The 57,671-nt window shown below is 40.1% G+C and carries 60 protein-coding genes and 9 pseudogenes (1 of these 69 running past the window's edge); 63 read left to right on the top strand and 6 right to left on the bottom strand.

The window, feature by feature from the left end:
• The 8 genes and pseudogenes from JCM19033_RS07485 to JCM19033_RS25280 form a co-directional block, all read left to right on the top strand.
• Window positions 1-762, top strand: partial view of a carbohydrate ABC transporter permease gene (locus JCM19033_RS07485; RefSeq protein WP_054635855.1) — the 3' portion only. The gene continues 69 nt to the left of window position 1, outside the view; the window shows 762 of its 831 coding nt (coding positions 70-831); the start codon falls outside the window, past its left edge; the stop codon is at window positions 760-762.
• 44 nt (window positions 763-806) lie between these two features.
• The gene (locus tag JCM19033_RS27275; RefSeq protein ID WP_269758041.1) at window positions 807-1,934 is read left to right on the top strand and encodes a TIM-barrel domain-containing protein; all 1,128 of its coding nucleotides are present in this window, start codon (window positions 807-809) and stop codon (window positions 1,932-1,934) included.
• Window positions 1,897-2,880 (top strand): TIM-barrel domain-containing protein, encoded by a 984-nt coding sequence (locus JCM19033_RS27280; RefSeq protein ID WP_269758042.1) that lies wholly within the window; start codon window positions 1,897-1,899, stop codon window positions 2,878-2,880. Before JCM19033_RS27275 ends, JCM19033_RS27280 begins: the two co-directional genes overlap by 38 nt.
• On the top strand, window positions 2,859-4,187 hold the full coding sequence (gene xylA / locus JCM19033_RS07495; protein ID WP_054635856.1) for a xylose isomerase: 1,329 nt from the start codon (window positions 2,859-2,861) through the stop codon (window positions 4,185-4,187). Before JCM19033_RS27280 ends, xylA begins: the two co-directional genes overlap by 22 nt.
• Window positions 4,188-4,282: 95 nt before the next feature.
• Window positions 4,283-5,779: pseudogene (gene xylB / locus JCM19033_RS07500) on the top strand (xylulokinase).
• A gap of 387 nt (window positions 5,780-6,166) precedes the next feature.
• Complete coding sequence (locus JCM19033_RS07505) at window positions 6,167-6,847, top strand: CdaR family transcriptional regulator (protein WP_054635857.1); 681 nt, start codon at window positions 6,167-6,169, stop codon at window positions 6,845-6,847.
• A 337-nt stretch (window positions 6,848-7,184) separates the two neighbouring features.
• Window positions 7,185-7,406 (top strand): hypothetical protein, encoded by a 222-nt coding sequence (locus JCM19033_RS07510; protein ID WP_054635858.1) that lies wholly within the window; start codon window positions 7,185-7,187, stop codon window positions 7,404-7,406.
• Complete coding sequence (locus tag JCM19033_RS25280; RefSeq protein WP_054635859.1) at window positions 7,390-8,343, top strand: hypothetical protein; 954 nt, start codon at window positions 7,390-7,392, stop codon at window positions 8,341-8,343. The genes JCM19033_RS07510 and JCM19033_RS25280 overlap by 17 nt, the downstream gene beginning before the upstream one ends.
• 328 nt (window positions 8,344-8,671) lie before the next feature.
• On the opposite strand, the gene JCM19033_RS07520 is transcribed toward JCM19033_RS25280, so the two are convergent.
• Complete coding sequence (locus JCM19033_RS07520; RefSeq protein ID WP_054635860.1) at window positions 8,672-9,424, bottom strand: sulfite exporter TauE/SafE family protein; 753 nt, start codon at window positions 9,422-9,424, stop codon at window positions 8,672-8,674.
• 331 nt (window positions 9,425-9,755) lie between these two features.
• Window positions 9,756-10,236 (bottom strand): annotated as a pseudogene (locus JCM19033_RS07525) (PaaI family thioesterase).
• 511 nt (window positions 10,237-10,747) lie between these two features.
• Here JCM19033_RS07525 and JCM19033_RS25285 point away from each other — a divergent pair.
• From JCM19033_RS25285 to JCM19033_RS07555, 7 genes and pseudogenes are all read left to right on the top strand, one after another.
• On the top strand, window positions 10,748-11,065 hold the full coding sequence (locus tag JCM19033_RS25285) for an SDR family NAD(P)-dependent oxidoreductase (RefSeq protein WP_269758043.1): 318 nt from the start codon (window positions 10,748-10,750) through the stop codon (window positions 11,063-11,065).
• Window positions 11,066-11,094: 29 nt separating this feature from the next.
• Complete coding sequence (locus tag JCM19033_RS25290) at window positions 11,095-11,469, top strand: SDR family NAD(P)-dependent oxidoreductase (protein ID WP_269758045.1); 375 nt, start codon at window positions 11,095-11,097, stop codon at window positions 11,467-11,469.
• Window positions 11,470-11,571: 102 nt separating this feature from the next.
• The gene (locus tag JCM19033_RS07535) at window positions 11,572-11,772 is read left to right on the top strand and encodes a hypothetical protein (RefSeq protein ID WP_054635861.1); all 201 of its coding nucleotides are present in this window, start codon (window positions 11,572-11,574) and stop codon (window positions 11,770-11,772) included.
• A gap of 47 nt (window positions 11,773-11,819) precedes the next feature.
• The gene (locus tag JCM19033_RS07540; RefSeq protein ID WP_269758065.1) at window positions 11,820-12,587 is read left to right on the top strand and encodes a thiamine pyrophosphate-dependent dehydrogenase E1 component subunit alpha; all 768 of its coding nucleotides are present in this window, start codon (window positions 11,820-11,822) and stop codon (window positions 12,585-12,587) included.
• A pseudogene (locus tag JCM19033_RS07545) lies at window positions 12,588-13,599 on the top strand (alpha-ketoacid dehydrogenase subunit beta). It abuts the gene before it with no gap.
• A 128-nt stretch (window positions 13,600-13,727) separates the two neighbouring features.
• A complete protein-coding gene (locus JCM19033_RS07550; protein WP_054635863.1) occupies window positions 13,728-14,891 on the top strand; it encodes a dihydrolipoamide acetyltransferase family protein in 1,164 nt (387 codons plus the stop codon).
• Between the two features lie 437 nt (window positions 14,892-15,328).
• A complete protein-coding gene (locus JCM19033_RS07555) occupies window positions 15,329-17,026 on the top strand; it encodes a sigma-54-dependent Fis family transcriptional regulator (protein WP_054635864.1) in 1,698 nt (565 codons plus the stop codon).
• A 571-nt stretch (window positions 17,027-17,597) separates the two neighbouring features.
• On the opposite strand, the gene JCM19033_RS07560 is transcribed toward JCM19033_RS07555, so the two are convergent.
• From JCM19033_RS07560 to JCM19033_RS25295, 3 genes are read right to left on the bottom strand one after another with little or no spacing between them, the layout of a single operon-like run.
• The gene (locus JCM19033_RS07560; protein ID WP_054635865.1) at window positions 17,598-18,647 is read right to left on the bottom strand and encodes a phosphotransferase family protein; all 1,050 of its coding nucleotides are present in this window, start codon (window positions 18,645-18,647) and stop codon (window positions 17,598-17,600) included.
• Window positions 18,647-19,564 (bottom strand): acyl-CoA dehydrogenase family protein, encoded by a 918-nt coding sequence (locus JCM19033_RS07565; RefSeq protein WP_269758046.1) that lies wholly within the window; start codon window positions 19,562-19,564, stop codon window positions 18,647-18,649. Before JCM19033_RS07565 ends, JCM19033_RS07560 begins: the two co-directional genes overlap by 1 nt.
• Entirely contained in the window at window positions 19,483-19,842 is a 360-nt protein-coding gene (locus tag JCM19033_RS25295; RefSeq protein ID WP_269758047.1) for an acyl-CoA dehydrogenase family protein, read from the bottom strand. The genes JCM19033_RS07565 and JCM19033_RS25295 overlap by 82 nt, the downstream gene beginning before the upstream one ends.
• 137 nt (window positions 19,843-19,979) lie before the next feature.
• Between JCM19033_RS25295 and JCM19033_RS25300 the strand changes: the two genes are divergently transcribed.
• The 48 genes and pseudogenes from JCM19033_RS25300 (at window position 19,980) to JCM19033_RS07755 (ending at window position 56,647) form a co-directional block, all read left to right on the top strand.
• Window positions 19,980-20,144, top strand: a complete 165-nt coding sequence (locus tag JCM19033_RS25300) for a PAS domain-containing protein (RefSeq protein WP_269758048.1) — start codon at window positions 19,980-19,982, stop codon at window positions 20,142-20,144.
• A complete protein-coding gene (locus JCM19033_RS25305; protein WP_269758049.1) occupies window positions 20,144-21,016 on the top strand; it encodes a sigma-54-dependent Fis family transcriptional regulator in 873 nt (290 codons plus the stop codon). Before JCM19033_RS25300 ends, JCM19033_RS25305 begins: the two co-directional genes overlap by 1 nt.
• Window positions 21,017-21,075: 59 nt before the next feature.
• Complete coding sequence (locus JCM19033_RS25310) at window positions 21,076-21,375, top strand: helix-turn-helix domain-containing protein (protein ID WP_269758050.1); 300 nt, start codon at window positions 21,076-21,078, stop codon at window positions 21,373-21,375.
• Between the two features lie 171 nt (window positions 21,376-21,546).
• Entirely contained in the window at window positions 21,547-22,641 is a 1,095-nt protein-coding gene (locus JCM19033_RS07575) for a class I adenylate-forming enzyme family protein (RefSeq protein WP_269758051.1), read from the top strand.
• Window positions 22,638-22,709 carry a hypothetical protein gene (locus tag JCM19033_RS28035; protein ID WP_374701215.1) on the top strand — a complete coding sequence of 24 codons (72 nt, stop codon included), beginning with the start codon at window positions 22,638-22,640 and terminating at the stop codon, window positions 22,707-22,709. Before JCM19033_RS07575 ends, JCM19033_RS28035 begins: the two co-directional genes overlap by 4 nt.
• Window positions 22,700-23,146, top strand: coding sequence for a class I adenylate-forming enzyme family protein (locus JCM19033_RS25315; RefSeq protein ID WP_269758052.1), 447 nt, complete (start codon window positions 22,700-22,702; stop codon window positions 23,144-23,146). Before JCM19033_RS28035 ends, JCM19033_RS25315 begins: the two co-directional genes overlap by 10 nt.
• A 38-nt stretch (window positions 23,147-23,184) precedes the next feature.
• Window positions 23,185-23,943, top strand: a complete 759-nt coding sequence (locus tag JCM19033_RS07580; protein WP_054635866.1) for an SDR family NAD(P)-dependent oxidoreductase — start codon at window positions 23,185-23,187, stop codon at window positions 23,941-23,943.
• Between the two features lie 21 nt (window positions 23,944-23,964).
• Entirely contained in the window at window positions 23,965-24,720 is a 756-nt protein-coding gene (locus tag JCM19033_RS07585) for a TIGR00366 family protein (RefSeq protein WP_054635867.1), read from the top strand.
• A gap of 55 nt (window positions 24,721-24,775) precedes the next feature.
• Complete coding sequence (locus JCM19033_RS28040; protein WP_374701216.1) at window positions 24,776-25,171, top strand: TIGR00366 family protein; 396 nt, start codon at window positions 24,776-24,778, stop codon at window positions 25,169-25,171.
• Window positions 25,104-25,370 carry a TIGR00366 family protein gene (locus JCM19033_RS07590; RefSeq protein WP_054635868.1) on the top strand — a complete coding sequence of 89 codons (267 nt, stop codon included), beginning with the start codon at window positions 25,104-25,106 and terminating at the stop codon, window positions 25,368-25,370. Before JCM19033_RS28040 ends, JCM19033_RS07590 begins: the two co-directional genes overlap by 68 nt.
• A 254-nt stretch (window positions 25,371-25,624) precedes the next feature.
• Window positions 25,625-26,677 carry a zinc-dependent alcohol dehydrogenase family protein gene (locus JCM19033_RS07595; protein ID WP_054635869.1) on the top strand — a complete coding sequence of 351 codons (1,053 nt, stop codon included), beginning with the start codon at window positions 25,625-25,627 and terminating at the stop codon, window positions 26,675-26,677.
• Window positions 26,678-26,715: 38 nt separating this feature from the next.
• Window positions 26,716-28,197, top strand: a complete 1,482-nt coding sequence (locus tag JCM19033_RS07600) for an aldehyde dehydrogenase family protein (protein WP_054635870.1) — start codon at window positions 26,716-26,718, stop codon at window positions 28,195-28,197.
• A gap of 237 nt (window positions 28,198-28,434) precedes the next feature.
• Window positions 28,435-29,714, top strand: a pseudogene (locus JCM19033_RS28045) (sigma-54-dependent Fis family transcriptional regulator); the annotation flags it as partial.
• Between the two features lie 333 nt (window positions 29,715-30,047).
• Window positions 30,048-30,191, top strand: coding sequence for a helix-turn-helix domain-containing protein (locus JCM19033_RS25325; RefSeq protein WP_269758066.1), 144 nt, complete (start codon window positions 30,048-30,050; stop codon window positions 30,189-30,191).
• A 623-nt stretch (window positions 30,192-30,814) separates the two neighbouring features.
• On the top strand, window positions 30,815-30,994 hold the full coding sequence (locus JCM19033_RS07615; protein WP_054635873.1) for a hypothetical protein: 180 nt from the start codon (window positions 30,815-30,817) through the stop codon (window positions 30,992-30,994).
• 155 nt (window positions 30,995-31,149) lie between these two features.
• The gene (locus tag JCM19033_RS07620; RefSeq protein WP_269758053.1) at window positions 31,150-32,478 is read left to right on the top strand and encodes an MBL fold metallo-hydrolase; all 1,329 of its coding nucleotides are present in this window, start codon (window positions 31,150-31,152) and stop codon (window positions 32,476-32,478) included.
• Window positions 32,479-32,480: 2 nt separating this feature from the next.
• On the top strand, window positions 32,481-32,750 hold the full coding sequence (locus tag JCM19033_RS07625; protein ID WP_054635874.1) for a DUF3006 domain-containing protein: 270 nt from the start codon (window positions 32,481-32,483) through the stop codon (window positions 32,748-32,750).
• Between the two features lie 172 nt (window positions 32,751-32,922).
• Window positions 32,923-34,017, top strand: coding sequence for a hypothetical protein (locus JCM19033_RS07630; RefSeq protein ID WP_054635875.1), 1,095 nt, complete (start codon window positions 32,923-32,925; stop codon window positions 34,015-34,017).
• A 2-nt stretch (window positions 34,018-34,019) separates the two neighbouring features.
• Window positions 34,020-34,163 carry a hypothetical protein gene (locus JCM19033_RS24165; RefSeq protein ID WP_198153442.1) on the top strand — a complete coding sequence of 48 codons (144 nt, stop codon included), beginning with the start codon at window positions 34,020-34,022 and terminating at the stop codon, window positions 34,161-34,163.
• A gap of 815 nt (window positions 34,164-34,978) precedes the next feature.
• Window positions 34,979-35,149, top strand: a complete 171-nt coding sequence (locus JCM19033_RS25330; protein ID WP_269758054.1) for a hypothetical protein — start codon at window positions 34,979-34,981, stop codon at window positions 35,147-35,149.
• Window positions 35,125-36,072, top strand: coding sequence for a TRAP transporter substrate-binding protein DctP (gene dctP, locus JCM19033_RS07635; protein WP_269758055.1), 948 nt, complete (start codon window positions 35,125-35,127; stop codon window positions 36,070-36,072). The genes JCM19033_RS25330 and dctP overlap by 25 nt, the downstream gene beginning before the upstream one ends.
• Before the next feature lie 169 nt (window positions 36,073-36,241).
• Window positions 36,242-37,524, top strand: a pseudogene (locus JCM19033_RS07640) (TRAP transporter large permease).
• Window positions 37,525-37,556: 32 nt separating this feature from the next.
• Window positions 37,557-37,988 (top strand): TRAP transporter small permease, encoded by a 432-nt coding sequence (locus JCM19033_RS07645; RefSeq protein ID WP_054635876.1) that lies wholly within the window; start codon window positions 37,557-37,559, stop codon window positions 37,986-37,988.
• 151 nt (window positions 37,989-38,139) lie between these two features.
• On the top strand, window positions 38,140-38,427 hold the full coding sequence (locus JCM19033_RS25335; protein ID WP_269758056.1) for a TetR/AcrR family transcriptional regulator: 288 nt from the start codon (window positions 38,140-38,142) through the stop codon (window positions 38,425-38,427).
• A gap of 31 nt (window positions 38,428-38,458) precedes the next feature.
• A complete protein-coding gene (locus tag JCM19033_RS25340) occupies window positions 38,459-38,725 on the top strand; it encodes a TetR family transcriptional regulator C-terminal domain-containing protein (RefSeq protein ID WP_269758057.1) in 267 nt (88 codons plus the stop codon).
• A gap of 45 nt (window positions 38,726-38,770) precedes the next feature.
• Window positions 38,771-39,508, top strand: coding sequence for a 2-phosphosulfolactate phosphatase (locus tag JCM19033_RS07655; protein ID WP_054635877.1), 738 nt, complete (start codon window positions 38,771-38,773; stop codon window positions 39,506-39,508).
• Complete coding sequence (locus JCM19033_RS07660; RefSeq protein ID WP_054635878.1) at window positions 39,505-39,738, top strand: hypothetical protein; 234 nt, start codon at window positions 39,505-39,507, stop codon at window positions 39,736-39,738. The genes JCM19033_RS07655 and JCM19033_RS07660 overlap by 4 nt, the downstream gene beginning before the upstream one ends.
• Window positions 39,739-39,752: 14 nt before the next feature.
• Window positions 39,753-40,142 (top strand): AMP-binding protein, encoded by a 390-nt coding sequence (locus JCM19033_RS07665; RefSeq protein ID WP_198153443.1) that lies wholly within the window; start codon window positions 39,753-39,755, stop codon window positions 40,140-40,142.
• On the top strand, window positions 40,036-40,719 hold the full coding sequence (locus tag JCM19033_RS07670) for a fatty acid--CoA ligase family protein (RefSeq protein ID WP_083465329.1): 684 nt from the start codon (window positions 40,036-40,038) through the stop codon (window positions 40,717-40,719). Before JCM19033_RS07665 ends, JCM19033_RS07670 begins: the two co-directional genes overlap by 107 nt.
• Window positions 40,716-41,072, top strand: a complete 357-nt coding sequence (locus JCM19033_RS07675) for a class I adenylate-forming enzyme family protein (RefSeq protein ID WP_054635881.1) — start codon at window positions 40,716-40,718, stop codon at window positions 41,070-41,072. The genes JCM19033_RS07670 and JCM19033_RS07675 overlap by 4 nt, the downstream gene beginning before the upstream one ends.
• Window positions 41,073-41,151: 79 nt before the next feature.
• Window positions 41,152-42,310: pseudogene (locus JCM19033_RS07680) on the top strand (acyl-CoA dehydrogenase family protein).
• Window positions 42,311-42,315: 5 nt separating this feature from the next.
• Window positions 42,316-43,296 carry a nitronate monooxygenase family protein gene (locus tag JCM19033_RS07685; protein WP_054635882.1) on the top strand — a complete coding sequence of 327 codons (981 nt, stop codon included), beginning with the start codon at window positions 42,316-42,318 and terminating at the stop codon, window positions 43,294-43,296.
• Between the two features lie 2 nt (window positions 43,297-43,298).
• A complete protein-coding gene (locus tag JCM19033_RS07690) occupies window positions 43,299-44,285 on the top strand; it encodes an NADPH:quinone oxidoreductase family protein (protein ID WP_054635883.1) in 987 nt (328 codons plus the stop codon).
• 28 nt (window positions 44,286-44,313) lie between these two features.
• Window positions 44,314-45,090 (top strand): enoyl-CoA hydratase/isomerase family protein, encoded by a 777-nt coding sequence (locus JCM19033_RS07695; protein WP_054635884.1) that lies wholly within the window; start codon window positions 44,314-44,316, stop codon window positions 45,088-45,090.
• 20 nt (window positions 45,091-45,110) lie between these two features.
• Window positions 45,111-45,941 carry a crotonase/enoyl-CoA hydratase family protein gene (locus JCM19033_RS07700; RefSeq protein WP_054635885.1) on the top strand — a complete coding sequence of 277 codons (831 nt, stop codon included), beginning with the start codon at window positions 45,111-45,113 and terminating at the stop codon, window positions 45,939-45,941.
• 66 nt (window positions 45,942-46,007) lie between these two features.
• Window positions 46,008-46,790, top strand: coding sequence for an enoyl-CoA hydratase-related protein (locus tag JCM19033_RS07705; RefSeq protein WP_054635886.1), 783 nt, complete (start codon window positions 46,008-46,010; stop codon window positions 46,788-46,790).
• A 24-nt stretch (window positions 46,791-46,814) separates the two neighbouring features.
• Window positions 46,815-47,660 carry a 3-hydroxyacyl-CoA dehydrogenase NAD-binding domain-containing protein gene (locus JCM19033_RS07710; protein WP_054635887.1) on the top strand — a complete coding sequence of 282 codons (846 nt, stop codon included), beginning with the start codon at window positions 46,815-46,817 and terminating at the stop codon, window positions 47,658-47,660.
• A 269-nt stretch (window positions 47,661-47,929) separates the two neighbouring features.
• Window positions 47,930-48,483, top strand: a pseudogene (locus JCM19033_RS28050) (phosphotransferase family protein).
• Window positions 48,474-48,740, top strand: a complete 267-nt coding sequence (locus JCM19033_RS25355; RefSeq protein ID WP_269758060.1) for a hypothetical protein — start codon at window positions 48,474-48,476, stop codon at window positions 48,738-48,740. The pseudogene JCM19033_RS28050 and the gene JCM19033_RS25355 overlap by 10 nt, the downstream one beginning before the upstream one ends.
• 25 nt (window positions 48,741-48,765) lie before the next feature.
• The gene (locus tag JCM19033_RS07720) at window positions 48,766-49,917 is read left to right on the top strand and encodes a thiolase family protein (RefSeq protein WP_054635888.1); all 1,152 of its coding nucleotides are present in this window, start codon (window positions 48,766-48,768) and stop codon (window positions 49,915-49,917) included.
• 75 nt (window positions 49,918-49,992) lie between these two features.
• Entirely contained in the window at window positions 49,993-50,454 is a 462-nt protein-coding gene (locus JCM19033_RS07725) for a MaoC/PaaZ C-terminal domain-containing protein (protein ID WP_054635889.1), read from the top strand.
• A 468-nt stretch (window positions 50,455-50,922) separates the two neighbouring features.
• Window positions 50,923-51,213 carry a thioesterase family protein gene (locus tag JCM19033_RS07730; RefSeq protein WP_269758061.1) on the top strand — a complete coding sequence of 97 codons (291 nt, stop codon included), beginning with the start codon at window positions 50,923-50,925 and terminating at the stop codon, window positions 51,211-51,213.
• A gap of 14 nt (window positions 51,214-51,227) precedes the next feature.
• Window positions 51,228-51,644, top strand: coding sequence for a hypothetical protein (locus tag JCM19033_RS07735; protein ID WP_054635890.1), 417 nt, complete (start codon window positions 51,228-51,230; stop codon window positions 51,642-51,644).
• Window positions 51,645-51,692: 48 nt separating this feature from the next.
• Window positions 51,693-53,245 (top strand): annotated as a pseudogene (locus JCM19033_RS28055) (acyl-CoA carboxylase subunit beta).
• A 35-nt stretch (window positions 53,246-53,280) separates the two neighbouring features.
• Window positions 53,281-54,626, top strand: a pseudogene (locus JCM19033_RS07745) (AMP-binding protein).
• Window positions 54,623-54,928 carry a hypothetical protein gene (locus JCM19033_RS27300; RefSeq protein ID WP_306301274.1) on the top strand — a complete coding sequence of 102 codons (306 nt, stop codon included), beginning with the start codon at window positions 54,623-54,625 and terminating at the stop codon, window positions 54,926-54,928. The pseudogene JCM19033_RS07745 and the gene JCM19033_RS27300 overlap by 4 nt, the downstream one beginning before the upstream one ends.
• Window positions 54,928-55,173, top strand: a complete 246-nt coding sequence (locus JCM19033_RS07750; RefSeq protein ID WP_054635891.1) for a hypothetical protein — start codon at window positions 54,928-54,930, stop codon at window positions 55,171-55,173. Before JCM19033_RS27300 ends, JCM19033_RS07750 begins: the two co-directional genes overlap by 1 nt.
• Window positions 55,174-55,378: 205 nt before the next feature.
• Window positions 55,379-56,647 (top strand): sodium:solute symporter, encoded by a 1,269-nt coding sequence (locus JCM19033_RS07755; RefSeq protein WP_083465330.1) that lies wholly within the window; start codon window positions 55,379-55,381, stop codon window positions 56,645-56,647.
• 35 nt (window positions 56,648-56,682) lie between these two features.
• On the opposite strand, the gene JCM19033_RS07760 is transcribed toward JCM19033_RS07755, so the two are convergent.
• Window positions 56,683-57,282, bottom strand: coding sequence for a peroxiredoxin (locus tag JCM19033_RS07760; protein WP_269758062.1), 600 nt, complete (start codon window positions 57,280-57,282; stop codon window positions 56,683-56,685).
• Window positions 57,283-57,671 lie beyond the last annotated feature (389 nt).

Raw genomic sequence — 57,671 nt, forward strand, 5'->3', positions numbered from 1 at the left:
TTCCCAATTTACTGGATGATTGCCACTTCCGTTAAACCATCATCAGATATATTTGCTATCCCTCCAGTCATTATTCCTGACACTCTTGATTTCAGTGCTTATATAAACAACGTTATTGAAGATCAAAGTGTTCTAATGTATTTGCGCAATTCTTTCATAGTAGCTATAGGAACTACCATTTTGACTCTCTTGCTAGCTCTTCCTGCTGCGTATGCGATGGCAAGGTACAGGTTAAAAGGGACTGGAGCATTCTTGCTTATCCTTCTTGTCACGCAAATGGTTCCGGGAATCATGATGGCAATGCCTTTGTTTATTTTCTTTAGTAATTTGAATTTACTCAATAGCTTTCCAGCTTTAATACTAGGCAACACTACAATAGCGCTCCCGTTTGCTGTATTAATCATGCGACCATTTTTTCTCTCAATCCCTAAAGGACTTGAAGAATCTGCTCTAATTGATGGTTGTAACCGTTTTACAGCATTTATAAGAGTTGTGTTACCACTGACGGGTCCCATGCTCTTAACCGTTGGGACATTTAGTTTCTTATTTGCTTGGGGAGATCTAATTTTTGCATTAACGCTTACTTCAGATGAGAGTGTTCGACCTTTAACAGTTGGGATTACTCAGTTTATAGGGCAATATGGAACGCAGTATGAAAGCTTAATGGCTGTAGCCACCGTAGCAGCGCTTCCTATAATCATATTGTTTATAGCTATGCAAAAGTACATTGTTAGCGGTATTACAGCTGGGTCTGAAAAGTGATAAACCACCCTTTACTAGCATACAGAAAATTGGAGGTATAGAAATTGAACAATTACTTTAAAGTAGAAAATCAAAGGTTAGTCAGGTTATATGACAGTGAGAAGCTCTGGGTAGAACCGTGGGGAGAAAATAGTTTTAGAGTGCGTGCCACTCATATGGAAGCCATGCAAAATGAAGATTGGGCATTGCTTCCTCCTGAAGACATTGAGGCAGATATTAGAATTTATGAAGAGAAAGCGGTAATAAAGAATGGAAAAATCAGTGCTGAAATTACAAACGGCGGAAAAATAACTTTCTTTAATAGTAAAGGAGAAATACTTTTAGAAGAATTCGTACGAAAAAGGGATAAAAGAGATGATGTCAAGGAGTTTAAAAGTGCCTTGAATATCGAAGCTAGAGAATTCAAGCCAATCCTCGGTGGAGATTACCAGTTAACTCTTCGGTTTGAGTCGCACCCAAACGAAAAAATCTTTGGAATGGGTCAATATCAACAATCAAATTTAGATTTAAAGAATTGTACATTAGAACTAGCTCATAGGAATTCTCAGTCAACAGTACCTTTTGCCTTATCTAGTCTAGGTTATGGTTTTTTATGGAACAATCCAGCTATTGGGAAAGTTGCTTTTAGTAAAAATATCACTGAGTGGTTTGTCCAATCAACAAAACAGTTGGATTTCTGGATTACCTCTGGTGACACTCCAGCAGAGATAGAAAAACAGTATGCAAAAGCTACAGGAACCGTTCCTATGATGCCTGATTATGCGATGGGCTTTTGGCAATGTAAATTACGTTATCAAACACAAGAAGAGTTGTTAAATGTTGCTAGAGAGTATAAAAGAAGAAACCTTCCTATTTCAGTGATCGTTATAGATTATTTTCATTGGACAAATCAAGGGGACTGGAAGTTTGATTTAGATTACTGGCCTGATCCTGATGGGATGATCCAAGAGTTAAAAGAGATGGGTATTGAATTAATGATTTCAATTTGGCCGACTGTAGATAAAACTAGTGAAAATTATGAAGAGATGCTTCAAAAAGGGTTGCTTGTTCGAACTGATAGAGGAATAAGAACAACTATGGATTTTCTAGGGAATACGGTATTCTTTGATGCAACAAACCCAGATGCAAGGAAATATGTTTGGGAAAAAGCAAAAGAAAAACTACTACGATAAAGGTACTAATTTATTTTGGTTAGATGAAGCTGAACCAGAATACTCTATATATGATTTTGATAACTATAGGTACCATAAAGGTCCCAATGTTCAAGTAGGTAATATTTATCCGGCTATGTACGCTAAAACTTTTTTTGACGGAATGAAAGAAGAAGGTCATGAAGGGATTATTAATTTAGTTAGGTCTGCCTGGGCGGGAAGTCAACGATACGGAGCTTTAGTCTGGTCAGGTGACATAGATTCAAGTTTTAAATCTCTTAGAAACCAGTTTTCTATTGGATTGAACATGGGCTTAGCCGGTATACCGTGGTGGACTACAGACATAGGAGGATTTCATGGAGGTTACCCGGATGACCCTTCTTTTAGAGAATGTATTGTTCGTTGGTTTCAATTTGGGGCATTCTGTTCTGTATTCAGGCTTCATGGAGATAGAGAACCGCATTCCGAACCATTAGGCACTAGCGGTGGAGGTCTCAGGGATAGTGGCGCTGATAATGAAGTTTGGAGCTACGGAGAGGAAGCATATAACATATTCAAAAAGTATATGACCATCAGAGAGAACCTTCGTCCTTATATCACAAAGTTGATGGTTGAAGCACATCAAGATGGAACACCACCTATGAGGCCCCTTTTCTATGATTTCCCAAAAGATAAAGAAGCATGGGACATAGAAGATACTTATATGTTTGGGCCAGATATTTTAGTAGCTCCTATTTTTTATGAAGGTGAGCGTTCAAGGAAGTTGTATTTGCCAGAAGGACAGGTTTGGAAAGACGTAAACACTCATAAGACCTATGAAGGCGGCCAATTTATAGAATGTTCTGCCCCACTAGAGTCTATACCAGTTTTTCTAAGAGAAGGGTCTGAGTTATCAGTAAATCTTTTGAAGAATAAAAATATTACGTCACTAAGAGGTGTAAGAAAATGGATTATTTCAAAAATATAGAAAAAATAAAATATGAAGGAATGAACAGTAATAACCCTCTTGCCTTTAAACATTATAATCCCGATGAATCAATCGCAGGAAAGACAATGAAAGAACTTCTTCGTTTTTCAGTTGCCTACTGGCATACCTTTACCATGGATGGCTCCGATCCTTTTGGGTCTCCTACCATGCAGCGACCTTGGGATCAGTATAGTGGGATGGATCAGGCTAAAGTTAGAGTTGAAGCAAATTTTGAATTCATCGATAAGCTTGGCTTTGATTACTTTGCATTTCATGATGTAGATGTGGCTCCAGAAGGAAGTAACCTAAAAGAGTATAATCAAAATCTTGATGAAATTGTTAGTCTTCTAAAAAAACAAATGAAAGCCCAGAATGTGTCTTTACTATGGAATACTTCTAATATGTTTAGCCACCCCCGCTTTATGTTTGGGGCAGCTACGTCAAACAATGCTGATGTTTATGCTTATGCAGCAGCTAAAGTAAAAAAGCAATTAGAGATAGCAAAAGAGCTTGATGCGAAAAATTATGTATTCTGGGGCGGGCGTGAAGGTTACGAAACACTTCTTTACACAGATACAAAATTTGAGCTTGATAATCTGGCGCGTTTTTATCATATGGCAGTTGATTACGCGAAAGAAATAGGTTATGAAGGTCAATTTTTAATAGAGCCAAAACCAAAAGAACCAACAAAGCATCAGTATGATTTTGATACGGCAACAACTTATGCATTTTTACAGCACTATAATCTGACAGATCACTTTAAAGTTAACATTGAAGCCAATCATGCAACATTGGCAGGACATACATTTGAACATGAATTACGATATGCTAGAGAGCACGGTATCCTAGGCTCTGTAGATGCTAATCAAGGAGACATGCTTTTAGGATGGGACACTGATGAATTCCCATCTGACATTTACAGTGCTGTGTTAGCTATGTATGAGATACTCAAAAACGGAGGTTTAGGTAACGGGGGACTCAACTTTGACGCCAAAGTTCGTCGACCTTCTTTTGAACCGATTGATCTTGTGCATGGACATATCGTAGGAATGGACACTTTTGCCTATGGCTGCAAGGTTGCTCAACAATTAATAGAAGATCAAGTCTTTGAAAATATCATTGCTAAGCGTTACTCTAGCTTCGAGGAAGGCGTTGGAAAAGCTATCATCGAAAATAAAGTTTCCTTTAAGGAACTTCAAGAGTATGCAATGGAGAACACTATTAAAAATGAATCCGGACATCAGGAAATGATAAGAGGAATATTGAATCAATATATTCTGAAAGCTGGAGTGCCGGCAAAGGTGTAAAACAAAAGCAGGAGCTGCAGGCAAGAAGCAGCTCCTTTTTATAGAGGGAATTACCTAGAGGTCTAAAATTCAATAAAAATGTAGGAGTGGAATGGATGGAATATGTAATTGGCATAGATCTAGGAACAAGTAGTGTAAAAGCTTTACTTGTAGATGAAAAAGGTAATGTAGCAGGTGAAACGACAGCCACGTATCCTATTTTTCATGACCATGATGGGTATAGCGAACAAGCTCCAGACGATTGGGTTAAGGAAACAAAAAATGTATTACGTGAAATTATTAACAAATATGATTTAAATAAAGACGATATCAAGGGATTAAGCTTTTCTGGACAAATGCACGGTTTAGTATTATTAAATGAAGAAAACAATCCATTAAGACGAGCTATTTTATGGAATGACACAAGAACAAATGAAGAGACAAAAGACATAGAAGAGGTGATCGGCCTAAATAGATTATGGAACATCACAAAAACAACCCATTGGAAGGATTCACTTGCCTAAGTTATTGTGGGTGAAAAGAATGAACCATTGATATATAAACAGGCTACAACCTTTTTACTGCCCAAAGATTATGTTCGTTATCGCCTCACTGGAAGAATGGGAATAGATCTATCAGATGCAGCAGGTACTCTTATGCTCGATTTAAACAAAAATGAATGGAGTACTGAGATCCTGGAAGAGTTGGGGATTCCCCATTATTTTTGTCCGCCTGTTTTTCCATCAGATACGTACTGCGGCGGACTTCTTGAGGAAGTTGCAGAAGAAATCGGTCTTTCAAAAGATACAAAGGTATTTGCAGGAGGGGCAGATAACGCATGTGGGGCTGTGGGAGCTGGGATACTATCTAAAGGAAAAACAATGTGTTCTATAGGAACCTCAGGTGTGCTTTTAACTTATGCAGGGGAGGAGAAGATGCATTTTAATGGAGATCTTCATTTTTTCAATCACGCCCCAGACGGTAAGTATTATGCTATGGGTGTAACTCTTGCTGCTGGTTACAGTTTGCAATGGTTTAAAGAGGTATTTTTAAAAGAACAGGATTTTAGTGAATGCATTGCTGCTACTGCATCTTTACCAGTCGGTTCGAGAGGTCTCCTTTTTACTCCTTATCTAGTTGGTGAAAGAACTCCGCATATAGATCCTTTTGTCCGGGGCTCTTTTATTGGAATGGATTCTTCTCATAGGAAAGAAGAGTTTGTGAAAGCAATCATGGAAGGAATAACTTTTTCTTTAAAAGAATCGCTAGATATTATTCAAGAAAATGGAATGGAAATAGACACTGTGATAGCTATTGGAGGAGGTGCTAAGTCGGAGGTATGGCTGCAAATGCAGGCTGACATTTTTGGTAAAAAGGTAGTAAGTCTTACAAATGAACAAGGCCCGGCAATGGGGGCTGCTATCATTGCGGCTACAGGTTGCCAGTGGTTTAGTTCTCTCCACGAAGCCGCCCAAAATTGGGTGAAGGAAGGAACAATAGTGACTCCCCACCCATCGAATGTTAAAGAGTATGAAAAGCTTTATCCACTTTACAAGAAAGTGTACCACCATACCAAAGGAATAACAAAAGAACTAGCAGAATTTCGTGGGTAATACCTTCCATATTCTTTTTCTCAAGAATTGATTAGTGGAGAAATAGTAATGCTTTAAGAGAATAAGGGAAAACTTTCAATTAAGTACAAAAGAGAATATGGTGTCTTTTGTTTAATATCAAGAGGTAGTGATTTAAGTTTATTTCAGAGGAGTATTCTTATGATTGAACAAATAAAGGAGTTGTTTCCAAAGGCTAGGTACCTTGAAGAGGTAGACGAATTAGCACTCCAGTCTTTTTCTTTTTTACAAATCAAAAGAGGGTAAATACATTGCTCTTCCTAAAGAAGGTGTGACTGAAAGAGAAAACAACTCTTATCTTTGTTTTTCACAAAGGTAAATTACTCATTCACACTCTATACTACAGAGGAGAAAGAGTGGTCCAATCATTTGTTTCATGGTCATCCTCTTAAGGATACATATAAAAAACAACCTTCCTTTCAAATGATCCACCTTAAGGGTGATCATTTACAAAGTGAGTATTCTGGTCTAAAAGAAGCTTTAACATATTACTTCGGTACAGAGGTTATATTAGTATTTGAAAAACCAGACTACGCGGTAGTCATCTTGTCAAATGCAAAGGAACAAGAAGAAATGCTAGAAGAAGATCAACTTTCAGAGATGATTATGGGAGATTTCCTAGTTAATATTTCCATATTTTTTGGAAGGTCCATTTGCAGTTACGATGACACAATAAAATGGTTTAAACTGGAAAAAGAATTATTTTCTAATGCTTACAAGCTTTGTCCAAAGAAAACCTTTCAAGCTTATGAGAGTATTCCTTATGTCATGGTTGAGAATGATAATGATGATATGTTGTCAAAGCGTTCATTGATTTCTTATGTTTTTGCTGAGCTAGAGAGAGAAGAGGATCTTTTTTCTACGCTAAAAATCTATATAGCATCTAACTTCAATGCTAGTTTAGCGGCGAAACGTCTTCACCTTCATCGAAATACACTTCAATATAGACTTGATAAATTTATTGATGTCACTGGAATGGATATAAAGAAATTTTCCATAGCAGCTGGTGTTTATTTTACCTTGATGATAAAAGAATCATTAAAAAACTAATTTATGATACCTAAAGCGGATAGATATCTACCAAGTGATTAACGGTGCCACAGAATTAAGGAGTGTACAAGAAGCATTGAATAATTTCTTTGAAGTAAGGGATTTAGCAGGAAAGAAGAGCTAAAAAGAAAAGCAGAAGCTAGTAATTTTTTTTCTGACTGAGCATATATTTTGTTTGAATCATAAAGAATTCGAGGGGGAGAGAAGAACTAAAAAGATAAAAATATGAAAAGGGTAAAACGATTGCTAAGGGATGTTTTCTTGAAAACATCCCTTTTTTTATAGATTTTTATCTGCTTAGCAGGATAGTCACAGGCTTTGTAGAGGGGGAGAAAAAATGGGGAGCGTAGCAGCGGGATTGCTGTTCTTTCTCGCTTTAGTCACCTTGTTTGGCAGCGGTGTGTGGCTTATCATTCATTTGATAAAAAGAAAACAAAGTGAAAAAACCGCTAATAGTCATAGGCAGTTGTATAGCGGTAATGTTTCTTTCATTACTCATACCCGAACCGGAAGAGGAGAGAAACATAGAGATAGAAGAGAAAATGGTCACCTACAGTGAGCTCCGGGAATTAATCAAAGAGGCAGAAGCAGACTTATTAGAAGTGGAAGAAAAGACTGCGGAAGCGGAAGAGAAGCTGAAAGCCGAAGAGGGAAAAATAACAGCAAAAGAGGAAGAAGTCAAAGAGGTGATGAATCTTATTGACCAAAAAAGCGTCATTAAAGAAGAATTGCAAGAGATAAAAGATATACTGGAAACAAAAAAAGCAGGATTTGAAGAAGAATTAAACAATGAAGTAAATGAGCTTGCTGAAATTTATAACAAGAAGAAAAAAGAGATAAAATCTGATATAAAAACCTTGGAAGAGAAGCTGGAAATTAAGGAAGCAGAAGTTCAGCAAGAAATGACTTCCTATGAGGAAGAAGGAGCAGCAAAGAAAGCGGGATTTGAAGAAGAATTAAACAATGAAGTAAATGAGCTTGCTGAAATTTATAATAAGAAGAAAAAAGAGATAAAATCTGATATAAATACCTTGGAAGAGGAGCTGGAAAAAAAGGAAGCACAAGTTCAGAAAGAAATGACTTCTTATGAGGAAGAAGGAGCAGCAAAAAAAGAAGAAATGGAGGCAGAATTGGCGTCGTTAACTAGTAAAATAGATTCTAATAAGGAGGAAAAAGAGGAAATTGAAGCTATAATTAATGAGAAAAAAGAGGAACTGGAAGCAATAGGTACCGTAATAAAAGAAAAAAGTGAAGAACCTGTTGTCCTTCCTGCGGGCATGTTTGTGGTGGGCCATGATCTCCCGGAAGGCCGTTACAAGGCCGTGCCTGAAGGCCAGGGTAGTAACCTATTTGTAAATGATAATGATGGAAGATCCATAGTAAATACTATTTTAAGTAACCGGAGTGACCATGGGGTAAATGAATATGTATTCTTTGTAACAGATGGATTTGTTATTGAATCAAGAGCTCCCGTAAAGCTTATTCCTATTGAGTAAGGGTAGAAGAACAATAGTTACTGAGCCTTTTTTTAGGGTTCATTTTTTTGTCTAAAAGGTAAAAGGAAGAGACCATACCAAGGATGTGAGAGACCAATTATAAAAAGGAAAGATTGCATGAATGTTAAAGAACAAGAAAATCTAGTAGAAGGATTAAGTATTTTATCACAAGATCAATGAGTTGAAGCTTTGAGTCTTTGTGAAAGCGTTAAAGATAATGATTCATCATTAAGATAAGGCATTACTATAAAACATGGAAAGGTGTAAGAACCTATACTAGAAAGAAAAAGAAGGTCCGTTGCTAGGAACAAAGCAGTGGACTTTCTTTTTATGAACCTACCAGAAGACGTATGCCTCCAATAAAGGCTAAGGCTAGAATTATATATTCAAAAAGACGTTGAGGGATTTTCTTTAAGGTTGTAATTCCAATAAGTGTTCCCAGTAGTACAGCTGGTATCATCCAAGCGTTTAAGGTCAGTGTTTGCATAGTTATTAAGTCAATTGAAACATACAGGGGGACTTTGATTAGATTAACAGTAAGGAAAAACCAAGCGCCAGTTCCTATGAATTCTTTCTTTTGGAGCCCAATGGATAGTAAAAATAAAGCCATGATAGGTCCGGCTGCATTTCCAGCCATCGTAGTAAAACCGGCAAGCGTTCCGAAGAAGGCTGTAAACCACACAGAGTCAGGAAGATTTTTCATCCACTGAGCACCCAGGCGGTCGTTAATTAGTTGAAGAATAGCCATTACCACCACAATGCTTCCTAATGTAACTTCAATAGGACGGCTGACATCTACAAAAAACAGAAAAATAAACCCTGCAGCTAACCCCCCTAATACCCATGGGACAAGACGAAAAAGCAATTTCCAATTAGCACTTCTCCGGTAATATGCTACAGCAATAATATCTGCCGTGATAAGCATAGGGAGAACGATACCAATGGAATCCCTTGCAGGGAAAACGGTAGCCATCACAGCTACGACAAATATGCCAAGGGTGGGGAGACCGGTTTTTGAAATGCCTATTAAGATAGCGCAGCCAATAACGATTAAAAGCTCTATTGTATGTAAATCTGCCAAAACGATTCCTCCACTTTTGATAGATATATTTTATTATGAGAATAGTAGTTAGCTAGTTAGTTTACGAATTAAGGAAGAATGACATCGTATGAAATTGAAGGCCTAATCTAGAATAGATTTCCTTTTCTGATCGTAACACGTGTTAACGTATTCGTTCGTTATCAAGGGAAGGGACTGCTGGCTTAGAGCGAAAGCTTCCTCTTGCTGGTTTGTATGAGAGCCATCCAAGAACGGCTGGGGAAAAGTGTAAAAGGAACTGAAAAACAAACAACTCCACACATACGAAAACCTACTATGAAGAGGAATGATCCGTCTCTTCATAGCAGGGCGGCTATTGTTGTGTTGAAAATGTGCCAGGCATCACGACAGCTACAACTTCTCCTGTCGCACATAGAACATCATTTGCAAAGACTTCAGTATGAACCTTCCACTTTTTTGGATGGATTTCTTCAATTGTTCCAATGGCTTTAAGTGGTGTATCTTTTGGCGTTGGCTTTAGAAAATCCACGTGTAATGATCCAGTTACAAAGCGGGGAGGTTCAGTGCCATCGCCAATATGATTTCCGTTTTTGTGATGCAGGCTAATGAAGCGGTCCCTGTCCCGTGACAATCAATTAAGGACGCAATCACACCGCCATAGACAAACCCTGGAATCGCCGTGTGCTCTTCTGATGGTGTATAAATAGTCACTGTCTGGTCACCATGCCAGCCTGTACGGAAGTGGTGGCCTTTTTCATTTAAGCGTCCGCAGCCATAACACCAGGCAATCTCTCTGGATAAATATCCTGAATAGCTTTATCTACCGTTTCCATAAATAGCCCCCCATCAAAGATATGATCCCTACTAAGGTTCGCCAAAGTGCACCATTTTCCTCTGTTAAATTAATGATTTCGGATCTAGTTTAAGAATTACAAAAGAGATTACTAATTATTAAATATAGTAGAAAACCGAGGGAAAGCCCATCGTCGTTAAGCACCTTTAAATTTTGCGTGCTCTTTTAATTTGTAATTCACTTTAAAAGTGACTTAATCAGAATCAAAAATAAGAATTTGAAAAAGAAAATTCGCAAAATTGATACAAATCACCATTCTTTATTATATAAAAGACTGGAAAATCAGCACATTTTATTTTGGAACAAATATTGCATATATAACAATAGTAAGTGGTGATTCAATAACTATCAAACACCCACTATCTAAAAAATAGTTAGAATTTTCAAACCTCAATTAAGTTAAGGGGGGAAAACTTAGTAGGTTAAAGTCAAACAACGAAATACATTATTAATTACATTTCTTTAAGTTTCAAGAAATAGGAGGAGGATAGATGAGACTTAATGATAAAGTAGCTATTGTAACAGGTGGGGGAAGTGGACAAGGTGAAGCTTCAGCAAAGTTATTTGCCAGTGAAGGAGCAAAAGTGATAATAGCGGAATGGAACGAAGAAAGCGGGAAGAAGGTCGAACAAGATATTAATGAGAAAGGCCACGAGGCTGTTTATATAAAAACAGATGTGTCGAATGAAGACAATGTACGATCTGTGATTAATCAAGTTATAGAAAAATATGGAAGGATAGATGTTTTATTTAATAATGCAGGGATTGGATTTTCCTCACGCTCAAAGTATAAGATGCTCCACTATTAGATACGCCTTTAGAAGATTGGAATAACATTATGTCAATAAATCTTAACGGTGTATACCTTATGTCCAAATACACCATTCCTTTTATGATTAAGCAAAAAGGAGGGAGTATTGTAAATAATTCCTCATTAAATGGATTGCTCGGTGTGACAGGAGCAGATGCTTATACTGCTTCTAAAGGAGGAGTCGTTTCTTTAACAAGGGTAATGGCAGTGGATTATGGACCACACAATATTAGAGTGAATTGTATTTGCCCAGGTGCTATTGATACTCCGATGATAGCAGAAGTTTTAAGTGATGAAGAAATCGCCAAAAACTTCCAATCAGGACCTCTGCGAAGAGTAGGGAAACCTGAAGAAGTAGCTTACGCAGCTTTATTTTATCATCTGATGAATCAAGTTATATAACGGGTCTAATTATGCCGGTGGACGGTGGCTGGCACGCAGTCTAGGGATAGATTATAAAGGAAAATATGAAAGCGTTTACAAATTCGCTGAGGAGTGATAAGAGTGGCACAGATTTATAATAAACAAATTAATGTAAGAGATTACAGCAAGGATATGTTACTGGATTTTTATAAAACCATGATAAAAATCAGGAAGTTTGATGAGAATTTAATAAAATTAATTCAAGATGGGAAGGTTTCAGGATTCTACCATTCTGGTATTGGATCTGAAGCCTATCGGCAGGTTCAATCGTTCATAACTTAAGAGAGAATGACTATCTTTACTACAATCATAGAGGGTGCAATCAGAAAATCGCAAAAGGTGTCCCGTTATCAAAACTATACGGTGATTTTATGGGAACAGTTGAGGGCACAACAAAAGGATTAGGTGCGGGGATTGTTCATAGTGCAGACCCTGAATTAGGAGTTTTAGGACAAGCTGGAACGATTGGCTCTCAACTAGGTATTTGTGTGGGAACGGCTTATTCATCTAAATTCCAAGGAACTGATCAAGTTACCGTTGTGTATTTTGGTGATGGGGCAGCTTCTAGAGAACCCTTACATGGTTCCTTAAACTGGGCTGGTTTATATAATCTACCAGTTATTTATATTTGTGAAAACAATGAATATGCCATATCTTGTCATGTGTCAGAAACCCATTCAGTAAAAGAACATATCGCTGACTGGGCTGAAGGTTACGGGATACCAAACTGTGTGGTAGATGGAAACGATGTAGTTCTTATGCATGAAGCTATGAAAGAAGCGGTGGAAAGAGCAAGAAATGGGGGAGGTCCTACCTTTATAGAAGCCCAAACGTTTCGTCATCGAGGGCATTTCGAAGGAGATCCCTATAACTATGTAGATCCAAATGTGTTAAAGGATTGGGTAGAGAACAGAGATCCCATTAAGAATTACGTCGTACAGCTATTAGATGAAGGAATGTGTTCAGAAGAGGAACTAGCAACTATTGACCATCGTGTAGACCAGGAAATACAAGAGGCTATTAAAAAAGCAGAGGAGGCGCCATTACCAGGCGCAGAAAGAATTTACGAAGGTTTATTCTCTAAGGAGGTATTATAAATGAGTACACTATCAAAACATACAGATGAAACGAAGGTAAGAACGATCACTATGAGGGACGCAATTATAGAAGCGCTCACAGAAGAAATGGAACGAGATTCAAGTACTGTCTTATTTGGAGAGGATGTGAGTAAATTTGGGGGCGTTTTTGGAGCTACAAAAGGCCTTCATGAGAAATTTGGAGACCGTGTATTTGAAACCCCAATTGCTGAATCTACATTGTGGCAGCTGCTTTAGGAATGGCAATTACAGGCGGAATGAGGCCAATTCCTGAGTTGCAATTTGGAGACTTTGTTGGTGTTGCCTTTGACGAGGTTTTTCATAAGCTTGGGAAGTGGCGCTGGATGCACGGAGGCCAAATGGAAGTACCAGTTACGTTAAGATTACCTATTGGGATGGCGGGAGGAGCGGGCCCGAACATTCCCAAAGTCCTCAAGCCTTATTTATGCATGGTCCTGGCTTACAAATAGCCGTACCATCTACTCCTTATGAAGCAAAAGGTTTATTAAAGACTGCTATTCGAGATAATAACCCTGTCCTCTTTTTTGAACATAAAGTGTTATATGATCTCAAAGGCGAAGTGCCTGAAGGAGAATACCTCCTCCCCCTTGGGGAAGCTGATGTAAAAAGGGAAGGAACAGACGTTACTATTATAGCTACAGCTCTGCAAGTGCACACTGCATTGGATGCGGCCAAGACATTATCCAATGAAGGAGTGGAAGCAGAGGTGATTGATCCTCGCACCTTAGCTCCATTAGACATGAACACAATATTGGATTCAGTCCGAAAAACAGGCCGCGTCTTAATAGTGCATGAAGAACCTAAAACCGGTGGATGTGGAGCCGAAATCGCAGCCCAGATCGCAGATGAGGCACTTTTTGATTTACAAGCTCCAATTAAAAGAATAGGGAGTCCAGATGTTCCAATTGCACAGAGTATATATTTAGAGCAGTTCTATAGACCAAATGAAAAACAAATAGTAAATATGGTTAATGAGCTCATGGAATATTAAGAGGAAGAGGTATTCTTTTCCATTATAGAAGATAGAAAGATTTTAAGCGTAATATTCCGAAAAATAAGAACCTTTGCATCATTATATCCATAGATATTTTCATAATTATATAAATGGGAGTGTTAAAAATGTTGGAAGTTAAATTACCGCGGCTAGGTGTAACAATGCAAAGGGGAACGGTTTCTAATTGGTTAGTGGAGGAAGGCGAGTGGGTAGACAAAGGGGATTTCTTATTTGAACTGGAATCTGAAAAATCAACCGTTGAAATTGAAGCCCAGGAATCTGGTGTTTTAAAAAAAATTTTTCTTCCAGAAGGAGAAGAAGTACCAGTTAACACTGTTATTGCTATAATTGCTGGAGAAAATGAGGAAGTTGATGTGTCGGCCTATACAGAAAGCTTGTCTTCCAAGGAGGAAGTGGCCGCGACTGAACAAGCCGTTATCAACCCAGAGGAAAAAAATAAATCGAACAAAAAAAATACCGGAGGTAAGATCGTACCTAAAGCTCGTAAGCTAGCCAAGGAGCTGGGTATCTCTATTGAAGAAGTTATTGGAACGGGAAAAGGGGGATTAATCACTGTCGAGGATGTAAAAAATGCATCAGGCTCAAATTCTTCTATATCTATAAAAGAAAAAATAGCCTTAAACCATATTAAGCGTTCAATGTCAGCAAATATGACGGACAGCTGGAATAACATACCACAGTTTACTCAAATGGTTTCGGTTAATATGGAAAACGCTTTAAAGGTAAAAAAAGAACTGGACAATATAAGCTTAAATGATATTATAATCAAAACAGTCGGGAACGCTGTGAAATCTTATTCCATAGTTAACAGCCGACTAGAAAATGATGAAATAACAGTATTTGACGAAGTAAATGTCTCTGTGGCTGTAAATAGTAAAGATGGATTGGTCGTACCTGTTGTAAGGAATGTAGAAAATAAATCTGTCACTGACATTTCAAGTGAAATAAAATCTTTAAACGAAAAAGCTAACAATAATAAATTAACAACTGAGGACTTTACAGATGGAACAATTACCGTTTCAAATTTAGGTAGTCTTGGAGTTGAGACAGGCACTCCAATTATAAATCCCCCCCAATCAACCATCTTATTCGCTGGAGCTGTTCAGAATAAGCCTGTAGTAAGTGCTCAGAATGAAATTATTGTTGCACCAATCATGACACTATCTATTTGTTACGATCACCGTTTTATTGATGGAGTCACGGGAGCCCAGTTTACTAATAAAGTAAAACAAGCCTTTGAAAACCTTACATCTGAAGATTTGAAGTAACAGGTAAATTTTAATAATAAGAAACCCTTCAGCAGCTACTTAATATATTTTAAGTAGCTGCTCTCTTATGTTTACAGGAAAGCAGCCGAGAGCTCAAAAAAGTTAAATCAAGGGGAAGGTTATTTATAAAAGGGAATAGAACTTTACCATACAGTTAAAAGTATAGTGCTTTTGAATTATTTTATGGTGGAGTGATTCTATGAAAGATATTTATTCTTTTAAAAGCCCCCATTATTCACAAAGAGCATCCACTTAAAGAGACGTGGTTAAATTATTTTAGAAAGGATGGAAATCTTGAGGGAGTCAGACCTGTTATTGCATCCTCTTGGAAACGTTCAAAAACCTATAATATAAACCCTAATACAATCCAAGCTTCAATATGCAGTGCAGAGTCTTTAATAAAAAAACAGCAGGAAAACAAGGAATTCTTATCTCTGATGCGTCCGTTTATGGATGACCTTTTTGAGATTGTAAAAGGAACAGACAGTCTCATCGCTCTTTCTGATAAACACGGGGTAGTTTTGGATTTATGCGGCGATAGTGAAATAGCTATGAATGCAGCACTGGTTAACTTTACAGTTGGTGTAGAGATGGCAGAGTCTTCAATTGGAACAAACTCTATAGGAACTACGTTAGCTTTAGGAAAAGCAATCCAAGTTATAGGGGCAGAACACTATTGTGCAGCGTGGCATCATTCTCATTGTGCTAGTGCTCCCATCGTATCCCCTTTTACAAATGAAGTCATTGGTGTGATTACGTTAATAGGATATGTGCACTCAGCTCACCCACACTCTCTTGGACTGGTGAAAACAGCCTCTGAGACAATCTCTAAGTTGATTGAGCAACAAGGAATCAAGAAAGAAAAATACATGATCAATAATTATTTTATGACTGCAATGGATTCGATCTCAGACGGAATTATGGTAATTAATCGCCAAGAGGAAATAATACAACTAAACAGTGAGGCCCGTTCCTTGCTAAAAGTTCCATCGTTGCAATCGGCTACGATTAAATTCAGTGATGTAAAACACTTTCACACTCTTCAGGAATTCTTAGAGGGGAATATAAATAAAACAGATAACATTTTACACGGTGAATTTTCACCTCAGGATGATAAACATAAAATATCGTTTACTTCGAAAAGAATTACCATTGGCACTGAACATATAGGGAATATAATCATTTTCAAAAAAAAGTTACTTCAGACTGCACAAAAATTGTCTGCGAAATACTCCTTTTCTTCCCTCATAGGCGCCGATCCATCTTTTACTCATGCTGTTAATAGAGCTAGAAAAGCTGCCAGGACAGATAAAAGTGTATTAATTTTTGGGGAAAGTGGAACAGGGAAAGAATTAATAGCTCAAGCTATCCACAACGAAAGCAATCGGAAAGATAAACCATTCTTGCCTATTAATTGTGCCTCACTTCCGAAAGAACTTATGGCTAGTGAATTATTTGGTTACACGGAAGGTGCTTTTACCAACGCTTCAAAAGGTGGAAAAAAGGGGAAGTTTGAAGCAGCGAATGGAGGGACTATCTTTTTAGACGAGATAGGGGACATGCCGTTGGATCTCCAGTCGTACTTGTTACGAATCATTGAAGAAAGGGAAGTTACTCCAATTGGTTCAAACCGGCCTAAGCAGGTTGATGTTCGAATCATTGCTGCCACAAATAAAGACTTAAGTAATTTGGTAAAGGAAAATAAGTTTCGATTAGATCTTTTTTATAGAATTAATGTCCTATCCATCAATATTCCACCTTTATGTAAGCGCAAACAAGATATAGAGTTATTTATTAACCATTATTTACCTTCGAAAAATTTCCAGGAAGATGTCCTTACCTATTTTTATGAATATGAATGGCCAGGGAATATAAGGGAAATCAAAAATGTTTTAGAGCAAATTGAAGTGTTTTGTGACGGGTCTACTGTGACGAAAGAATTTCTACCTGAATATCTCGAGGCAGGGGTAAAGAAGGAGGATGAGAAAACAAGCCTTTACCACACGATCGTCGGTGAAACAAAAAAAGATACAATAGTGACTGCCCTTAAAACTAGTCAGAATGTTGCTGAAGCCTCTGAGAAAATGGGTGTGTCCACAAGCACTTTGTATAGATGGCTCATAAATACCATGTAAATATTAAGGATTATATAAAAAACAAAAAGGATTAGATTAGAGGAGTACAAGGCACAAATCATCTAAATATATTTTAAATGCGAGAAGCTGTATCAAAAGCCCGCATCCTTTACAAGCATTAAAAACATGGCCGACAGGTCGTCTTCCTATCGCTGACGACGACCAACATGATCTTTCAGTATCAAATTCAAGAAATCCATAGGGGATACAACTGATTCATGGTAGACTCCTGGAAAATGATCGTTAAGTTACTCGTAAAAAATCGTCTTCTTTCAATTTTACTGAAAGAGGCTTTTTTTTGTTGCTTTTTTGGAGGATTCTTTGTCGATTATTTTTGATTGGCGATCAGGGGAGACGTCAGCGGAAAAAGCAAGAGCTGAAGGTCCACCGACGGTGCTCTTCCGTCGTTAGCTGAAGCCTTGCCCGCGGCAAGGGAACATGAGAGCCATTCATACGAGAGGGGAAGCGAATCCGAATAAAAATCTTATAGAATCAAAAAAAGGGGTGTCAAAAGATCATTTTATATGACCTTTTGACACAGCACCATTGGGCACATATGTTGGTTACCATTTTATAAAAGTACTTTTCTACTAGCTAAATGAGATTGTTCTATTAGGTTGTTAATTCCTGTATTTAATCTTGAAAAACGGGAGTCCTCTATCTCTCCTTGCCGCCATCTGTAATAAATTTGCTGTAAAATAACTGCAATTTTAAAAAAGGAAAAGGTTAAATAATAATCGATATTATCAACATTTCTCCCGCTTGCAAGCGCATATTTTTCAATAAACTCTCTTCTTGTCATGAATCCTTCACGGCGGGTAACCGAGGTCAATCCCGTTTCTTTATCATTCGGCTCCGTCCAATAAGCTACAGAGGTAGCTAAGTCTGTCAAAGGATCACCAACTGTACAAAGCTCCCAGTCAAACACACCGTTCACAACTGCTGGGTTATTGGAATCAAGCATCATGTTATTTAGCTTTAAATCATTATGCACAATGGCTGCAGGGGGGGAAGAGGGAAGGTTAGACTGCAGCCATTCAATGATCTCTTCTGCCAGAGGGTGTGGTTCGTCCGTAGAATGAAAATACCTTTTAGACCATCCTTCCACCTGTCGCTTTAAGAATCCTTCAGGTTTTCCTAAGTCTTTTATTCCGTTTTCATTAATATTAATATCATGCAGTTTAACAAGTGTATCAACAACCGTATTAGATATTTTTTCTTGCATAAAAGGAATATTTTCAATAGACGGAGGAATGTTGTCATCTAAGACTATCCCTTGCTTCTTTTCCATAATAAAAAAATGTTTGTCCATTAAGTGAGGATCATCCGCATATAACAAAGGCTGCGGTGCCAACGGAAATACCGGGTGAATTTTCTTCAATATATCAAACTCTCTTTTCATGTCATGGGACCTTGGCGGGATTTTTCCAAAAGGGGGTCTTCGCATTACCATTTCCAGTTTTCCTAGTTGAATAAAAAAAGTAAGATTAGAATACCCTGACGAAAATTGTTTAATGAGTAAGGGACTATCCATTTCTTCCGGAAAATGGGATCGTAAATAGATATCAACTTTTTCCCACTGAATGTTATGTTTTGCTTGATCAGTGATGTCAAGCTTCATTAAACATTCACCTCGCGTCCCTTTTGAAAAGCCTTAATAATCGTGCGGGCCACAACCATTCTATGAACTTCGTCTGGACCGTCATACAATCGTGCAGTGCGGGCTTCCCTATAAAATCCTTCAAGCGGAGTATCCCCCGTGACTCCTAAAGCCCCGTGTACTTGAATGGCTCTGTCAATTACGTTATGAAGGACATTAGCTCCATAGAATTTAATCAATGAGATTTCTTTTCTCGCTTCATCTCCCTGGTCCATTAACCATGCTGCGTGAAGTGTCATCAAACGGGCAGCCTGGGTTTCGGCGGCTGAGTCAGCGATGAAATTTTGAATCGATTGAAATTCTGATAGCTTTCTACCTCTGGTTTCTCTTTTCAGAGCATAATCTACCATAAGATCCATGCTTCTATGGCAGACTCCGAGCCACCTCATCGCATGAGTAATTCTTCCAGGACCTAAGCGCAATTGAGCAAGTTTAAATCCCTCTCCTCTATTTCCAACAATATTATCTTTAGGGATTCTGCAATTTGTAAACCGGACTTCACAATGGCCGCCGGTAAAGTGATCACCGATGACTGGAACTTCTCTGACAATCTCAAAGCCAGGGTTATCGGTATCTACTAAAAACATGCTTGTCCGCTCATGAGGAGAAGCATCAGGGTCTGTAACCGCTATCACCAGTGCGAAAGAGGAACCAATGGCACCAGTTGTAAACCATTTATGTGCATTAATCACCCACTCGTCTCCTTCAAGTTCAGCTGTCCCTTGTAATAAACGGGGATCTGATCCTGATACTTCAGGTTCAGTCATTGCAAAGCAGGAGCGGATTTCACCATTTGCTAAAGGTTCAAGATACTTTTTTCTTTGTGCTTCTGTTGCAGCATGTACGAGTATCTCACCATTTCCTGCATCAGGAGCCATGGACCAAATATATATGGGGCAATGGGGCTTCTTCCAATTACTTCAGACAACAAACCTAAAGATAAGAAGCCGGATCCCATTCCACCATATTTCTTTGGAAGGTGAGCTGCCCATAATCCTGCTTCTTTTACTTTTTGTTGAAGCGGTTTCAAAATATTCTCTGGAAGGCCGCGATGAGGGACGAAGTATTGTTCATTAGGATATACGTATTCCTCCATGATTCTTTCTGCTTTTTGAACCATTTCTGCTTGTTCAGGTGATGGACTAAAATTGTACATACGTTAACAACCTCCTTTACGGAATATATAATGCAGGAATCGTGCCAATTTTTAAATATATTAGAAATATTGAAAAATACTAAAAGTTAAGTACAATTAATAACATTGGGACCACTGAAGAAGGAGGAATCTATTCTATGGAAATTGCAGCCTACGGAAATGAAATACATCAAAACCATAGGCTTCTCGATTCAATTATTCATAATAGTTACGACGGGATTTATGTATCTGATGGGCAAGGGAATGGCGTTCTTGTAAATGAAGCTTATACAAGAATCACAGGGTGGAGAGAAAAGAGTTAATGGGTAAGAACATGGCTGATGTGGTGAAGAATGGAATTGTCTCAGAGTCCGTTACTTTCAAGGTTCTGGAACAGAAAAAGAGTGTAACCATTGTACAGCGAGTGAAAGGAAAGGAAGTATTAGTCACGGGCAATCCTGTATATAACGACCACGGAGAGATTTCCTATATTGTTACGAATGTACGAGATATAACCGACTTAAATCATACAAAGATGGAATTGAAGAAGCAAAAGGATTCTAATAAAAAAATGAGAGAACAAATAGAAGTTTTTAAAAAGAAGGAAGGAGTAAAATTGCTCCTTGATGGCATTGTTGCGCAAAGCAATGAAATTATCAAGGCTGTCTCCTTGGCCAAAAAAGTATCCGAAGTTGATTCTACTGTAATATTACTTGGTGAATCGGGTGTAGGAAAGGAAGTTTTTGCGAACATGATTCACATGGGAAGCCACCGATCTCAATCTCCCTATATAAAAGTCAACTGTGGGGCAATCCCAAGTCAGCTGCTGGAAGCAGAGCTTTTTGGTTACGAAAAAGGGGCTTTTACCGGTGCGGATCAAAAAGGTAGGAAAGGTTTATTTGAAGAAGCTGAAAATGGAACGATATTTTTGGACGAGGTAGGAGAGGTACCTTTAGAGCTTCAGGTTAAATTGCTGAGGGTTCTGCAGGAATTTGAAGTGAGAAGAGTAGGGAGCGCCCTTTCCAAAAAAATAGATGTCCGTGTTATTGCAGCGACTAATAAAAATCTAGAAGAAATGGTCGAGAAAGGAAAATTCAGAGAAGATCTTTATTACCGCCTGAACATTATCCCTATTACAATACCCCCGCTCCGTGAAAGAAGGCAGACATTGCACCTCTTGCTTATTTTTTCTTAAGTAAAATGAATAATAAGTATCATTTCAACAAACGGTTTCAGCCAGAGGTTATATCTATAATGGAGCAATATCACTGGCCGGGAAACATACGAGAAATGGAAAACTTGATTGAGCGCTTAGCTGTGACTTCAGAGTATGAAATGATTGAAATTGACAGCCTTCCCGCACGTATGCGGGAGGCAACAAGGGATGAGCCAAGTACGTTAAAGGCAGCTATCGAAAACCTTGAAAAAGATATGATCATTCAAAGTTTAAAAGAACAAAGGACGACAAGAAAGGCTGCCGAGAAACTTGGAATCAGTCAATCCAGTATTGTTAAAAAAATGAACAAGCTGAATATATCGAAGGGGATGTTTTGATTACAAACTGAATCATTGATTCGAAAAGTAATCAAAAAAGTAGTAATAATTTATAGAAAATTTAGTTAACTCCTTATTTACAGGAGTTCTTTTTTTGGCATGTCTATTGCATTATTGATACTTATAAAAAAGTGGCAAGAAATGAAAGCGCTTTTTCGAAGGGGTGGAAATATGCTGGAAAATAGACGAGTACATGACAGGGAGGTAAAAGTTTTTAAAGATAGACCTCACACAGTAGGTGAACTGTTTTTCTCTTCTCTTACAAAATATCCGGACAAAGAAGTCATCGTTACGGAAAATGATCGAGAAACATACAAAGAAATGGGAGACAAGGTTAGCACGATTGCAACAAATTTAAAGAAAGAGTTTGGCGTTAAGAAGGGAGACAGAGTATCGCTGCTTTTATCTAACAGACCCGAATTCATTCATGTAACGGTAGCCTGTTCCCTTATTGGAGCGGTCATTGTTCCTTTAAATACGAGGTTATCGAGCCAGGAACTGAAATACATGATCAACCATTCTGAATCTAAGATTTTAATATCTGAGGATGAATTTATTGATAGCGTTTTATCTATACGAGATGAACTGTCTATTGATTTGTCCTTAATATTTACAAACGCTGAAGGGTCAAACCGTGGTTTTCAGAATGCTTTCACTTTGTACACAGGTGAGCTGCCCTTATGCAGTGAATGGGAAACATCTGTTAACGAAGAGGACCCCTTTTTTATTATGTATACGTCAGGAACGACAGGACAGCCGAAGGGAGCCATAGGCAGTCATTTAAGTGTTGTTCATAGTGCGTTAAGCTACAAAGAAGTCATGAAAACTAATAATAGTGCCAAAACACTTATTGCTGTTCCACTTTTTCATGTAACTGGTTTTATTGGACAGCTCATCCATATGCTTCTTGTAGGAGGAACAAGTGTAATCATGCCCAGGTATCAAACTGAGAAATATATAAAATTACTACACCGGGAGAAGGCCACCTTTTTATTTAATGTACCGACTATTTATATTATGTTACTTTCCCACCCTCTATTTAAGAAATATACCTTCGACTTTGTGGAAACCATTGCTTATGGTGGAGCACCCATGTCTTACGAGACGATCCAAAGACTGAGAGGAGCAATTCCAGGAGTAAGGCTTCACAATGCATACGGGGCAACAGAAACATCTTCCCCTACAACAATCATGCCAGTGAAGTACAGTGATGATAAATTGGTTCTGTCGGCCTTCCTGTTCCGGGAGGTGAAGTCAAGGTCGTGAATGATGAGATGGAGGAACTTCCGTTAGGAGAAGTAGGAGAACTGCTGATTAAGGTCCTATGGTCGTGAAAGGGTATTGGAAAAATGAGGAAGACAACAAGGCTTCATTTATAAACGGGTTCTGGAAGTCTGGTGATATGGCACGGATTGATCACGAGGGGTACGTTTATATCATGGATCGGAAAAAGGACATGATTAACAGGGGTGGCGAGAAGGTATTTTCCGCTGAAGTTGAAAACATTTTGTATGGTCACCCTAATGTCCTTGAGGCAGCAGTAGTAGGAGTACCGGATCGTCTTTTTGGAGAACGAGTAAAGGCCTATATCGTTCCTAAGGAAAAGACATTGCCTAAAGAAGACTACCAAACTTATTTATCTGGTAGATTGGCAGATTATAAGGTGCCATCTGAAATTGAAACCATTGATCAACTCCCAAGGAATCCAGGAGGAAAAGTATTGAAAAATCGTCTAAGTAAAATGGAGAGCAGCCAAGTAAGCGAAGGATGAAAAGAAACTGCAGACTACTAAAAAGGAGGAATACACAAATGTCGTTATTTCGTTTGGATGGAAAGGTTTCATTAGTGACAGGAGGAAGCAAAGGAATTGGTTTTGGAATGGCTCAAGGACTTGGAGAACATGGGGCAAAGGTCGTTATAGCGAGCAGAGGAAAAGAAGACCTGGAAAAAGCTCATGAAAAACTGATTCAACAGGGCATCGAGGCAAGCTACTACCCTTTAGATGTTACAAATAAAGAAGATGTAAATAGAGCAATAGATTTTGTCGTAAGCAAGTATGGGTCATTAGATATATTGGTAAATAACGCTGGAACAAATAAAAGGAAACCGCTCCTGGAAGTGGAGGAGGAAGACTGGGAGCTGGTACTGAACACGAATTTAAAAGGGATCTTCCTCATGGGACAGGCTGCAGCAAGACAGATGACAAAACAAGAAAGCGGAAGAATTATAAACATTTCCTCTATATTTGGTGGTGTGGGAAAGGCTTACCAAAGCAGTTATGCTGCAAGTAAAGGGGGGATAAATCAATTGACAAGAGTATGGGCTGATGAATTATCAGAGAAAGGAATCACAGTGAATGCAATTGCACCAGCCTATATTAAGACGCCTATGACAGAACAATGGCTGGATGATAAAGACAGATATCAAGAAATTGTGAACAGTACGATGGTCAAAAGAGTGGGAAGGTTGGACGAGCTTAAGGGACCGGCAGTTTTTCTTGCTTCCGAGGCATCTTCTTATGTGACAGGCCAAGTGTTATATGTAGATGGCGGTTGGACAGCAAAATAATACTCATGAGGAGTGATCAATTTGGAACCAGCCAAAAAAGAAATCACGATACAGAAGGGTACCTATGCCGAACCGAAAAATAATATAGTCTCCCGACTAGCCCTGTTCTTTTCAAAAATAGCGGAAAAATGGCTTCCGGATGCTTTTGTATTTGCGGTTATATTAACGTTAGTCACATTTTTAGGAGGTATGTTAATAGTCGATAACTCTCCTTATGAAATGCTTATACACTGGGGCGATGGGTTTTGGTCACTTCTTGAATTTACTGCACAAATTATTACTACTTTTATTATGAGCTATGCTTTAGCATTAACGCCTCCGGTCTCAAGAACACTTGAGAAAATAGCCAAGAAATGCTCCACACCTAATATGGCTATTCTGGTTGTGACCTTTACAGCATTAGCAGCGTCGTTAATCAGCTGGGCATTTGGGTTGGTAGTTGCAGGTATTATGGCTAAACTAGTTGGAAGGCAAGTAAGGGATGTAGATTATAGAGTATTGGTTGCTGCGGGTTATTCTGGGTTTGTAATATGGGAAGGCGGATTGTCATCTACCCCTTCATTGTTTGTGGCCACCAGCGGTCATAACTTTGAGGAGCTGGTTGGGGTCATTCCTACAACAGAAACACTGTTATCAGCGTTAAATATTACTCTTGTGCTTTTTATCTTTTTGACCCTGCCATTTGTTATGAAATTAATTCACCCCAAAAATAAAAATGATCGTTTTATTATTGATCAAGAATTATTAGAGGATAAAAAAGTAGAAGAAAAAGCCTGAAGAAAAACTAGAAACAAAGAAAAATCCAAATGATAAACTGAATCAAAGCAGGTGGATCGTTGGGATTGCAGGTCTTATGGGGGTTTTGTATTTAGGCAATCACTTTATTGTAAACGGTTTCATTTTAGACTTGAACATTGTTAACTTAATATTTTTGTCCTTCGCCCTCTTGTTGTACGGAAATGTAAAAGAATTAGGAAACGGCTTATTAAGAGCTTCGTCAAGTGTAGGACAATTCGCTTTGCAATATCCTTTTTATGCTGGAATCATGGGTATGATGACAGCGAGCGGACTAGCCATTTGGCTGTCTACCTTCTTCGCTGATATAGCTACTAATGAAACTCTGCCTCTATTTACATTTTTTTGCGAGCGGTATTTTGAATATGTTTGTTCCGTCTGGCGGCGGACAGTGGGCAATTCAGGCACCGATCTTTCTTCCAGCGGCTGTTGAGATGGGGGTAGACCCTTCAAAAGTAGTCCTGGCCGTGGCATGGGGAGATGCATGGACCAACATGATTCAGCCATTTTGGGCCATTCCTCTTTTAGCAATCGCGGGCTTGAAAATTAAAGATATTATGGGCTTTACTGTTATTACACTTCTTTATACCGGAGTTATTATCGCTGCAGCTCTCTATCTTTTCGGTGTATAATATTCTAATTTAAATTGGATGAGCTTCTCCATGATAGAAACGAGGAGTACATTTTCCCACTACAAGGCTGATACAATATGTTTCTTGTCTCACAGGGTGACACAAAAAAATATAAAAGTTGAAACAAACTGTGTCATATATTGTTTGAAAAATCAGAAAAAACCCTATTTAGAAAGATATAAATTTTGGCACATACCTTGCATTATTAGGAAAGTGAGGTATTCAATTCCAAAGTACAAAGGGGAGGGTATGATATGAAGGCTGCAGTAATGGAACAGTTAAAAAGTCCATTGGTTGTCCGTCAAGTGAAGGATCCTGATTGGGATGCCACTGGTGCCATTGTAAAGATTGAAGCCAATGGGATCTGTCGCTCAGACTGGCATGGATGGATGGGGGATCTTAGCTGGGTGGATGTAAATCTTGAGCTGCCATGGGTGCTGGGACATGAGTTTACTGGTGTCGTAGAAGAAGTGGGAAAGGATGTTAAAAACTTCAAGAAGGGCGACCGGGTTATTGTTCCTTTCAGCCAGGGAGATGGCACTTGTGAACAATGTTTGTCTGGTCACCATAATATTTGTGACAACCTCGAAATGCCCGGGTTTTCCTATTGGGGAGGGTTTGCAGAATATACCTCTATTCCAAATGCAGACTTAAATATGGTACACCTTCCTGATTCAGTAGGCTTTGAAGAAGGAGCAAGCGTTGGCTGCCGTTTCATGACTTCCTTTCATGCGGTTACCCACCAGGCAAAAGTAAAGGCTGGAGAATGGGTAGCCGTTTACGGGGTGGGTGGAGTTGGTTTGGCGGCAACACACATAGCCAACGCAGCAGGAGCAAACGTTATATCAGTAGATATAAGCGACGAAAAACTTGCGCTGGCAAAGTCAGTAGGTGCCGCAATAACGATTAATAGTCGGAAGACTACGCCATGGGAAGCGATTCATGAAATCACCAAAGGGGGAGCCCACGTTTCCATTGATGCTCTAGGAATCGCTGAAACCATTACAAATTCTGTACTTTCTCTTAGGAAAAGAGGGAGACATGTACAAATTGGCTTAACGACAAGTGAGGAAAAAGGGATCGTCCCCCTTCCTACCGATTTAATTACTATGAAAGAGTTACAATTTATTGGATCATTTGGAATGCAGGCTCCTCACTATCCATCCATGCTGGAAATGATTGCTCAGGAAAAGCTTAACCCAGGCAAGATGGTAACACGTCATGTGTCTATAGATGAAGTCAGTGATGTCATAAATGGAATGGGGACTTACAACACGGTAGGAGTTACGGTTCTTAATAAATGGTAGCGCTTACTAAAGTGGATTAAAAATGTAGGAGGGGTAATATGGAACAAACGGTTGAGCTAAATCCCAAGGTAGCGAAGTTTCTAGATGGCAAAAAGAAGTTGTTTATTAATGGCCAATGGGTAGATTCAGTGAATGGGAGGACATTTGACACAATTAACCCTGCGAATGGAGAACGATTAGCGGAGGTAAGTGAAGCAGAGGCAGAGGATGTTAATCGCGCGGTAGAAGCAGCTCGTACAGCCTTTGATCATGGTCCGTGGTCCAGAATGTCAGCTGCGGAGCGGAGTCGGCTCATTTATAAGCTTGCTGATTTAATGGAAGAAAACACAGAAGAGTTAGCTCAAATAGAAACGCTGGATAACGGAAAGCCAATTAACGAAACGCGTCACGGCGATGTTCCTATGGCTATTGAACACTTTCGTTATTTTGCGGGCTGGTCGACAAAAATTGTAGGGCAGACAATCCCTGTCTCAAGTAATTATTTTAATTATACTAGACATGAACCGGTAGGAGTGGTAGGTCAAATCATCCCATGGAACTTCCCCCTCCTTATGGCGGCCTGGAAGTTAGGAGCAGCTCTTGCTACAGGATGTACAATCGTTCTCAAGCCAGCTGAGCAAACGCCGCTATCTTCTCTTTATCTTGCAGAGTTAGCTCAAGAAGCAGGATTCCCAGATGGAGTGATTAATGTTATCCCGGGATATGGCCCGACAGCTGGCGAGCCCCTTGTAAACCATGAAAAGGTAAACAAAATTGCTTTTACTGGTTCAACGGAAATAGGTAAGAAGATTATGCGTCAGGCATCTGACATGATTAAACGAGTAACTCTTGAGCTTGGCGGAAAGTCCCCCAATATTATTCTGCCAGATGCGGATATGTCAAAAGCCATCCCAGGGGCTCTGGCTGGTATCATGTTCAACCAAGGCCAGGTTTGCAGTGCTGGCTCCCGTGTTTTTGTACAAAAGAAAGCGTATGATAATTTTGTAGCAGATATGGTTACTCATTCCCAAAAAATTAAGCAGGGGCCAGGTCTTGATACAAATACCCAAATGGGACCTTTAGTATCCGATGTTCAGCAAAACCGAGTGATGAATTATATTCAAAAAGGACAAGATGAAGGGGCCGAGCTGTTAACCGGAGGAAGAAACCCATTTGACAATGGCTATTTTGTAGAGCCAACTGTGTTTGCAGCAGTAGAGGACAACATGACAATTGCAAAAGAAGAAATCTTTGGGCCAGTCGTCACTGCTATGCCGTTTGAGGACTTAGATGAAGTGATTGAGCGAGCAAACAATACGATGTACGGTCTGGCAGCAGGGTTATGGACTGAAAACCTGAAAAGTGCCCACTATGTCGCAAATAAGCTTCAAGCCGGCACAGTCTGGGTCAACAGCTATAATGTGTTTGATGCAGCCTCACCATTTGGTGGGTACAAGCAATCAGGAAGCGGGCGTGAAATGGGCTCTTATGCTCTTGATAATTATACTGAAGTAAAGAGTGTATGGATTAACATGAATTAACATAAAAAACACCCAAATTCAGGATGTCCTGCCAGGGCATCCTGTTTTATATTTTCTACTTTTATAAAATTCAAAATGTTATAATAAATACATAAAATTCATTTGGGTGGGGGGCGAAAAATGAATCCAAAAGTATGGGAAGATTTTCTAGTAAAAAACCAAATAAGCAAAGACCTTCCAGAATATATCGTGAAATCATGGCAGCGGAGCATACGGGCCGGTATACGAACAGACGTAATGAAAGCTCCGCAGGTACTTACCAGTAAAGAAATAAAAAGCTATACGTCTCATCACCTTCTTTATTATATTTTCAGCCAGTTTCACGAAAAAATAGAAAAATATTTCAATCTAAATGATTTCTCTTTGAATCTTGCAGACAGGGAAGGGCAAATTATCTCTTCATTTGTAAAAGGGGATTTAAAAGAAACTCTTAAAGAAGTTCATTTTTATAACGGAGGACTTTGGAATGAATCAGCTGTAGGAACAAATGCAATAGGGACAGCTCTCGCTGCTGATAGAGAAGTTGTCATAAGAGCTTCCCAACACTTCTGTGAGACCTGGCATCCATTCTCATGTGCTGCTGTTCCTGTCCGCCATCCAGTCTATAAAACGACAGAAGCAGTATTGGATTTAACGTCTATGAACAATACTTTTCCGGAAAATGCTCTAGGTTTAACTTCTGTCCTTGTACAATCTTTAGAATCGGCTTGGCATGCTGAAATCCTTCAGGATAATCAAAAGCTGAAAGAAGCTTTCAAGACGTATATTCAAGGTGTGAAAGAAGATATAGTAATTGTTGTCGACAGGTCAAAGTATGTGATAGACAGAAATGATTATGCCTCACCTATGGAAGATGGTGTTGTTACATTTCTGGATATAGAAAATGTTGATAATAAAGTCTTTGAAGGAAGGATACAAGCAGGGAAGGATAGTTTTGTTGACGGGCGCATCCTCCCGGTGAAAAGGAACGGAAGAACAGCAGGAGTCATTATTCACCTCCCACGAGAACAAAGCAAATATAGAAGAAGAGGAAATCAATCAGCACCCTCCGCCTTTGATCGTTTGATTGGCGAGAGTGAAAAGTGGCGTACAGTAATAGAGAATGCCAGAGTGGTTTCGACTCATAACGTTCCTGTACTCATTACTGGGGAAAGCGGAACAGGGAAGGAGTTACTGGCACAGGCAATTCATGATGAAAGCAGCCGGAAAGAAGAGCCTTTTGTTGCTATAAACTGTGCCACCCTTCACCCTGATTTGGCAGCGAGTGAACTCTTTGGTTATACGTCTGGAGCCTTTACAGGGGCTTTAAAAGGGGGGAAGAGAGGGTTATTCGAAGCTGCGACGGGGGAACTCTATTTCTTGATGAAATAAGCGAAATGCCCTTATCTATACAAGCCATGCTCCTGCGTGTATTGCAAGAGCAAGAGGTAACGCGTATAGGAGAACATTCACGTAGATCAATTAATGTCCGTATCATTGCAGCAAGCAACCTGAATATAAAGGAACAGATATACAAGGGAAGGTTCCGAGCTGATCTTTTTTATCGACTTAACGTCGCCCGCTTAACAGTTCCCTCTATTCGTGATCGGAAGTCTGACATCCCTCATCTTGTACAATTCTTTTTAAAAGAGAAAGGAAGCAGCTTATCAGTCAATCAACAGGCATTATACGCACTCCTGCAGTATAATTGGCCAGGAAATGTACGGGAGCTGAAAAATGCCATCGAGTATGCTTCTTTATATGCAAAAGGATATGAAATTTATGAAAGCGATTTCCCCGATGAAATTAGAGAGGAAAGTCATCAACCATTTTCGCAAGAGGATGATGCATGGATTGAGCAAAGAAACGATGTGGCACCAGAAAGAGGGGAAAAGCATCAAATAATTGAAGCTATTAAAGCTTCCCGTCATAATATGAGTGAAGCAGCGAAAGTACTGGGGGTCTCTCGAAGTACGTTATATCGTCGACTGAAAAAATATCAAATAGAAGTATAGGGAGTTTTTCCAGGCAGGGAAAAGACCTGCTAGGGTGAAAGTAAGTGAATAAATATAGGATAATTCGTCCATATGAGGGCCGATTATCCTTTTTATATACAAAATTATATGAAACGTAAAAGAAATACTGGCAACTATGGAGGGGAGTATTAATTGTAATCGTGTGATCTGCCTTTAAGAATACCCCCAGTGCATTTGGTCATAATAAAAATTCTAACCGAGAATATTGTAACGGGAGCGAGTAAAGATCTGGACTTATATCTTCAGACCCGACCACTTTTAAAGAAGGAGAAATAATAATCGAAACGTAAAAACACAGAGACTCCAAGGGATCTTCTGTGTTTTTTCTTCATCGTCTTTTAACTCTAGATTTTTCATGATGAAAATATAATTTACGTTGCCGCTTTCTGACGAGAGAAAAATGTTGTGACTGAACAAACCATAAAACTATTATTTTATTTTATAATAGAAACGTTCAGTTTTATGAATAGAACCGTACACCTGGTTTTCGACCATACTGGGAGGTTAAAACACTACTTCATTTTCTTCATAACAAGAGCATTAGACAATACAAATTAATGAATCAAACCATATGAAATTTAACCGGTACACCCTAGGAAACAGTGAATTGGCAGAATCCTGATGAATGGATTCCAGAGCGGTTAACAGAAGATGTTAAAGATATAGCTCAGCAAATACATAGTGAAACCGGAGTAAATCCACGGTATGTGCTGGGGAGTAACAAACTCATGGCAAATTATTCACTGATTGAGGAAACAACAGTGGGTTCTGTATACAGCTAGTTTACTAGAGAATGGTGAGGGAGAAGACCTTAGTTAGGTAGAATCTATGTTTACTCCGTCCTCTTTAAGCTTCTAATAAAAAGGAAGGAGAACAGACAGATGAAAATTAAACTATTACTTTATGTGGGTGCGTTTTCTATTATGGTTACAGCTGGGTGCGGGCAAGCACAATAGATGATCAACCAGCCGAAAAGACTGCGAGTGAAGAAACAGGGGAAGAGAGCCCAGGAAATGAGCAAGAAGAACACGAAAAGGAAAAAGAAGAAAGCCCGGAAGACCCTGCACATGAAGGAGACCAATACGAAGAAACAGAACGAGAAACGAAAGAGGTGAATGGAAATTCATCTGGTGCTTCCGAAGCTTCTGAGGAATTAGAAGAGCTGGCAATACACTTTATTGATGCAGGGCAAGCAGATGCGACACTTTTTGAATACAGCCATGAAGGGGAAGAATACAACCTTCTTTTTGATGCCGGGAACTGGAACCAAAATAACGTAGTACATTATTTACATACACACGATATTGAAACCCTTGATGTTATGATGCTAAGTCATCCCCACGCTGATCACATTGGCCAGGCTGACACTATTATTGAAGAGTTTGAAGTAGACGAAGTATGGATGTCTGGAGATACCCATGATTCACAAACATTTGAACGGGTCATGGATGCAGTTGATGACAGTGACGTTTCTTATGAGGAACCAAGAGCTGGTGAAATTTATGATATAGGTCCGCTGACACTGGAAATGGTTAATCCAGACAGTATTAATGGAGACCTTCACCACGGATCTTTATCTGCTCGCTTTCTTTATGGTGATTCCTTTTCGCTGCTAATGACAGGAGATGCAGAAAAAGAAACAGAAAAGGCGATGATTGAGCGAGGCCATGAATTAGAGGCTGACATTCTTCAATTAGGTCATCACGGTTCCGATACTTCAACCACTGCCCCTTTTTTAGATGAAGTAAGCCCCGAGACTGCTATTTATTCGGCAGGAGAAGATAACCAATACGGACATCCACACGATTCCGTCATTCAACGCTTAGCGGATAGAAATGTAGAAATTTACGGGACAGATATCGATGGAACGATCATTGTAACAACTGATGGAGAAAGCTATGATATAGCTAGCAACCAGGATGGGACCATATCGCCATCATCAACATCTGACAGTGATACAAGCGATGATGACAGAGGTGAATCCAACCTTACTGAAGAATCTTCGAATGACACCCTTTCCCAATCAGAAGAGGAAGTGGAAGATCAATCTGTGCAAGAAGAAACAGATATAAATGAATGTATTGATATAAACTCAGCATCCTTTGAAGAGCTGCAGGAGATTCATCAAATCGGTCCGGATCGGGCAAAGGAATTGGAGAGCCACCGCCCGTTTAGTTCTGTAGAAGAGATGACCAGGATAAGCGGGATTGGTCCTGCAAGAATCAATGAAATTAAGGCGGAAGGGCTGGCCTGTGTAGGAGGGTAAGGATGGAGACAAAAGGAGTACTTGATCGAATTGTAGATGATAAGTATGCTGTTATTTTAGCAGAAGATATAGGAAAAGAGTATGTGATCAATAAAGAAGAGCTGCCACAAGGCAGTTCGACTGGCGACTGGTTTGTTTTGACAATAGAAGAAGATAAGGTAACCAAACTCTCTTTTGACAGAGAGCACGCTCAACAGATGAGTGAACGCATCCGAAATAAGATGGAAAAGGTGCGTGCAAAGGGGAAAGGAAGTAAGTTTAAGAGAAACTAGTAAGAGCAGGAATGAATGATGTGACTGTACCCTACTTGTTAGACAACATCTAACGGGTGGGGATATTTTAATAGAACCAACACAATCTCAACGGAAAATACAGAACACCCATTCTCATTCTTTCCCATTATCATGTATAATAGAAAAAAGTGGAAGAGGAAAGGGGGCTGTGATGAATCCAAAGCTTAAATATAAACTAAGCATCCTGTCTAATGAACTAAATGAGCTAGTAAATGCACTTTATGAATCATCCAAGGAGCAACAAACAGTCTCCTCTAAACTTATCTTATTCAATTCTCTTCGTTACTTATGGAGAAGAGTAGATGACTTCCTCTCCCTTAGAGGATTAGCCGGGATTCTGGTAATCGTTGTGCCTGGGTGGCTTGCTGCAGCTGCCACGAATGCCTTCCAACCCATAATTGAGCTTCCCCTAAGTTCTATGCTCGTCCTGATCCTCATAGCCATAGTATTGGCAGGAGCTCTTTTGAGAAACCTTGTTTTACATGAAATGAGCAGTGTAGACAGTGACATGTTCCACCTTGAAGTATATGAAAAAAGAAAGAAAAAGGAATATAGATCCCTTATCCCTATGGCAAGAGAAAAAGATTTCCTTTATATCTTGAAAGAACAATTAGAGCAGGAATTAGAACAGGATATCGGAAAGCTGAGAGAAGAAATAAGGAAGAAGAATGAGTGGATTGAAGAAAAAAATGACTCAATAAAAGTAAAAGATGAAGCCATCGAAACACTGCTTATTGAACTCGATCACTCTGAAAACTCAGCTGTGTTCTTTAAAGAAAAAGCAGACTTTATGATTGATATATTGTACCAGTTAAAAGGGAAGTTAAATTTATTAGTCAATGATCAGTTTAACCTCGATCATATTAACTTTGGTTCTAGTTATACTATTTATAGAATAGAAGACGCTGGCCTTTTCTTTGTAGGCGGCTATGGAATCAATATTGCAGAGGTGGATCGTTTTATCCCGATAAATGATGGGAATAACAAATACATACGATCTACCACCAGGAGCCAATCAAACCCCTATATTGAAGAAGACTTTATTTCCTGGACACGTACGCTGCAGGATGGGTCGCAATGGGTGCTTTCCTTGCACCTTGATCGTTCAAACCGGGACAAGTTGAACATTAAGGATGAAACTGGTAAACTAAATGTAACGATTATCCAAGAGATTCTATGGATTTGCTGCGAGCTATTAAACAAGTTCTCAGAAAATAGCCAAGCCCCTAAGAAAGGAGAGGAGTAACGATGGGAGAAGCGCTAAAAGAAAAGCCTTATTCTAAACAACTCTCCGACAAATATATGAAAAAACGCAAGCTTGAAAATAAAAGAGCACGAGAGAAAGCACTTAAAGCATTGAAAAATAATGAGTTAAAAAAGACAGGAAACTAGAAGAAAAGACGAACCCCGGTGGTTTCGTCTTTTTTATATGGGTGTATGTAGGATGTTAGTCTCCGGATTCCGACCTCGAAAACTCGTTACATAGAGCTTATTTTCCCAGCGCTTTATTCCCTTTTTCCCTTGCTTTTTCATTTCTTTCCTTCATTTGCTTAATCATTTCATCCATTTGTTTCGATGATTCAGATTTACTCATCATTTCTGCCTCCTCAAGGATCGGTTTTTATCATCTTGACCGAATGGTTGTTGATTTATACAGAGAGAAGGTGGACGAGCTTTTAGTCTGTCGGTTATCTCTACAACTTGTCCCATTTTTGGCGGATATAATGCCAGGTTAGGAATAAAATACTCCCCTTTACTATTTGGTTTTGTTGAGCCTCAACGTTACACTTTCACTCATTCAGAGGGTTACATAGGTGTAATAAAAAGAAGCAGAAGGAATTTTTCTTCTGCTTCTTTTTATGGCTGGTAAAAAAGTAGCAACAAAGGTAAAAACTAATGTCTATTATAAAAATATTCTAAATATTTAAAATTATACTTGAAATTTAAATTTTAAACATATAGAATGAATTTAAATTAAGAGAATAATAATTTTAGTATCATACTTACCTTTTATGTAAGCCCTTACAAATTCCGCTGTAAAGATAGGGAGGTGGTTGTTAATATGGAAAATCTTTGTCTTGAACATCAAGCTTGGTAGCCTCTTAATGTTTAGGCAGTTCTTTAAAAAACTTATAGATACAACTTAAATACGGGAGGGATTGGGAAATGTATAAGAAGAAAAGTTTTTTCTTTACCAGCTGGTTGCTATGTCACTCGTTGTTACAGCCTGTGGAGGTGATACGGAAACTACTGCTGGAAACGGAGATGACGAAGCTGCGGCAGGTAATTCGGACCCAATAACTTTAAGGGCAGCTACTGGTTTGAGTTCCAGCATGCCTGGTGGGAAGCTTCTATGGTCCCATGGATGGAACGTGTAGAAGAATTAACAGATGGGCAAGTAACGTTTGACACATTTACTGGCGGCGAATTGGTTGAAGTCCCGGATGAAGCCGAAGCTTTGCATAGCGGCACAGTAGACGTTGCGTTAGTCTTGCCAATCTATGAACCAGATCAGTACCCTATGGCAGAAGTAACCATGCTCCCTTTAACCCACTCAGATACTATCATAGCCTCAAATGCCTGGAGAAAGTTAATGGAAAGTGATGAAGAATTAATTGACGGGCAATCCTACAGGGAAATGCAGTTTGATGATTTTCAAGTATTCCCTGTTTCCACAACGCAAGAATACTCCATTTCTACTACTGGTCATGAATTTAATTCTGTAAATGACATCGAAGGAACCTCTTTACGCACCCCATCTAGAATTCACGAAACATACTCTGATAAAACAGGAATTAATAGTGTAACCATTCCGGCTGTTGAGATGTACGATGCTTTAAGCCGCGGAGCTTTTGAAGGAAGTTTCTACAGTATTGCGGACTGGACTGGATACGGTTTCCAAGACTTATTTACCTATACCGTAACTGGAGTGAACTTCGGACATTTTAATGCATTTATTGGAATGACAGATGCTACTTGGGATGAAATGCCTGAAAATGTACAAGAAGCGATGGCTCAGGCGCATGACGAGATATTTACTCCAGGTGCTGAAGAATGGCTCGAACGAGCTGAAGAAGCAATCGCTTATAACGAAGACGAAGGCGGATCATTTGTAGACTTTAATGAGTTGGATCCAGAGGTTCAGGAGCATTTTATTCAAGGGATTGAAGATACTTGGTATGAATATATTGACCTTTTAGAAGCCAATGGACTTCCTGGAAATGAACTAGCTATCATGTGGAGAGATATTTTAATAGAGGAAGGCGGAGAGGTCCCAGAAGCGATTATGGAGCTTGAATAACTACTTTTTTTGCAATCGCTTACAGTAAGAGAAGTGTATATTCCCGCTTCACAAAAAGGAGGAGCGGGAGGGTACACCTTACGCCTAAAGAGTTCACACAGTGCTTCAAACTTATACATAGGGAGGCCGAACGATGCCGGAATATGTGGTTATCTTAATCATTTTAACTATGTTTGCAATCCTTCTGATTTCGGGCCTATATATACATTCAATACTATTCGCCAGCGGGATCATCGGCCTCATCTTTTTAGAAGGATTTGGAATACTATCAGGCTTGTTAGGCAATGAGCCATTTAATAGAGCAGCAAGTTATACTCTCACCACGATTCCTTTATTTGTGCTGATGGCCCAGTTTATTCTGCAGTCAGGTATAGTTCAGGATATGTTCTATATGATTCATAAAATCTCCAGAGGAAAAAACAGTCTTTTAGGAGCACTGACCATAATCATTGGAGGTCTGCTTGGTGCAGTGTCAGGTTCCGGAACAGCGACAGCCGCCTCGTTAGGACAAGTTGCCGTTCCAGAATTGAAAAAGCATGGATATAAACCTGAATTAGCTGCAGCTGTCGCAGCTTCTGGCGGCTCCTTATCTGGAATAGTTCCCCCAAGTATAATACTGATACTTTATGGGGTGGCTACTGAAACGCCAGTCGGAGATTTGTTTATGGCTGCCGTCATTCCAAGCATCTTGGTCATGATTTCGTTCATACTTGTCATGCTGGTTTGTTACCTCAGCTATAAAAAAAGAGCCAAAAACATCGTTCACAAAGAGGCACAAACAGAAGATATAAAGCTTTCTCCACTAAGGCTGATTATCGCTAACGGAGTAGGAATTTCAATCGTTGTTATTATTTTCGGAGGGATCTACACAGGCTTGTTTACTCCAACGGAAGCTGGGGCAGTCGGGGCATTTACTGCTTTTCTTGCAGCACTATTCCTCGGTAAAGTTAATCTCGGATTTTTTAACCGAGCTTTAACTGAAACGATTAAAGTTACAGGAATGGTCATGCTTATTTTAATTGGTGCCCAAATATTTGAAGGTTTGTTTCTTTATCTTTACTGCCTAGAAAGCTGATTGAATTCTTAGATCCAATCATGGATTACCCGGTTCTCGTTTTAATTGTTATAACCATTGTCTTGTTCATCATGTTTATGTTTATCGAAGGTGCTGCCGTTATTCTCATGTCTATACCAGTCATTCTGCCTGTGATACAGGCTATACAAGTCGATGTTCTTTGGTTCGGTGTGTTTATCTCGGTTATTTGTACGATAGGATTAATTACACCGCCAGTCGGGTTAAGTGTATACGCTGTTTCAGGTGCTAGTAAAATTCCTCCTGAACCAATCTTTCGTTTTACCATGTTATTCGCATTGGTTGCTACAGTGATTGTTGGCGGATTGCTGATTGCGTTTCCGGAATTGGCTCTTTGGCTTCCAGGCTCCATGGACTGATTACAGGAAAATGACAGAGAGGAGGAAGGAACATGAAGGAAAAGGGCATCTGGAAAGCATATAAAATATTTAATTATATTAAGCTGGCCGGTTTGTGGATTAGTGCTGTAAGTATCATGGGGATGATGATGTTTATTGTTTACGATGTGGTTGGGCGTAATTTATTATTCGGGTCTGTCAGGGGAGGGTTTGAAATCGTCCAAAACTATTTTATGCCCCTGGCTGTCTTCCCGGCGCTCGCCTATGTTTATTCTTCTGGTGTGCTTCCGAGGATGAATCTGTTAATTTCGAAAACGAGAGCTTCAGTACAGCACATTGTTGTATACGTGCTCCTAGTTGTTGAAATCTTTGTTTTAAGCTTTGTAGTCTACTTCAGCCTGAATTATGCCCTTACAGGATGGAAAGGGGAATGGCGTTTTCTGCAGGTGGAGCAATGTATCCCGTCTATCCATTGTTATTCTTAGTTCCAATTGGATTCTTTTTGATCTTTATTGAGAACCTGTTTATCCTCTATCGGAATATCACTGAAAAAAAATCATCTCTTTTAATAAAAGAGGAATAGATTATGGGAGTCTTCTGAAATCATACAGATACTGACCATGAGGAGGAAGAAAGATGACATTAAGAGAAAAGAAGGCTGCCAAGAAAAAAGAGGAAATCTTACGTTCTGCTTTAAAGATTATTTCTAAAAGCGGTTACCACGGAGCAACAATGGATGAAATTGCTGCTGAACTCCTAATGACAAAAGGAGCTCTTTATTACTATTTTCCAAGCAAAGAAGATCTTTTGTTCCAAAGTCATAACTTAGTTCTATCAGATGCTATGGACAGGTTAGAAGAGATATACGAGGAAGACCTTCCGCCTAAACAAAAAATAATTAAAGCGATATTTTTTTCATATTGAAACAGCTATAAATGAAAAAGAAACCTTTAATATGATTTTAAAGCCCGAGCAGACATTCTCAGAAGAACACATTTCTACTATCTTAAAGAAACGGGATAAGTATGCTTCTATTTTCGATAAATTCATCGAAGAAGGGGTCGAGAGTGGAGACTTTGTTGTGAAAGAGAAGAAGCTTGCGAGAATGATTATACTTGGCGCTATGAATTGGATCCAGCAATGGTATTCACCGGATGGAAAAATGAGCAAAGAGGAAATTTCCCAAATCTACTCAGAATATTTTTTAAAAATGCTTACTTGAAGAATCTGGAAGTCAAGTCATTATGCATAGCAAAGGAAAGATGTTATGAGAAAAATTCATGTGATTCCTCAAAAAGAAGCAGTGAGAGAAGAGAAATTAACGAATTGCACAGCTGTGGTAATTGATGTATTTTTGGCTACGTCCACCATTGCCTTTTTAATGAACAAAGGGTATGACACGGTATTTGCGGTAAAAGACGCTTCCTCTGCACTCAAAGTCAAACAACAGCAAGGAGACTGTCTTCTTCTTGGTGAAACAAAGGGACGTCCAATTGAAGGGTTCCATTATCCAGACCCAGTGCTTATACAACCGAGTACAAGGACAAAGAAAGCAGTGATTTGTTCGACAAATGGAACAATAGCGATTGGTAAAGCAGGTCAGGCCGGAACTATTCTTACATCCTCTATTGTTAATGGTCATTTGGTCGCTGAGTACCTTCTTAATAAGACCGTTCATTCTTCTATCGTCATCATTTGTTCTGGAAATGCCGGACGATTTTCGTTAGAGGATTTTATAGGTGCCGGCCACATCATTGACCATTTAACCAGGACAAAGGAGTTTCATTTATCGGATGGGGCAAAGTTAGCAAAGGAATCATTTCAGACGGCTAAAGCAACGTCATTTTCAGGCTTGTACTCTTGTGAAACGGCTGAATTGCTGAATTCATTTGGCTATAAAAAATCTGTTGATCTAGTAATCAATCATTTTGAAAGCGTACCTGTTCTGCCTATCCTTGCTGGCGATAAGATAATTAATTTAGATAACAAGGAGGTTTCTACATGAGCACAGAGGTTAAAAGGTTATTTAACCGAGAGAATATAGAGGTTTATATCAATCGTCCTCGTTCTATGGATGACATCCTTCATAAAAGCGTCACAGAGTATGGACAGAAAGAAGCGGTACGGCTTGAGGAAGATAGCTTATCTTATAAAGAATTGGAGGAAAAGAGCTTCCTTTTAGCCTCCATTCTCTATCATGAATACCAAATAAAAAAGGAGACCGCATTGGTGTGATTGCAGGAAATGTCTTGGCTTTTCCTTTACTTGTCTTTGCCGCTGCTAAACTAGGTGCGATTATGGTTCCTATTAATGTAAAGTTAAAAGCTAAGGAAATGGAATATATCTTGCAGGACTCTTCCCCGAGTCTCCTCATCACGGAAAAGAATTACCACACCACAATAAAGTCAGAAATTACTCTACTGGAAAAGATGGATGTATTTTCATTTGAATCGGTAGAAGATTTAATTCCACAGCGAAGTTTGCCTCCAAGACCAATTTCCAAACATAGAGGAAGAAGATCCATTATTTCTCATATATACCTCTGGCACAACGGGAAGACCAAAAGGAGCCGTGTTAAGCCATGTAGGAGTGATACACAATTTAATGAATTATCACCAAACATTGAAAACCGACAGTAACATGAAAACAATAATAGCCGTTCCACTTTTTCATGTGACGGGACTAATCGGTCAATTGCTTCACATGGTTTATGCAGGAGGAACGTCTATTATTCTAAACAATTATCAAAATGAAAAATATATTGAAGAGATTCAAAAGCATAAGGTAGACTTCCTTTTTAATGTGCCGTCAATTTTCATGATGATGAGAACAAGCCCTTTATTTGATAAATATACATTTGACTTCGTAAAGAAAGTGGCTTATGGAGGATCACCAATTTATAAAGAAACGCTTGAAATGCTCCGAGAAGCGTTTCCAAATGCCAGCTTTCACAATGCTTACGGAGCAACGGAAACATCCTCTCCTGCTACGATTATGCCACTGGAATACCCTTTATCCAAAGCAAGTTCTGTAGGTCTGCCAGTAACAGGAGCCGAAATTCTCATAATAGATCAATTGAACAATGAATGTAAACCAGGGGAAGAAGGGGAGGTATTAATCAAAGGACCAATGGTAATTGAGAAGTATTGGCAAAACCAAAAAGCAAACGACACGTCCTTGAAAACGGGTATTGGAAATCTGGAGATATCGGCATGAAGGATAATGATGGATTTATCTATATCTTAGATCGAAAAAAAGACATGATTAACCGGGCTGGAGAAAAAGTATTCTCCATAGAAGTGGAGGATGTTTTGAAAGCCCACCCAGATATTTTAGATGCAGCTGTCATCGGGGTTCCCGATTCGATTCTTGGAGAAAAGGTTAAAGCTTTCTTAGTTTCATCTGGTCCCAATAAACTTCAGAATGAAACAATACAAGAGTATTGCCGCAGCCAACTGGCAAAATTCAAGGTGCCGGAAGACATTGAATGGGTAAAAGAGCTTCCAAGAAATGCTTCAGGAAAAATATTGAAACAGAACTTGAAAACAAAAGAAAACTCAACGATTTAATTAAAAATAAGGAGTGATTCCATTGTTGAAAGAATTATCTGAAGAGACAAAAAACTTGAAGAGCAGACTTACTGAATTTATGGAACAAGAAATCTATCCAAATGAAAAGGTGTACGAGGAGCAATTAAATGAGAAGGATCATAGGTGGCACGTACCTCCAATTATTGAAGAGTTAAAGGAAAAAGCAAAAGACAAAGGGTTATGGAATTTATTTACCCATGAAACTGAATACGGACCTGGGTTAACCAATTACGAGTACGCTCATTTATGTGAAGAAATGGGAAGATCGTTAATTGCTCCAGAAGTATTTAACTGCAATGCGCCAGACACTGGAAACATGGAAGTATTAATGAAATTTGGCACCGAGGAACAAAAAGGAAAAGTGGCTGACTCCTTTGTTAAGAGGAGACATTCGCTCTTGTTTTTCCATGACTGAACCTGAGGTAGCTTCTTCTGATGCCACAAACATTCAAGGAAGCATAAGAAGAGAAGGCGACGAGTATGTCATAAATGCAAGGAAATGGTGGTCATCAGGCGCAATGGACCCGAGGTGCAAGATCGCCATAGTCATGGGAAAAACCGATCCACAAGCGGCAAAGCATGAACAGCAATCTATGATCCTGGTTCCTTTGGATGCCGAAGGAGTGGAGGTAAAACGTCATTTACCTGTATACGGGTTTGATCATGCTCCCCATGGTCATGCAGAAATTCATTATAATAACGTCCGAGTACCAGCTTCGAACTTACTTTATGAAGAAGGAAGAGGGTTTGAAATCGCTCAGTCCCGTTTAGGACCTGGAAGGATACATCATTGCATGAGAGCTATCGGAGCAGCAGAACGAGCACTTGATCTTCTGTGCGATCGAGCGAATGATCGAGAGGCTTTTGGAACAAAGATTGCTGACAAAGACGTCATTAGAGAAGTCATTGCAGAATCTAGAATAAGCATAGAACAAGCCCGTCTATTGACATTGCATGCCGCTCATAAGATTGATACTCACGGAGCAAAAGCAGCGAGAAAAGAAATAGCCATGATCAAGATTGCTGCTCCTCGTGTTTCAATTGATGTGATCGATAAAGCTGTACAAGTGTTTGGCGGTGCCGGGGTAACAGAAGATACCCCTCTTGCAGAACATTGGGCCAACGCCAGAACACTGCGAATTGTCGATGGGCCAGACCAGGTTCATCTAAGAGATATCGGAAAATTGGAATTACGTGAAAAAACGACTAAAGGGTGAACAATATGACCAAGATTTCAGCTGATTTTATAAATGACTTGCAACTACCGGCTATCATGGCTCCTATGTTTCTGGTGTCGAATCCCAAAATGGTAATTGAAGGATGTAAGAACGGAATTATAGGCTCTTTCCCTGCGTTGAATGCAAGGACAGGAAGCATCTTTTCCCAGTGGATGAGTGAAATAAAAACGGAATTGGAAAAGGAAAAAGAAAATGAAACAGCGCCTGAAATTGCTCCGTGGGCGGTTAATTTTATCGCTAATAAAAAAGCGAACAAACGATACGACGAGGACTTGACATTAATAAGAGAGTTTCAGCCCCCCATTGTAATCACTTCCTTGGGTGATCCGGCGCCAGTGATTGACATTGTCCATGAGTATGGCGGCCTGGTGTTTACTGATGTTATCGATGTATTTTATGCCCGTAAAGCTGCTGAAAAAGGAACAGATGGGTTAATTCTTGTCTGTAACGGGGCAGGAGGGCATGCTGGAACCTATCATCCGATGGCTTTTATTAAGGAAGTGAAAAAATTTTTCCATGGGATAACCATTCTGGCAGGGAGTATTTCCGAAGGGGAGGACCTGGTGGCTGCTGAAGCAATGGGAGCAGATTTGTCGTACATTGGAACTAAATTTATTGCAGCTTCTGAGAGTTCCGCCCCGTCTGAATATAAACAAATGCTAATCGATTCTACCATGGATGACATTGTTTATACCGATGTGTTTAGCGGGGTAAACGCAAATTATCTGGTTCCAAGCATTGAAAACAAAGGAATAAAAATGTCGGAACTTCAACAGAGCAGCCAAGGGAAGAACCTTCATCATTTGTCTGATGCAAAAGCGTGGAAGGATATCTGGTCTGCTGGTCATGGCGTGGGTTCTATAAATAAGATCGAAGGAGTTCAAGAGATTGTTACCGACCTGAAAAATGGTTATGAACGTACGTTAAAAAAATTAACCAAGAAGGTGAAAGCAGGGGAGGAATAAGGATGAAGGAATGGCAAGTCTATCAGCATAGTGACCCTCAAGATGCTCTTAAGTTAACTGAAGCGGCGGTACCAACACCAGGGGAAGGGGAAGTAGTAATAAAAATGGAAGCAGCCGCTTTAAACTTTTTTGATATATTACAATGCCAGGGAAAGTATCAAGAGAATCCTCCCCTTCCCTTTGTCCCGGGAGCAGAAATATCTGGAGAAATTGTAAATACCGGAAATAGCAGGACATTTAAAACCGGGCAGCGGGTATTGGCAACTCCCCAACTACCAGAAGGGGGATGGAGAGAGTTTGTTAAGGTCAGGGAAGAGGATGCCTTTCCAATCCCTGATTCCCTCTCTTATAACCAGGCGGCATCCATGTTTATCACCTATCAAACGGCATATTATGCATTACACCGCTGCGGGAACCTGGGTTCAGGGGAGACCCTGCTTGTTCACGCAGGTGCAGGAGGGGTCGGCTCGGCTGCTATCCAGTTAGGAAAGGCGGCAGGTGCTACCGTCATAGCAACTGCAGGAAGTGAGGAAAAGGTAAGTATTTGTCTGGAGTTAGGTGCTGATTATGCTCTTAACTACCGTAATGAGGATTTTGTGGAGAAAGTAAAGGAGTATACAAATGGAGCCGGCGCAGACGTTATCTTTGATCCTGTAGGTGGTGAAGTGTTTGACCGGTCACGTAAGTGTATTGCTTTTGAAGGGAGAATCCTTGCCATAGGATTTGCCAGTGGCACGATACCGAAAGCCCCGATCAACCATGCGCTCATTAAAAATTATTCAATTGTTGGGGTTCACTTTGGTTTATTTAGAAAAAAGAAGCCTGAAAAAGTAAGAGAAGCACACGACGTACTTATGGATCTATATGAAAAGGGAGATATCTCTCCACTCGTATCAAAAGAATATTCTTTTGCGGATGTGGTTTCAGCACTTGAAGTGCTCGGTAACCGGAAATCTTCCGGAAAACTAGTTATTACTGCCCCTGAATAAGAACAGAAGCAAAGAGGGAGTGAAGAGGATGTCAAACGCTATTAACGTTAAGGTGGAAAAGCAAAGAGGATATATTTCATTTAACCGGCCTGACAAACGAAATGCTCTTTCAACAAGTGTGATCCTTGAAACGATAGAAGCTCTTAAGAAAATGGAAAGTGATTCAGAGGTGAAAGTCATCATAATATCTGGCGAAGGTCCGGCTTTTTCCGCTGGCGGGGATATAGGAACCATGGAAGACTTAATGGACAGTGCTGACATTGCATCATGGATTAATAAAGCCTTTGCATTAACCAAAACCATACGAGAATTGGAAAAGTACGTGATAGCAGCAGTTCATGGTTTTGCAGCAGGTGCAGGATTCAGCCTGGCGTTAGCTTCTGATTTTCTCATAGCCGATCGTTCTGCTAAATTTTCAAGCAGCTTTTCTAACATTGGCCTTATTCCTGATTTGGGTTTGACAAAGCTGTTAACTGACAGTCTCCCGCTCCCCCTGGCTAAAGAATGGGCGGCTTCAGGCAAAGCTGTCTCGGCTGAGGTACTTTTCCAGTGGGGATTAATTAACAGAATAACGGATGGGGATATTATTCAGGCAACAGAAGAATTTTCTGAATTCTTAATTGATGGCTCACCACTAAGCCAGCTTTATGAAAAGAAATTACTTCAGCATGCAAGTGATCTTTCATTTGACTCAGCACTGGCACAGGAAAGCATAGCTCAGGCCTTACTATTAAAAACTGAGGACCATAAAGAAGGGGTTGCTGCTTTTTTGGAAAAGAGACCTCCAGCGTTTAAAGGAAAATAAGTGGAGATAAGGGCTGGTATATGAACACTTTAAGGACAGAAGTAGAGGATGGAGTGATGGTTCTTACCTTTCATCGGCCTGAAAAATTAAACACATTTACCGAACAAATGCTTGAAGAGTTTTTAGCTGTGTTGGATCAAGCAGATCACGATGACCGAGTTCGAGTTCTGGTTGTTACAGGGGAAGGACAAGCTTTTTGCGCAGGCTTTGATCTGGAAGAAGGAGAAACAGCCTTTGAAGATACAACCACTGACCCTGAGGAATACAAAGATACAGGGGGCATTCTTGCCCTTCGTCTATATCACATGCAAAAGCCGGTGATTGCGGCGATTAATGGGGCGGCTGTAGGTGTGGGGATTACGATGACGTTACCAATGGATATTCGTATAGCATCCACTGGTGCGAAGATGGGATTCGTTTTTGCCAGCCGCGGCATCGTTCCCGAATCCTGCAGCAGTTGGTTTCTTCCCAGAATCGTTGGCATTAGTAAAGCCAGTGAGTGGGTGTACACCGGCAAAATAATAAAGGCTGAGGAAGCTTTTGAGTCAGGTCTGGTAAATGAAATCGTTTCACCTGAGGAGTTGTTACCTGCAGCAATAGAAAAAGCAAAAGAAATTGCTGAGCGCACATCTGCTGTATCAGTAGCATTATCAAGACAGTTAATGTGGAGAATGCTGGGTTCTCCCCATCCTGAAGAATCTCATGAGCTTGAATCAAAAATGATCTATTGGATGGGAAGAAGTGCTGATGCAAAAGAAGGGGTTAATTCCTTCCTGGAAAAAAGGAAACCAGTGTTTTCCATGAAGGTAAGCTCCGATATGCCACCGTTTTATCCTTGGTGGACGTCGTAAGAAAGTAACTACCTTATTGAACACGAGCCGTTTTAAAACCAAAAGGATAAGGGAGAAGATGAAAAAATGTCTGAAAATTCTTTAATTAGTCTAGCCTGGGAACAATACATCGTAAAGTTAAAAATAGATAACCCGCCATTAAATGTTTTAACAAACAGCCTTTTAGATGAATTAGATACAGCCTTCGATAAGGTTGCAAGCTCTGAAGAGGTACGGGCATTAATAATTTATGGTGAAGGAGAAAAGGCTTTTGTTGCAGGGGCTGATATAAAACAATTTCCTTCTCTTACTGAAGCAACTGGAAAAGAACTTGTAAAGAAAGGAAAAGATATTTTTGACAAAATCGCGCAAGCACGTTTTCCAGTCATTTGTGCCGTAAATGGGTTAGCACTTGGGGGCGGGCTGGAACTTGCTATGGCATGTGACATGAGAATAGCAGATGAAAAGGCAAAGCTTGGTCTCCCTGAAACCGGCCTCGGGATTATTCCTGGATACGGAGGGACACAAAGGTTAACGAGGCTTATAGGTCCAGGAAAAACAAAGGAAATGATCTATACTGGGGAGCCTATTTCAGCGGAAGAGGCTCTTCGATTAGGCTTAATAGAACATATAGCTTCAAGAGGTAAAGCACTGGATGAAGCTCTAGTAATAGCAAACAAGATCGCAGCAAAAAGCCCTCTGGCTCTGTCGAAGGCAAAACATGCGATAAACAGGGGAGGAGAAAAAAGCCTGCAAGAAGGCCAGAAGCTTGAAACAGAATTATTTGGCGAGCTATGTGTGTCAGAGGATAAAAGAGAAGGAGTCGAAGCATTCCTAAATAAAAGAAAGCCGGAATTCACAGGAAAATAGCAAGGAGAAAGGAGTCCATTTATCGTGAAAAAAGCAGGAGTAGTCGGAGCAGGAACCATGGGAAACGGGATTGCACAGGTAGCTGCCGAAGCAGGATATGAGGTAACACTTTTTGATATAGATGAAAAGGGATTAACGCGTGGAGTGAATCGAATTGAGAAGACACTTAGAAATAATGTAGAAAAGAAAAAGATAGATCAAGCCAGAGCAGAGGAGGTCAAAGAAAGAATACATCCATCAGTTGATATAGACGATTTATATGATGCTGATATTATTTTTGAGGCTATTATTGAAAAAATAGAACCGAAAAAAGAACTGTTTACCTCACTGGATAAGCATTGTAAGCCTTCAACGATTTTTGCCTCGAATACATCAGGATTAAGCATTACAGAAATGGCTGGCAGTGTTGAAAGAAGTGGTAAGGTGATCGGCATGCATTTCTTTAATCCGGTTCCAGTGATGAAACTTGTTGAAATCGTGAAAGGCGAGCAGACATCCGAAGAAACATTTAATACGGCACATCAACTAGTTAAGGAATTTGGAAAAACTGCGATAACAGTGGAAGACGCTCCCTTGTTTGCAGTTAACAGAGTCCTCGCGCCAATGGTTAATGAAGCTATTTTTGTTCTTGGGGAAGGGACAGCCAGTGCTGAAGACATTGATAATGGTTTGAAGTTAGGGGCAAGTCATCCAATTGGACCTTTAGCTCTGGCTGACCTAATCGGATTAGATACGATGCTTTTTGTGATTGAAACCTTGTATACTGAAACAAATGATTCAAAGTACAGACCAGCCCCTCTTCTGAAAAAATATGTAAGAGCAGGAAAGCTTGGCAGAAAAACAGGCGAAGGATTTTTCAACTATCAATAAAGAACAAAATAGTATTCAAGGACAGGGGGAAGGGTATCTATGACTCACAGTAGTGCAGATACACAAAGGATAGACTGGTCAAAGGTAGAAAGTTATCTTCGATCTACTATTCCCGATTTACCAGATAGAAAAATGAAGGTAAAGAAATTTTCAGAGGGCTACTCGAATTTAACGTACTTACTTCAATTTGGGGATTGGGAAGGCGTGCTTCGTCGTCCACCGTTTGGATATGTCCCTCCCAAAGCCCATGATATGAGCAGAGAATACAGGTGCTTAGTAAAGTTCATCCCGTTTTTCCTTACGCTCCTGAACCTTACCTTTATTGTGAGGATCCAGCTATCATGGACAAACACTTCTATGTCATGGAGAAGAAAGAGGGCATTGTTGTAGATGGGGAGCTTCCACCCGAATATGAAGACAACAAAGAAACTAGCGCCTTACTTTCAGAAAACGTAATTGGTACGTTGGCAGAGCTTCAATCCATTGATTATCAACAGGGGGGCTGGCAGAGCTTGGCAAACCCCAGGGTTACCTTGAACGACAGGTGCACGGATGGATCAAACGGTACGAGCAGGCAAAAACCGAGGAAAATAAAACGGTAAATACAGTAGAAAAGTGGCTTATTGAAAATCTTCCTGCATCTTCTGAGACTACCATCGTACACAATGACTTTAAATTAAATAATATGGTCCTGGATGCAGAAAATCCAAGTAAAACAACGGGAGTACTGGATTGGGAGCTTTCAACGATTGGTGATCCATTAACTGACTTGGGATCCACTGTTGCTTATTGGGGCCAGTCAGATGACCTGATATGGGGATAAATATCGTTACGAATAAACCTGGTTTTTACAGTCGAAGAGAATTCTTGGAATCATACGCAAAAAAGAGCAATCGAGATCTGTCACATATAAACTACTACGTAACATTCGGGTTTTACAAGCTTGCCGTCATTCTCCAGCAAATCTATTACAGGTGGAAAATTGGAGAAATAGATGATAGTAGATTTAAAGAGTTAAATCAGAATGTAGCTAACTTAATCCACATGGCTCAGCAGACAAAAGAAAATAGAGTATTATAATTTCCGGGAAAAGGCGGGATGCAATATGAGAGAAGCGGTGATCGTAGAAGCAGTGAGGACGCCGATAGGAAGAAAAAACGGGTCGTTACGCAGCATGCGTCCTGATGATATGTTTGCTGAGGTGTTAAGAGAATTAATTAATCGAACAGGAATTGATGCCGGCCAAGTTGAGGATGTGATTGCAGGATGTGTCTCACAAGCAGGGGAGCAGGCACCAGATATTGCCAGGGTCTCCGCACTGATTGCCGGGCTTCCTATAGAAGTACCTGGAGTTACCATTGACCGCCAGTGCGGATCAAGTCAACAGGCCGTTCATTTCGCTGCTCAGGCTGTGCTCAGTGGCGATATGGATGTCGTGGTGGCAGGCGGGGTAGAAAGTATGACGAGAGTTCCAATGAATTCTAATGTTCAGGGAGTGAAACCTAGCACTCGGTTAACAGAACGCTATGAAATCATCAATCAAGGGTTATCTGCAGAGAGAATTGCTGAACATTGGAATCTTTCTCGTCAGGAGCTGGATGAATTTTCGTTAAGGAGTCATCAAAAAGCATTAAAGGCTCAGGAAGAAGGACGCTTTCAAAATGAAATCTTTCCTCTAGAAACGGTAGATGAAAATGGCGAAAGAATAATCTTTGATTCTGATGAAGGACCAAGAAAAGGAACAAGTTTGGAAAAGCTTGGTACGCTTACCCCTGCTTTTAAAGAGGATGGAGTGATAACTCCGGGCAATGCCAGCCAAATTAGTGACGGGGCGTCAGCTTTGTTAATCATGTCCAGACAAAAAGCTGATGAATTGGGTTTGAAACCCCGTGCTAAAATCCTGGCGCGCAGTGTTGTGGGCTCTGATCCGACCTTCATGCTTACCGGTCCTGTGGCAGCTACCCAAAAAGTCCTCAACAAAGCTGGTTTATCATTAGATGATATGGATTTATATGAAGTCAACGAAGCTTTCGCCTCTGTGCCCCTTTATTGGCAAAAGGAATTAAAAGCAGATATAAATAAACTCAATACAAATGGCGGGGCTATTGCGTTAGGTCACCCACTCGGGGCAAGCGGGGCAAGAGTCATGACCACACTTCTCCATGAACTTGAAAGAACAGGGAAGCGATTTGGACTGCAGGCAATATGTGAAGGATATGGAATGGCAAATGCGACGATTCTAGAAATCTTAGATTAGTAACTTGATTAGCAGCTTTACACATACAAAAGTAAGTCAGGCTCGTACGTAAATGATAGTTTAAGGAGAGATAAGATGAATTCTATCTATTTTGATGAGCTGGAAATTGGCCAGGAATTTATATCCCCTGGGAGAACGATTACGGAGACAGATGTCGTCATGTTTGCGTCTTTGTCAGGTGACATGAATGAACTGCACACCAATCAGGAATACGCAAAACATACTCAGTTTGAAAAACCTATTGTTCATGGCTTGCTTGGGCTTTCCATTTGTCATGGGTTAATGTTTAGGCTTGGTTTATTTGAGCAGACGGCCATTGCTTTTTTGAATGTGGAAAATTGGAAGTTTACTGCACCTATTTTCTATGGTGACACGGTTCACGCAAAGTTTACCGTTCAGGAAAAAGTTCATAGTCGCAGCAAAGATGACCGGGGCATTATAAAATTTTCCGTTCAATTAATCAACCAGGACGACGAGATCACCCAGGAAGGTGTAAAAGTGATAATGATGAAAAGAAAACAAGAAAAAAACGAGTAAGATAGCAGTAAAGTATTTATGCACATAGGGCTTCTTAATAGAAGAAAGGCTTACAAAAAAGGTAAGCCTTTCTGATAAATTTGCTATGGGTGAAGCAAGTGGCATCCATTATTTAAAATTTTCAGACTATTTATTGCATCTCTGAATTTTTGATGCTACCCTAATAATTAGACACCTCAACAGCCACGGCATGACTTCCTCTGTAGAAGAAGGCTTTATTCATAACTTTAGTTGTAAGTGAAAATCCTTGTTACACCCTTTTTTAATACCTATGAGTAAAACATACTAACCGGTTAGTATGTTTTAAAAGGAGGAAGAACTTTTGTTATCAGATTATTATTTTTCACATCCAATACGAGTCCGTTATTCAGAAATTGACGGTCAAAAAATTGTATTTAATGCCCATTATTCAACTTATATTGATGTTGCAGTAACCGAATATTTTCGTACAGTGATCAGCCCGATTGGATGCAATTAGCAGAGGAAAATGTATTTGATCTGGTCGTTCGAAAAATGACACTTGAATTTTTTGCTCCAGCAAAGCTTGATGACATGCTACAGGTTCATTGCCGGGTGAAAAAGATCGGTACTTCAAGCATGACCTTTGAATATGTCATCAGTCGTGATGAAGAAGTCCTTGTTCAGGCTGAATCCATACAAGTTTGTTTTGATAGTACAGCCGGAAAGGCAAAAGCGATACCAAAAGAAATAGTAGATAAAATAAGCTCGTTTGAAGGGACGGCCCTTTCGGTGAAATAAGAGGAGGAGTTTTGGTGTTAGCTATTCATCGTCGTAAATGGGAAACGTTTGTGGGTATCCCCCAGAACCAGGCTGCCGACTTGTTTAAAGGAGTTCTTTCTCAAAACAAAATCCCTTTTAAGGAGAAGAGGCGGCCTCCTTTTTATATGTACGATTCTATGCATGAAAGTATTTTACTTGAAACTGATGATATGACCATTACGTTGATTTATGTTTCAGGAGACCCTCTGACTCGTTTCTTCTCGGGGGTGATTGGAAGCCGCAAGTATTTTGAGGGGATTACCTTTTTATCGGTTACGTACTCTGATAATAAAAGAGGCTTACGTCAACTCCTTACTGATTTTCACGAATTGTGTCAGACGCCTCCATGGATCATTACTCATCATCCCGTTTTCAATTTGCCTACTTATTACAGGCAAAGAATCGATTGAAATGGAAAAGAATGTGTATCTTGGAAAGGGATTGAAAGGAGAGATATCATGCACGAAGAAGTGACCATTAACCAACTGATAGAGGAGTTGGAAGACAAAAGAAAACGAGCTCTGTTAATGGGGGGAGAAGAAAAAATTCATAGACACCATGAGTCTGGATTTTACACGGCTAGAGAAAGAATCGAAAAACTCCTGGATGCTGGCAGTTTCATAGAATTTGGCGCCTTAAGCCATTCCACGTTTCCTGGTGCAGAAGAAAAGAGTGCTGCCGATGGAATGGTATGCGGAGTTGGAAAAATTGAAGGACGGCCTGTAGTGGTGGAAGCGATTGACAAGACTGTGTTTGCCGGCACAGAAGGGGAAGTTCATCTTCGTAAATCAGAGGCACTGCACGAGTATGCTTAAGCGGGGGTTTCCAGTTTTTAACCTGGGGGAAGGCGGGGGTCTCAGGATGCCTGATGGGATGGGATCCGATGGCATAAGTGATAAGCTATTTCCTCAAAACCTCCTGACCATTGGACGAAAGATCCCTATGATATCAAGCATCCTGGGTGATAGTTACGGGGGTCCGACCTGGCTTGCCGTCTCCTCTGATTTTGTCTCTCAAGTAAAAGGAACCTCCATGGCGGTTGCCGGGCCCAGAATGCTGGAAATGGCAACAGGAGAGGAGATTTCTCCAGAGGAGTTAGGTGGATGGGAGGTTCATGCAAAGGTGACTGGACAAATTGATCATGTCTCGGAATCAGAGGAAGAAGCAATTGAGGCCATGAAAGATTTCTTTCGCTATATGCCCCTTAACGCTGAACAAGAGCCGCCAAGAAAAGCAACAAAAGATGATCCTGATCGAAGGCTGGATGAGGTCGTTGACCTGGTTCCTACAAGGCGGACAAGAGCCTACGATATGAAAAAACTTATTAAGCTAATTATGGATGATGGTGAATTCTTTGAGTTAAAGCCATTATTTGGACAATCATTGCTAACAGGACTGGCACACTTAAATGGGCAGGTCGTAGGGGTGATTGCCAATCAACCTATGAAATTTGCTGGTTCCAGCGGTCCGGAGGAATGCGATAAAGCAACGGATTTCATTTGTTTATGTGACTCGTTTCATATTCCCCTCGTTTTCTTACATGACATTCCAGGTTTCAGAGTGAGCGGCTCTGCTGAGAAAAAGAAGGTTCCAAGCAAGATTATGCAGTGGAATCAACCTTGGCCAGGTCAACTGTACCTAACTATCAGTTGTGATTCGAAAAAGCATCGGAGCAGCCTATGGCAATATGTGCGGACCGACCATGGGAGCAGACTTTGTTGTAGCCTGGCCGAGTGCAGAAATAAATTTTACCGGTCCGGAAGTGGGAGTCAATGTAGTTTATGGCAGAAAACTGAAGGAGGCAGAGGACCCGGATCGAGAAAGAGAAAAACTTCTTGCTGCCTGGGGATTTGACAGTTCACCGTATAAGGCGGCGGGCAAATTTCTCATCGATGATGTGATTGATCCTCGAGATACAAGAAAGTTTCTATGTCAAATGCTTGAATATGCTTGTGTAAATAAAGGTTCAAAAAGTAAACGATTGTTAGCTGATTGGCCGACAAGTTTCTAAATGATAGGGAGGATGGAAGGATGAAAAACGTGTGGATGCAAAACTGGCCGGAGGATGTACCGAAGGAATTAACCTACCGATTAGGAAAGAAACCCCTTCACGAATATGTAGAAGATCATGCTATCAATAGACCTGATGAGGTAGCCTACATTTATTACGGGAATGAAATAACCTGGAAGGATATAAACGACGCGAGCAATCAATTTGCAAATTTCTTACTGGAAAAAGGAGTTGAAACGGGAGACCGCATTGGATTATTTATGCAGAATTGTCCACAGTACATTATTGCTCACTACGGGGCACAAAAGCTCGGAGTGATAGTCTGTCCATTAAACCCGATGTATAAGGAAACCGAACTGGAGTATTTAATCAATGAGACGAGTATGCGGGTCATTGTAGCTGGTGATGAAATATACCCCCAAATCGAACATATTCGTGCTCACATTCCGTCCCTTGAAGTGGCTGTCACAACGAATTACCAGGACTTTATGGGAAAAGAGAGTCCGTACCCATTTCCTGCTGATTTTCAGTATGAAAAGAAGAGAGCAGCGTCAGGCGTGTTTGATTTGAAAGAAGAATTAGAGAAGTATCCAGCGAACCTCATGAAACGTTCTGTGAAAGTAGACGAAGACGTAGCTTTAATGGTCTTCACCTCCGGGACAACCGGTAGACCAAAAGGAGCGATGCTCACTTATGAAAACGCTTTATTTAAAACGGCCGCCGCAGTACTGACAAACGGGGCACGATCTGATGATAGATGCTTGCGGTGATGCCGTTATGTCATATTGCAGGCATGGTGATGGGAGTCAATATTCCAGTTTATTCAGGGACGCCATGTGTTCTGTTGACCAAATTTGAACCAGAGCCAGTGATAACGTCTATAGAGAAATATGAAATAAGTTTTTGGTATAGTGTGGCTCCGATGAACGCCGGACTTCTCCAATACCCGGGGCTGAAGGAAAGAAAGTTAAATACTCTTAGACGAAATCTGGCTACTAGTTTTGGTATGCCAGTCACTGAAGAGTTAGCTGACAAATGGAAGGACGTGACAGGCGGCTGCCAGATGTATGAAGCGGCCTATGGATTAAGTGAGACACACACGTGTGATACCTTTATGCCAGCAGACAACATAAAGTTCGGCAGCTGCGGCATTCCTGTTTTTGATACGGAAATGAGGATTGTTAATCTCGAAACAGGAGAGGACCAGCCTGTTGGAGAGCAAGGGAGATTGTCATTAAAAATCCTGGTGTATTCAAAGGGTATTGGAACCGCCCTGAAGCGACAAGAGAAACACTCAGGAATGGGTGGGTCCACACGGGAGATATTGGATACTTCAGCGAAGATGGTTATTTGTTCTTTAGCGGCAGAGTCAAAGAAATGATTAAGTGCTCCGGCTACAGTGTCTTTCCTGAGGATGTCGAGGAAATGTTAATGGAACATCCTGCGATTGCACAAGTCGCAGTGGTTGGTGTACCAGATTCTGTCCGTGGTGAAAGTGTTAAAGCATTTGTGATCTTGAATCCATCAGTCGAAAAGGTTTCTGAAGAAGAGATTATTAAGTGGTCTAAGGAGAAAATGGCAGCTTACAAATATCCCCGGTATGTAGAGTTTCGCGAACGGCTTCCGGCTACAAGCTCAGGAAAAGTGTTACGGAGACTCTTAAAAGAAGGTAGTGAAGCGTAATGGGAAATTGGTACCGTCTGCCAAAAGGGGAAGGGTGGTTCCTGGTTGGAATTTTTCTTTATGCCGGTGTCTTCTTTTTACCATGGAGTTATGATGTAATGATTCTTCACCTAACGCTTCAGGCATGGGGAGCGTATGCGTTGCATCTTATTGCTCCGGTTGTGGCGATTTATTTGATTATAAGAAGCAAGTCCAAAGAGGTGAACATCGACAGCGAGCGATCTAATCGCTCCTTCGATACTTAAGTATTTAATAGGGGGAGTAAAAGTGAAGACAGTTGAGCTTTCGATCATGATTATGTATTTACTTTTTTGGTAGTCCTTGGACTATACACCAAAGGCGTATCTCGAAATCTCAAACTGGTATAGAAGATTATTATGTAGCAGGCCGTAAGATTGGGACCGGTGTGAATTCTCTTGCTATGCTGGCGGCGCTTGGTAGTGGGGGGTCATTTATGGCGGGGCCGGGACGATATGGAACTTAGGTTTTCCATTCCTGGCCTGGATGACCGTTGGATCTGTTGTCGGGTTCTCTGTAGCAAGTGTATTAGTAGCCAAGCCATTGCGCAATTCACAGAAATTTACTGTATCTGAGTTTATTAATGATCGCTTTGGAGGAAATTTCTTTAAAATTGCGATTCCCGTGGTCATTATTATTGGCTCTGCTATGTACTTAATGTCACAAATGACTGCTGGAGGATTAATAGCTTCCTATGTAACGGGGTTATCCTATGAGTGGGGCCTGATAATTATTGTGCTCGTCTTTATATTCTATGTATCCCTGGGTGGTATGCTGGCTGTCACCTGGACGAATATACTTCAAGGAGCGATGATGATTTTTTTAATTTCCTCTATCGTCATTGCGGGGGTGTTTCATCTTCCAATGGACTGGCCGTCGTTTTTTGTGAGTACAACGAGTGAGAATCCTGCTCTCGCCTCCGTTGGTGCTACGCTGCCTGTTGCTGCTTACATGGGAGCCTTTGTTACGTGGGCAACGGCGGTCTGTGTTACGCCCCATTTGGTAATGAGAATTTTTACGGCGAGTAATGTAAGGTCTGCAAAATTATCTTTAAATATCAGTATGTTGATATTCGGTATCTTAATGATCGGGATGGGTCTTGTCATCGTGCCCTATATTCCAACTATGGATGCAACGTTGCTTTCAAACTCACCACCTGATATGTGGCTGCTTTTAATTGCAGAACAATTTTTCGGTCCTGTCCTTATGGGAATTATTACAGCGGGTATAATGGCTGCGGTCATGTCTTCAACCGATGCCCTGCTTTTAGCGGTGAGTAGTGCTTTTTCATATGATTTATATAAAGGAGTCTTGAACCCGAATGCCAGTAGAGAAAGAGTGGTGAAAGTATCGATGGCGTTCACCTGGGTGGTTGGGATTGTGGTTATGCTGCTATCTCTTAATCCGCCCGCCTTCTTAATTGTATTATACACGGCGGCAGTAGGATTTATGGTTTCAAGTTTATTCAGTCCAATAGTATTGGGGATCTGGTGGAAGAAAGCCTCTCGAGCAGGAGCAATTATTGGGCTGTTAACAGGTTCGATTAGTTTTCTCATTTGCTTTATCTTCTTTTCGATGCCGTATAATTCAGAGATCTTAATCGCTCTTCCAGTGTCATTAGTTTCCATGTATGTTGTCTCTTTATTTAGTGAAAAGCCATCAAAACAGATCATTGAAAAGAGGGATGCATACCATTCATAAAAGCAAAAAAGGCTTACCAGCGAGCGAGCTTGCTTTTATATCTTTCCAATATCTTCCGTTCTACGTTCAATGCCCGGCATGCTTGGAACCCAATTCGCAGGCACTCCTAAATTAGTCTGTCTTCCAAATTGAATGCCTTGGAGTAATCTTAGGATTTCATAAGTGTTTCTCCCAACTTCCCGTGGATAGATTAATTTAGATACAATAATTCCATCAGGGTCTACAATGACTGTTGCTCTAACGGCGGCTCCAGACTGTTCATCTAGTACCCTGTAAGAGCGACTTATATATTGATTCCGATCACTAATCAAGGGAAATTGAACCTGCCGTGCAGAAGGTGAAATATCCTTAAATACTTTATGAGCATAAACGCTATCCGTACTAATACCAAAAACCTCAGCATTTATTTCCCTTAACTGAGGGTACAGAGCAGCAACTGCTGCTAACTCTGTCGGTCAAACAAAGGTGAAATCACTGGCATAGAAAAAAAGCACCACCCATTTTCCACGAAAGTCCTCTAAATTGATCGTTTGTATTTGCCCATTTACATAGGCTTCGGCTGAAAAAGCGGGAGCCACATCGTCTCTCGATGCACAAAAAGGTAACGGCCAAGCATTGCTTTGACCGACCTCCATTGTTGTCTATGCTGCGCGTCCATCCATCTAAACCATCCTCTCGGTTTTTATGAACGTTGTTGCATAACGTTATTCCCTAAAGATATGTGGTGAATCGAAAATAACCCTCCTTACTTTTTATACTCCATTCAATATATGAAATAGATAAAAAAGAATACACCTTTACTACATTCATCTAAAGCTTGATGAAGGCGGGGAATCTGGTTTTAATTTTAGCAGGCCATATTTCATGATTGAATAGAATACGAATTTCAGTTGCTGTTAAAAGGGACGTTTTTAATATATAAATATAGGATATTATAATAAGACTATAGATAGATAGTTGTCATTATGGGTACTTTTTAATGTTGAAAGCAAAATTAATTATTATACTAGAATAACTAATTGTA

The sequence above is a fragment of the Thalassobacillus sp. C254 genome (assembly GCF_001310615.1).

What these genes read in the sequence shown, in the direction of transcription:
- JCM19033_RS27280 (WP_269758042.1), top strand. Translation starts at nt 1,897, where the DNA reads ATGTTTGGGAAAAAGCAAAAGAAAAACTACTACGATAAAGGTACTAAT.
- xylA (WP_054635856.1), top strand. Translation starts at nt 2,859, where the DNA reads ATGGATTATTTCAAAAATATAGAAAAAATAAAATATGAAGGAATGAAC.
- JCM19033_RS07510 (WP_054635858.1), top strand. Translation starts at nt 7,185, where the DNA reads ATGGGGAGCGTAGCAGCGGGATTGCTGTTCTTTCTCGCTTTAGTCACC.
- JCM19033_RS25280 (WP_054635859.1), top strand. Translation starts at nt 7,390, where the DNA reads ATGGTCACCTACAGTGAGCTCCGGGAATTAATCAAAGAGGCAGAAGCA.
- JCM19033_RS25285 (WP_269758043.1), top strand. Translation starts at nt 10,748, where the DNA reads ATGAGACTTAATGATAAAGTAGCTATTGTAACAGGTGGGGGAAGTGGA.
- JCM19033_RS25290 (WP_269758045.1), top strand. Translation starts at nt 11,095, where the DNA reads ATGTCAATAAATCTTAACGGTGTATACCTTATGTCCAAATACACCATT.
- JCM19033_RS07550 (WP_054635863.1), top strand. Translation starts at nt 13,728, where the DNA reads ATGTTGGAAGTTAAATTACCGCGGCTAGGTGTAACAATGCAAAGGGGA.
- JCM19033_RS07555 (WP_054635864.1), top strand. Translation starts at nt 15,329, where the DNA reads ATGCGTCCGTTTATGGATGACCTTTTTGAGATTGTAAAAGGAACAGAC.
- JCM19033_RS07560 (WP_054635865.1), bottom strand. Translation starts at nt 18,647, where the DNA reads ATGAAGCTTGACATCACTGATCAAGCAAAACATAACATTCAGTGGGAA.
- JCM19033_RS07565 (WP_269758046.1), bottom strand. Translation starts at nt 19,564, where the DNA reads ATGGCTCCTGATGCAGGAAATGGTGAGATACTCGTACATGCTGCAACA.
- JCM19033_RS25295 (WP_269758047.1), bottom strand. Translation starts at nt 19,842, where the DNA reads ATGTACAATTTTAGTCCATCACCTGAACAAGCAGAAATGGTTCAAAAA.
- JCM19033_RS25300 (WP_269758048.1), top strand. Translation starts at nt 19,980, where the DNA reads ATGGAAATTGCAGCCTACGGAAATGAAATACATCAAAACCATAGGCTT.
- JCM19033_RS25305 (WP_269758049.1), top strand. Translation starts at nt 20,144, where the DNA reads ATGGGTAAGAACATGGCTGATGTGGTGAAGAATGGAATTGTCTCAGAG.
- JCM19033_RS25310 (WP_269758050.1), top strand. Translation starts at nt 21,076, where the DNA reads ATGGAGCAATATCACTGGCCGGGAAACATACGAGAAATGGAAAACTTG.
- JCM19033_RS07575 (WP_269758051.1), top strand. Translation starts at nt 21,547, where the DNA reads ATGCTGGAAAATAGACGAGTACATGACAGGGAGGTAAAAGTTTTTAAA.
- JCM19033_RS25315 (WP_269758052.1), top strand. Translation starts at nt 22,700, where the DNA reads ATGGTCGTGAAAGGGTATTGGAAAAATGAGGAAGACAACAAGGCTTCA.
- JCM19033_RS07580 (WP_054635866.1), top strand. Translation starts at nt 23,185, where the DNA reads ATGTCGTTATTTCGTTTGGATGGAAAGGTTTCATTAGTGACAGGAGGA.
- JCM19033_RS07590 (WP_054635868.1), top strand. Translation starts at nt 25,104, where the DNA reads ATGTTTGTTCCGTCTGGCGGCGGACAGTGGGCAATTCAGGCACCGATC.
- JCM19033_RS07595 (WP_054635869.1), top strand. Translation starts at nt 25,625, where the DNA reads ATGAAGGCTGCAGTAATGGAACAGTTAAAAAGTCCATTGGTTGTCCGT.
- JCM19033_RS07600 (WP_054635870.1), top strand. Translation starts at nt 26,716, where the DNA reads ATGGAACAAACGGTTGAGCTAAATCCCAAGGTAGCGAAGTTTCTAGAT.
- JCM19033_RS07625 (WP_054635874.1), top strand. Translation starts at nt 32,481, where the DNA reads ATGGAGACAAAAGGAGTACTTGATCGAATTGTAGATGATAAGTATGCT.
- JCM19033_RS07630 (WP_054635875.1), top strand. Translation starts at nt 32,923, where the DNA reads ATGAATCCAAAGCTTAAATATAAACTAAGCATCCTGTCTAATGAACTA.
- JCM19033_RS24165 (WP_198153442.1), top strand. Translation starts at nt 34,020, where the DNA reads ATGGGAGAAGCGCTAAAAGAAAAGCCTTATTCTAAACAACTCTCCGAC.
- JCM19033_RS25330 (WP_269758054.1), top strand. Translation starts at nt 34,979, where the DNA reads ATGTCACTCGTTGTTACAGCCTGTGGAGGTGATACGGAAACTACTGCT.
- dctP (WP_269758055.1), top strand. Translation starts at nt 35,125, where the DNA reads ATGGTCCCATGGATGGAACGTGTAGAAGAATTAACAGATGGGCAAGTA.
- JCM19033_RS07645 (WP_054635876.1), top strand. Translation starts at nt 37,557, where the DNA reads ATGAAGGAAAAGGGCATCTGGAAAGCATATAAAATATTTAATTATATT.
- JCM19033_RS25335 (WP_269758056.1), top strand. Translation starts at nt 38,140, where the DNA reads ATGACATTAAGAGAAAAGAAGGCTGCCAAGAAAAAAGAGGAAATCTTA.
- JCM19033_RS25340 (WP_269758057.1), top strand. Translation starts at nt 38,459, where the DNA reads ATGATTTTAAAGCCCGAGCAGACATTCTCAGAAGAACACATTTCTACT.
- JCM19033_RS07655 (WP_054635877.1), top strand. Translation starts at nt 38,771, where the DNA reads ATGAGAAAAATTCATGTGATTCCTCAAAAAGAAGCAGTGAGAGAAGAG.
- JCM19033_RS07660 (WP_054635878.1), top strand. Translation starts at nt 39,505, where the DNA reads ATGAGCACAGAGGTTAAAAGGTTATTTAACCGAGAGAATATAGAGGTT.
- JCM19033_RS07675 (WP_054635881.1), top strand. Translation starts at nt 40,716, where the DNA reads ATGAAGGATAATGATGGATTTATCTATATCTTAGATCGAAAAAAAGAC.
- JCM19033_RS07685 (WP_054635882.1), top strand. Translation starts at nt 42,316, where the DNA reads ATGACCAAGATTTCAGCTGATTTTATAAATGACTTGCAACTACCGGCT.
- JCM19033_RS07690 (WP_054635883.1), top strand. Translation starts at nt 43,299, where the DNA reads ATGAAGGAATGGCAAGTCTATCAGCATAGTGACCCTCAAGATGCTCTT.
- JCM19033_RS07695 (WP_054635884.1), top strand. Translation starts at nt 44,314, where the DNA reads ATGTCAAACGCTATTAACGTTAAGGTGGAAAAGCAAAGAGGATATATT.
- JCM19033_RS07700 (WP_054635885.1), top strand. Translation starts at nt 45,111, where the DNA reads ATGAACACTTTAAGGACAGAAGTAGAGGATGGAGTGATGGTTCTTACC.
- JCM19033_RS07705 (WP_054635886.1), top strand. Translation starts at nt 46,008, where the DNA reads ATGTCTGAAAATTCTTTAATTAGTCTAGCCTGGGAACAATACATCGTA.
- JCM19033_RS25355 (WP_269758060.1), top strand. Translation starts at nt 48,474, where the DNA reads ATGGGGATAAATATCGTTACGAATAAACCTGGTTTTTACAGTCGAAGA.
- JCM19033_RS07720 (WP_054635888.1), top strand. Translation starts at nt 48,766, where the DNA reads ATGAGAGAAGCGGTGATCGTAGAAGCAGTGAGGACGCCGATAGGAAGA.
- JCM19033_RS07725 (WP_054635889.1), top strand. Translation starts at nt 49,993, where the DNA reads ATGAATTCTATCTATTTTGATGAGCTGGAAATTGGCCAGGAATTTATA.
- JCM19033_RS07730 (WP_269758061.1), top strand. Translation starts at nt 50,923, where the DNA reads ATGCAATTAGCAGAGGAAAATGTATTTGATCTGGTCGTTCGAAAAATG.
- JCM19033_RS27300 (WP_306301274.1), top strand. Translation starts at nt 54,623, where the DNA reads ATGATTAAGTGCTCCGGCTACAGTGTCTTTCCTGAGGATGTCGAGGAA.
- JCM19033_RS07750 (WP_054635891.1), top strand. Translation starts at nt 54,928, where the DNA reads ATGGGAAATTGGTACCGTCTGCCAAAAGGGGAAGGGTGGTTCCTGGTT.